The sequence below is a fragment of the Thioclava sp. F1Mire-8 genome (genome assembly GCF_002213165.1).
GTDB classification, from domain to species: domain Bacteria; phylum Pseudomonadota; class Alphaproteobacteria; order Rhodobacterales; family Rhodobacteraceae; genus Thioclava; species Thioclava nitratireducens.
This window is the reverse complement of the sequence record NZ_NBNY01000003.1, coordinates 386,923-439,184: the sequence shown is the minus strand read 5'-3', so window position 1 is coordinate 439,184 and position 52,262 is coordinate 386,923. Positions and strand designations below refer to the sequence as shown.

Genomic DNA, 52,262 nt, shown 5'->3' with positions numbered 1-52,262 from the left:
CGGCATCGTGCTCCACCCAGCCCGAACGCGGGAAATGCTGCGTGAATTCCTGCTGCGCGCTCGCCACCGGGCGCAGCGCGCCGTCAAAAACGATCGCCCGCGACGACGTGGTGCCTTGGTCGATTGCCAGAATATAGCTCGCCATCAATCCTACCGTTCTCTTTCTGGCGATGCCCTCTCCATCCAGGGCATGGCGAGAAAGAGAACGAGGCGATGCCGCGGCACCGCCTCGCCTCGTTTCAGTTATTCATTCCAGCTTTTCACGAGCTCGTCGTAATCGACGGTGATCGGCTTTTCGCTCTCGTTGTCCAGCTTCAGCTTGGGCGATTGCGAGCCATGCTCGACCGAATAGTTATGCCACCATTCGAGATCGTGCTTCTCGGCCATTTTCGGACCCTTGTCGCCTTGGACACCCGCACGCTCGAGACGCTCGAGCACCTTTTCCTGGGCTTCGCAGAGCGAGTCCATGGCTTCCTGCACGGTTTTCGCACCCGAGGACGCATCCCCGATATTCTGCCACCACAGCTGCGCCAGTTTCGGATAATCCGGCACGTTGGTGCCCGTAGGCGTCCACTGAACGCGGGCGGGCGAGCGGTAGAATTCGATCAGACCGCCCAGGTCGGGCGCGCGATCGGTGAAGCTCTTGTCCTGAATCGTACTTTCACGAATGAAGGTCAGACCCACTTGGCTCTTCTTCACGTCGACGAGTTTGGACGTCACAAACTGAGCATAGAGCCACGCGGCCTGTGCCCGCTCGAGCGGAGTCGATTTCATCAGCGTCCACGAACCCACGTCCTGGTAGCCGAGCTTCATGCCCTTCTCCCAGTAGGCGCCATGCGGGGACGGTGCCATGCGCCATTTCGGCGTACCATCCTCGTTCACGACGGGCAGACCCTTCTTCACCATGTCGGCGGTGAAGGCCGTATACCAGAAGGCCTGCTGAGCGACCTCGCCCTGTGCCGGAACCGGACCCGCCTCGGAGAAGGTCATGCCTTCGGCAGACGGCGGAGCATAGTTCTTCAGCCAGTCGATATATTTCTGCACGGCGTAAACCGCCGCCGGACCGTTGGTCGCGCCGCCACGATCGACGCAGGAGCCGATCGGCTGATCCTGCTCGTTAACGCGGATGCCCCATTCGTCGACCGGCTTGCCGTTCGGCAGGCCCTTGTCGCCTTCGCCGGCCATCGACAGCCACGCATCGGTGAAGCGCCAGCCGAGCGAGGGGTCCTTCTTGCCATAGTCCATGTTGCCATAGACCTTCTTCGGACCGCCGATATAGGACATGTCGCGCCCGGTGAAGAACTTGGCGATATCCTCATAGGCCGACCAGTTCACGGGCACGCCGAGGTCGTAGCCGTATTCGTCCTTGAAGTCCTTCTTGGTCTTCTCGTCGTTGAACCAGTCGTAGCGGAACCAGTAGAGGTTCGCGAATTGCTGGTCGGGCAGCTGATAGAGCTTGCCGTCCGGCCCGGTGGTGAAGCTGAGGCCGATGAAATCCTCGAGGTCGAAATAGGGATCGGTGACCGCTTTGCCGTCGCCTTCCATCCAATCGGTCAGATCGCGGACCTGACCATAGCGCCAGTGCGTCCCGATGAAATCGGAGTCGTTGACATAGGCGTCGTAGATATTTTCGCCCGTCTGCATCTGGGTCTGGATCTTCTCGACGACGTCGCCTTCCTGAATCACGTCATGGATCACCTTGATCCCGGTGATCTTCTCGAACCACGGCGCGAGCGTCTTCGACTCGTAGGCGTGGGTCGTGAGCGATTCCGAGACCACGTGGATCTCCATGCCCTGATAGGGCTTCGCCGCGTCGACGAACCATTGCAGTTCCTTTTCGGCATCGGCTTGCGACAGTGTCGTCATGTCGCCGATTTCCTGCTCGAGGAACTGCTTGCCCGCCTCCATGTCGGCCAAGGCTGGTGACGCGACCATTAGCGCAAGCGCCATCGCGGTAGTTAAACGCAGTCTCATAGTTTCTCCTCCCTGAGTTTTTGCGTTGTTTGTCTTGGATCAGACCCAGCGGAACACGGCCGCCGCCCAGACGAAGCTGAGGATCAGCCCGCCCCAGACCGGCGCTCCCGCCATGCCCAGCCAGATCAGATTGATGAAAGCCGCCCCGAGCAGGCTGATGAACAGCCGGTCGCCCCGGGTCGTCTCGATACGAAGGATGCCGACGCGCGGCGTCTCGGGACGTTTGACCCCGATCACGGTGAAGATCACCAACAAGAGCGCAATCACCGCGAAGAATAATGCGGTCGGCCATGTCCATGCCATCCAGCTCATAGTGCTACCTCCTCAGACGCGGCCCAGGGCGAAGCCCTTGGCGATGTAGTTGCGCACGAAATAGATCACGAGCGCCCCGGGAATGATGGTGAGAACCCCAGCAGCTGCGAGCAGCCCCCAATCCACCCCCGAAGCGGAGACGGTACGGGTCATGGTCGCCCCAATCGGCTTGGCCGCGACCGATGTCAGCGTACGCGACAGCAGCAGCTCGACCCAGGAGAACATGAAACAGAAGAAGGCCGCGACCCCGATGCCGGATGCGATAAGCGGCATAAAGATCTTGATGAAGAAACGCCCGAAGGAATAGCCGTCGATATAGGCGGTCTCGTCGATCTCCTTCGGAACCCCGCGCATGAAGCCCTCGAGAATCCAGACTGCGAGGGGCACGTTGAACAGCGTGTGCGCCAGCGCCACCGCGATATGCGTGTCGAACAGCCCGATCGAGGAATAAAGCTGGAAGAATGGCAGGGCGAAAACCGCGGGAGGCGCCATCCGGTTCGTCAGCAACCAGAAGAACAGGTGTTTGTCGCCCATGAAGTTGTAGCGCGAGAACGCGTAGGCGGCAGGCAGCGCGACGGTGATCGAAATCACCGTGTTCTGGACCACGTAGATGAGCGAATTGACATAGCCCATGTACCAGCTCGGATCGGTGAAGATCTTGACGTAGTTTGCGAAAGTCAGATCGTGCGGCCAGAGCGAAAAGCTCGACAGGATCTCCTCGTTGGTCTTCAGGCTCATGTTCAGAAGCCAGTAGATCGGGATCATCAGGAACAGCAGGTAAAGCGCCATGACGATCGGTTGTGATTTCAGTCGCATCACTTGCCCTCCGACTTCTCGATATTGGTCATCACCGTGTAGAAGGCCCAGCTCACCAACAGGATCACGAGGAAATACATCAGCGAGTAGGCCGCGGCGGGACCGAGGTCGAACTGCCCCAGCGCCATCTTCACGAGGTCGATCGACAGGAAGGTGGTGGAGTTGCCGGGGCCGCCGCCGGTGACGACGAAGGGTTCGGTGTAAATCTTGAAACTGTCCATGAAGCGCAGCAGGATCGCGATGGTCAGCACGCCCTGCATCTTCGGCAGCTCGATGTAGCGGAAGATCTTCCAGCGGCTCGCCTGATCGATCTTGGCCGCCTGGTAGTAGGCGTCCGGAATGGATTGCAGCCCGGCATAGGCCAGAAGCGCGACCAGCGACGTCCAGTGCCAGACATCCATCACAACGATGGTGATCCAGGCATCGCGGACATTTGCGGTGTAGTTGTAGTCGATCCCCATCGCGTCGAGCGAATATCCCAGGAGACCGATATCGACGCGCCCAAAAATCTGCCAGATCGTGCCGACCACGTTGAACGGGATCAGCAACGGCAGCGCCATCGTCACCAGGCAGAACGAGGCCCAGGCGCCACGCTTGGGCATGTTGAGCGCAACGAACACCCCGAGCGGCACCTCGATCGCGAGAATGATCGCCGAGAACATCGTCTGCCGCCCGAGCGCGTTCCACATGCGATCCGAATGCAGCATCTCATCGAACCATTCGAGCCCGGCCCAGAAGAAGACGTTGTTTCCGAATGTGTCCTGAACCGAATAATTAACCACTGTCATCAGTGGGATCACCGCCGAGAAGGCGACCAGCAACAGGACCGGCAGAACCAGCCACCAAGCGCGGTTATTCTGTGTCTTTTCCATCAGCTTGCCTCCCCGATCGGTGCGACGCGCCAATTGTCGGCGTAAATGTTGATCTGTTCGGGTGCGAGGATCAGCCGGTTCGCATCTGCGGGCACCGGCGCACCCTCGGGCACGGAGATATTCAGCTCCGTCCCGGCAGCCCGGGCCCGGACGATCCGGTGGCGTCCGACATCTTCGACGCGCTCGATCTGCACCGGCAGACCATCTCCCACATCCGAGAGCGCACAGAATTCCGGACGGATGCCAAGCTGGACGCGACCTTCCAATGGCCCATTCGAATAGGCCGCGCCCAGCGGGATTTCGTAGCCGTCGATGACGGCCCGCGATCCCGACACCTTGGCCTCTAGGAAATTCATTCCGGGAGAGCCAATGAAGTAACCCACGAATGTATGCGCGGGCCGCTCGAACAATTCCTTCGGCGTTCCCATCTGCACGACCCGGCCTTCGGACATCACGACCACCTTGTCGGCGAAGGTCAGCGCCTCTGTCTGGTCATGGGTGACGTAGATCATCGTGTGCCCGAACTCGCGATGAAGCGCTTTCAGCTGCGTGCGGAGTTCGAACTTCATATGCGGGTCGATGACGGTCAGCGGCTCGTCGAAGAGGATCGCATTGACGTCCTCGCGCACCATGCCGCGCCCGAGGCTGATCTTCTGCTTGGCGTCCGCTGTCAGGCCGCGTGCCTTGCGCGAAAGCACCTCCTCCATCCCGATCATCGCGGCGATCTGGTCGACCCGCGCCTTGATGTAGTCGGCTCTCATGCCGCGATTTTTCAGGGGAAAGGCTAGGTTGTCGCGCACCGTCATCGTGTCGTAGACGACGGGAAACTGGAACACCTGAGCGATATTTCGTTCCGCCGTCGCTGCGTGGGTGACGTCCTTTCCGTCGAAAAGGATCCGTCCCTGCGAAGGTTGCAGCAGTCCCGAGATGATGTTGAGAAGTGTAGATTTTCCGCAGCCCGAGGATCCCAGAAGCGCATAGGCGCCGCCGTCGTCCCAGATATGATCGAAGGGTTTGAGCGCCCAGTCATCCTCCGAACTCGGATCGGGCAGATAACTATGCGCAAGATTGTTCAAAGTGATTTGTGCCATTGTCTTCCCTCTCAAGCCGCCTGCGCATATGCGGCCGGAACCGCCAGAGATCCGTCCTCTGAGAACAGGTAAATCCGATCGGTATCTACCGCGATCACCACTTCGTCCCCCGTGCCGAGGTCATAGACGCCAGGGATCAAGGCGACCCAGGACTGGTCGCCGTGACGCAGATGCAGATAAGTCTCCGATCCCGTCACCTCGGTGCCGGTCAGCTGGCAGCGGAATTCGAGCGCGTTGCCATCCCCGCCCTCGCGCGCCAGATGGACGTGATTGGGCCGGAAGCCGGCGATGTAGCGCCCTGCCTCGAGCTGCGCGAAACCGCCGTCGGCCGGCCAGCGCGCCTCTCCGCCGAAAACGAGACGGTGACCGTCGCGCGCGACGTCGACGAAATTCATCGGCGGATCCGAGAAGACCCGCGCCGTAATCTGGTCGCGCGGCTGGCGGTAGACCTCGGCGGTCGGGCCGAACTGCGTGATCCGCCCCTCCCAGAGCGTCGCGGTATTGCCACCGAGCAGCAGTGCCTCTTCCGGCTCGGTCGTGGCGTAGACGAAGATCGCGCCGGAAGCTTCGAAGATTTTCGGAATTTCGACACGCAACTCCTCGCGGAGCTTGTAGTCGAGATTGGCCAGCGGTTCGTCGAGCAGCACGAGCCCCGCGCCTTTTACGAGCGCCCGCGCCAGCGCGCAGCGTTGCTGCTGGCCGCCCGACAGCTCCAGCGGTTTGCGCTCGAGCATCGGCGTCAGCTTCATCATCTCGGCGGTCTCGCGTACGCGCCGGTCGATCTCGGAGGCCTCGCGCTTCTGCAGTCGCAGCGGCGAGGCGATGTTGTCGTAGACACTCATCGCCGGGTAGTTGATGAATTGCTGGTAGACCATCGCCACCTTACGGTCCTGCACCCGCGCGCCGGTGACGTCCTCGCCTTCCCAGAAGACTCGGCCGGCGCTCGGCTCATCGAGCCCCGCCATAAGCCGCATCAGCGACGTCTTGCCCGCCAGCGTCGGCCCGAGAAGCACGTTCATCGTGCCCTTCTGCAAGACGAGATCGGTCGGGTAGATATGGGTCCGCCCATCGACTACTCGCTCGACGCCTTTCAACTCCAGTGTCATGCCTGCCCCCTCATTCCGCTACCCGCGCCCTGCTGATCCGCAAGTCGTGCTTTCGTGTATTCGGCCAATGTTTCGATCTCGGATGCACTCAGACGGAGCCCGAGCTTGGTACGGCGCCAGACGATATCGTCGGCGGTCTGCGCCCATTCCTTCTTCATCAGCCAGTCGACCTCGGCAGCACGGAGCGTCGCGCCGAAATCCTGTCCGAGATCCTCTGCCGATTTCGCATCGCCAAGGATTTCGCGCGTATCGAGCCCGTAATGACGCAGCATCCGCTCCGCCCATGCCGAATCCAGGAACGGATACTCGCGCATGAGTTCGCCAAGAATTCGATCGGTCTCGGTCGGCGCGAACTCTCCGCCCGGCAAGGATGCGCGCGCAGTCCATTCCCCGGGCATATCCGGGAAATAATGCGCGAGCTTTGCCAGCGCGCCTTCGGCCAAGCGGCGATAGGTCGTGATCTTTCCACCGAACACGTTGAGCAGCGGAAGCCCCGCCTGATCGTCCAGCGAGAGCACGTAGTCGCGCGTCGCCGCCGTCGCCGAAGACGCCCCGTCATTATAGAGCGGCCGCACGCCCGAATAGGTCCAGACGATGTCGTCCCGGGTCACCGGCGTCTTGAAATAATTCGACACGAAGGCGCAGAGATAATCTTTCTCGGCGTCGGTGCAGACGGCTTCGCCCGGCGGCCCCTGATGATCCTGATCCGTGGTACCGATAAGCGTGAAATCCTGCTCGTAGGGGATCGCGAAACAAATCCGGCCATCCTCGCCCTGGAAGAAATAGCAGCGGTTATGGTCGTAGAGCTTGCGCGTGACGATATGGCTTCCACGGACCAAGCGGATCGACTCCCGCGTGTTGATCCGCACCGTGTTGGTGATCACGTTCTCGACCCAGGGCCCCCCGGCATTCACCAGCGCGCGGGCGTAGTGTTCGCGACGCCCTTCCCTGCCTTCAGTGGTGACATGCCAAACCCCGTCGCGCCGTTCGGCTGCGACGACCTTCGTGCGGGTCAGGATCGTGGCGCCGCGCGCCTCCGCATCCCGGGCGTTCAAGACGACCAGACGCGCATCCTGAACCCAGCAATCCGAATACTCGTAGGCAAGACGGAACCGCTCTTGCAGCGGTCGACCCGCCTCGTCCTCGGAAAGATCGAGAGTTTCCGTTCCGGGAAGCAGATTGCGTCCGCCAAGATGGTCGTAAAGAAAAAGGCCCAGCCGAATGAGCCAGGCCGGGCGGCGCCCTTTCATCCAGGGCATGATCCGCGAGAGCAGACGCGACGTGGGCGTTTCGCTCTCGAAACGCATGTCGGCGCTGTAGGGCAGCACGAAACGCATCGGCCAGCTGATATGAGGCATGGCGTTCAGGAGTACTTCGCGTTCGCGCAACGCTTCGCGCACCAGCCTGAATTCGAAAAACTCGAGATAGCGCAAGCCACCATGGAACAATTTGGTCGACGAAGACGAGGTCGCCTGCGCGAGATCGCCCATTTCCGCAAGCGTCACCGACAGTCCGCGCCCCGCAGCGTCCCGGGCGATACCGCACCCGTTGATGCCGCCGCCGATCACGAAAAGATCGGTCACCCGGTCATTATTTTCGAAAGCTGGCACAGACGATCCTCCCTCGCTGCGCCTACAAACGTGAGCGATTCGTTACTTTCTGTCAAAAGTTTTTTCGTTTTTGATCGTTTTGCGGCGTTTTTCTGGATTTTCGCGGGTAATAGCGCGATCCCGCAAATCGCGCGAAGCGCCCGGGCGACACGGGCGTGACACGGGCGTGAAGCTGTGGCAGGGGACTTCCAAGGAGGCCGCATGGCGCTAAATTTTCGACAGAACGAAATTCTCGAAATCGCGCGCAGCGACGGGCGTGTCGTGGTCGAAACGCTGGCCGAGCATTTCAATGTTTCGCTGCAGACGATCCGTCGCGATTTGTCGGAGCTATCCGACGCAGGACATCTCGACCGCGTTCATGGTGGCGCCGTCATCCGGAAGGGCGTCGTCAATTTCGATTACGAAGAACGGCGCCGGATGGGTGCGGATGCGAAAGCGGCCATCGGTCGGGCCTGCGCCAAGGAGATCCCCGATAACAGCTCGATAATCCTTAACCTCGGCACCACGACCGAGGCTGTGGCGCGCGAACTCTGCCATCATTCGAACATTACCGTTGTCACGAACAACAGCAATGTCGCCAATACCTTACTGGCGAACGAGAGTTGCGAGATCATGGTGGCGGGCGGCAACCTGCGTCGGTCGGATGGCGGGCTGGTCGGCGATCTGACGGCCGATTTCATGAGTCAGTTCAAAGTGGATTTCGCGGTGATCGGCGTCTCGGCACTCGATGACGAGGGCGATTTGCTCGACTACGATCTCGCCGAAGTCCGCGTCAGCCGGACAATCATACGCCAGGCACGCAAGGTCTTCTTGGTCACCGACAGTTCGAAACTGACGCGCTCCGCTCCGGTGCGGCTCGCCTCGCTCGAAGAGATCGACACGATCTTTACAGACGCGCCGCTCTCCGATGCGCTGACCAAGCGCTGCGCGGAATGGAACACCAAAATCGTCGTCGTCTAAGGGCCGCGCTGAACGCGCCTGAGCAGAAGCACCGCCTGCAGAAAGAACCCGCGTTCGTGTAGACGGACATTCCCTCGATTGAGCAGATCTTCGTCCCGGATCTTTTCGCAAACTGGCGCACGGATATCGCGGGATCGTGCCAGAGAACTTGAGCCGCGCAATCGGTCAATTGAAGCCCTAAGGCGTCGAAATCGAATGGAGCGGCGTGACGATCACCGATGCGCAAAGTCTTCGCGCTTTCGCCAAGCCCGCGCGGCTGATCGACGATCCCTGTTCCTGAAGATCATCGATACCGTCTTCGAAAAAGCAAAGCGGCAGGAGATTCCCCCTGCCGCTCCACCTCCCGGCAAGTCGTGTGGCGAACGCCGGCCGGTTCACACGGAACCTCACATCGCTCAGCCATCTTGCCGGGAACTCCGGTCCTGTGTTGCAGGAAAGATCATTCCTGAACGCCGCGCGGCAAGGCGCTGCGCGTATCGTCACTCTTCTCTTCGGACAGCCCCCGGAAGAAGTGATGCCAAGCGAGGGCGGCATGGCCCTTATTGTTCGCAAGCTCGGTGGTCTGGGGTTTCCTGCCCGCAGGCATTTTTTCGACAGCCATGTTCGGCCCTCCATTTTATCCCGGAGAAATACTCGGGGAACTCCTCTGGGTGACCGGAGTCTCCGGTCAACTTCGCGGTCTCTCCTCGCGAGAAGGCGGCGTTGCGGCGCGTTCGTCGATCCGTGGCAATCGGGCCGCGCGTATGCGTGCGGTCGGAGCCGCTTTTTCTCGGCATTGTCCTCACGGATGAGCCGCACTGCAGCGTCCGTCTTTTCCGCAGCGGTGGTCGGCCGGGCTGGCGCCCGTCGCGACCGGTTTCGATTTCGTAAGTCCCGGCTTGCCCGTGATGGAGCTGCGAGAGACCCGCGCTTCAGAGCCGAGATATGAACGAAAATATCCCGTCCGCCGGTCTTCGCTTCGATAAAGCCGAAGCCTATTGTCCGGTTGAACCGTCTCACGATGCCATTGGCCGTCGTGACGCCTCTTCACGCAGAGGCCGTCCGCAGAATGCGACAGCCAGACTCAGCCGCTTCGACGAGGCAGACTGTAGCCAAGAAGATAGACAGGTTGCAGAAGGGAATAACGTTGCTCGTCATACTTACGCGACGCTGGCTCTTTTTGCAAAGCAAATAGGGGCATGCCCCGGCCCTCATCTCTCGACCTTTCAGGGCACGGAATTATATCCAGCACAATCAAACCGTTGCGCAAAAACTCCGACGCGTTCGGGCAATTGCCTCGTAATTCGGGGGCAAATCGCTTATGTGTAAATTCGAAAATCTTAATTCTCGGACCCTGTTCCTCCCGGCTCAGCGACGATCTTGAGCTTTGTCGGGCCGCAGCTTTTCAAAGGCGGCATCAAGGAAAAGGAGCCTCACATCGGCCAATCGTGGCGTGACGCCGTTCGAGCAGACCAACCCCTCAGCCACCATATCGAGCTGACCTTGGTCGCCACCGCTATTTCCGCCCCTCGCGACCTCCGGGAGAGCTTCGCGTACCGAAGGGGCCGGATCGTGACCTTCGCGCATCGAAGCCGACACGTCATGATCCGCTCGGAATACGAGACCAGCGCGCCAACGCGCGCAGACCCAATTCACCGCATAGCGCCGGCTTCGCCCGCCTATGCCTCCGTGATCGCGCGACCGTTGAAATCGGTGCTGTCACGGACACTTGGAAAGATACGAACCTTGATCGAAATTTACTGGGGCAAACCCATCTCCCTCGTCGTGTCGCCGAAAGGCGACGTCAAGTCCTTCAGCACCATCGAACAGGTGCATTACTGGTTGCGCAAGAAATGGCCGGTCAGCGACCTCGCGCAGAGCCGCGCGATTGACCGCGTCGAAGCGGCAATGGAGTGTCTGGGCACCGTGGCCGACGCGCGCAGCGCCTTCCTTGGTGCCGCAACCACTGCCGGATTCTTGCCATTGGAAACCTTGGATCATTCGATTGCAGCCTGATCAAACACCACATACGGCGCCGCGGGCGCGACAGGATCGGGAGAGATCGGCGCCTCGGCTGGAAGGCCTGCGCTCGAAGCTCTTCGACGCGCTCTTCGGTACGTGGACTGCACTGCAAGCCCCGATGATCCCGGTCCTCGCGCTGGCTCGGCGACCGCGGCTCGTGCGCGCCGCGGTCCGGTTCTGGACCGGCGGGGTCTTCGCGCTCGCACGCGGGGTTCTCAGGTTGCGCGTGCAGGAGCAAGGGCTCGAGAACAAGCATCTCGACAGCCCTTGCATCTACGTCTGCAACCACCAATCCACCTGGGAGACGCTGGCCTTCAACCGGCTCGTGCCCGATATCTGCGTCATCGCGAAACACGAGTTGCGGCGTATCCCGATCTTCGGCTGGTACCTCGAACATTCGCCGATGATCCTGATAGACCGCAGCGCGGGCGGACGCGCCCTCGCCGGGATGATCACTCAGGCGCGCGAAGAGGCCGCCAAGGGCCGCTCGATTTTGATCTTTCCGGAAGGGACTCGGGTCGGCGTGGACGATCGCTGCGAGTTCCAGCCCGGCCTTATCGCGCTCTATCGAAAGCTCGGCCTGCCGATCGTCCCCGTCGCGCATAATGCCGGCCATGTCTGGCGCAAAGACGCGAAGACCGGCGGCACCATCACTGTGGCCTACTTCCCGGCGATCCCCCCCGGCCTCCCCGCGGCAGAGGTCAGCGCGCAGGTCGAAGCGCTTCTCAACGTCGAGAAGGACCGCCTACCCCCCGCGCGACCCTGAACGAATACGCTAAATGTGTCCTGCGTTTCTTGCGTGGGACCGGCCTGTCCCTTGCCGCCCGCAACGAGCGGGCCTCACAATGAGAGGCCCGTATTCTTGAAATGAATACAAAAACGCATCGCGGCGCCTATGGCCGATGGTCTGTTATCGGCTGCCCGCGAACAGAAGAGCCAGACGGCTCAGCGCCCACCCGCTTTCCCGAGCCAAAATCCATAGCATTTTAATCGGGATTTCTTGACCCAAGTGTTTTTGTCGGTTATTCGGACACCGAACAGACAAGCAGGAACACCATGACTCGCATTTCACGCATTCTTCCCGCGCTTTTCGTGCTCGCCTGCGCGCCGGCGCTGGCCGTGGCGGACGAGACAATCCCGACGATTACCCTGACCGACGGGGTCGTCTCGCCGCAGCAGATCGACCTTCCCGCGGATACCGCCGTGACGCTGACCGTCTCGAATACCGGCAAGACCGCAGCCGAGTTCGAGAGCAAGCGCCTGCGCATCGAGAAGATCATCGCGCCGGGCCAGACCGAGACGATCGAACTCCGGGCGCTGCCGGCGGGCAGCTATCCCTTCGTCGAGGAATTCCACGAGGATCAAGACACCGCCAAGGGCACGATCGTCGTCAAGTAACCCACCAACCCACGAGAGAATGTCATGGACGGACAGATCATCTTCATCCTGTGGCGTGAGAGCGTGGAGGCGCTGCTCGTCATAGGCATTCTCGCGGGATGGCTCGCACATGAAGGCGCCGGGCGACGCGCGGCGCGCTTCCTCTGGGGGGGCGTTCTGACCGGGCTGGCGCTGGCGCTGGCCTTCGCGCTGACGCTGCTGGGCTTCTCGAAACTGCTGTCGACCGAGGTCCGTCAGGACCTGATGACGGTGATGGTCTTCGTAGCCGCTGGGCTGATCGTGCAGATGGTGGTCTGGATGCGCGGCCACGGCCGTACGCTGAAACGCGATCTCGAGGCCGGGCTGAAGGCCGCCGCGATACGTCAGGGCTGGTGGGCGGTTTTCCTACTCGCGATGGCGGCGGTAGCGCGCGAGGGCTCGGAAACGGTAGTATTCCTCTACGGCTCGCTCGCCGCGGCGAAGCAGAGCGAGATGACCGGCGTTCTCGCCTCGATCGCGGTCGGTGTGGCCGCGGCCGGAGCGACTTATGCGCTGCTGCGAGCCGGCGCGAAGTTCCTGCCGTGGCGCGGCTTCTTCCGGGTGTCCGAGGTGATGCTGCTCCTACTGGGCGCTGCGCTCTTCACCACCGGCGTGGATGATCTCGTCTCGGCGGGCATCCTGCCCTTCGGCGCGCCGCTCTGGGACATGAGCGCGCTGCTCGATGACGGGGGCCGTCTTGGCGGGCTGATCTCGGCGCTGACCGGTTACCGTGCCGCGCCCGACGCCGCGACGCTGGGCGGCTGGATCGTCTACTGGGCGTCGGTCGCAGGTATCCTGCGCTGGCAGAGCCGAAGCCTGCAGGCCCGTCTGGCCTGAGGCCCATCTTACAATTCGCATTTTTTTGCCCCGGCCGGGATTATTCCCGCGCCGGGGTCGTCTTCTTCCCTACAGGACCCAAACCCGAGAGGAGAGGAAGATGAAACGTTTTCTGCTGACCACTGCCGTTTTGCTGGCCGCGAGCATTGCGCAAGCCGATCCCGCCAGTGTCACCGACACCGCCAAGGGGCCGACGCTCGTCGATTCCGCGGGCATGACGCTCTACACCTTCGCCAAGGACAGTGAGGGGATGTCCGCCTGCACCGGGCCCTGCGCCACGAACTGGCCGCCGCTGATGGCCACCGCCGACGATCAGGCGATGGGCGACTGGAGCGTGATCACCCGCGACGACGGAACGAAGCAATGGGCTTACAAGGGCCAACCACTGTATACTTGGAAAAATGACACGAAGCCGGGCGACGTGACCGGTGACGGCGTCGCCAACGGCGCGTGGAAAGTCGCTCAGCCCTGACGCAATCCCCGGGCGGTATCGCATTGACGCCGCCCGGTCGAACAAGGCCCACCCATGTGACCCGTCGCACCCGCCACCTGATCGAGGCGCAGATTCCCGCGCTGCGCCGCTTCGCCTTCGCGCTGACCCGTGAGCGCGACGCGGCGGACGATCTTGTGCAGGACTGTCTCGCGCGGGCGCTGACGCGCTGGCACCTGCTGCGTTCGGAAGACCAGTTGCGGGCCTGGCTGTTTCGCATCCTGCGGAACCTTTACCACGATGCGCATCGCCGTCGCATCCGCCGCCCCGAGGGCGGGGCGCTCGATCCCGACGGGCTCGCTGGGCGCGATGCGGATGCCGAAACGGTCGTCTTTCTCGGCGACGTGTTCAGTGCGCTCGCTCGCCTGCCGATCGAGCAGCAGGAGGTACTTCTCTTGGTCGGAGTCGAGGATTTCAGCTACGAGGCGGTCGCCCGGATCCTTGGCCTGCCCAAGGGTACGGTGATGTCGCGCCTCGCCCGGGGACGCGAGGCGCTGCGCGAGATGACTGGCCATGACCGACCCGATCGCACGCGCCACCCCCATCTGCGGAGGCTCAAATGACCGATCCCCATGCAGATTCCATCATGCGGAGAGAGGCGGAGGTGCACGCCTATCTCGATGGCCGGCTCGCTCCCAAACATCGCGCCCGGATGCAGGCCAAGCTCGCGGCGGATCCGGCGCTGGCGCAGCGGCTGTCCGCGATGCGCGCCGATCGCGACGCGCTGCGCGCAGCCCTCGCGCCGGTCCACGCAGCGCCTATCCCTGCGCGGCTGCGCCTCGCTGCACCCGCAGGGGCAGGCTGGGTTCCAAGGGTAGCGGCGGCTATCGCGCTCTTCGCAGCGGGGCTTGGCGCCGGTTGGGGACTGGCGCGGCAGGGCGGCGGATCCCCCCGCGCTCCGCTGACCGAACTCGCCCGCGAGGCGCAGGTCGCCCACGCGGTCTATTCCGTGGAGGTCGTCCACCCGGTCGAGGTCGCAGCGCAGGAGCGCGCGCACCTGATGGCGTGGTTGTCGAAACGGCTCGACCGCAAGCTGGTCGCCCCGGACCTGTCGGCGCAGGGCTACACACTCGTGGGCGGACGCCTGTTGCCTGCCGATCAGGGTCCCGCCGCGCAGCTGATGTATGAAACCCAAGCAGGCGCGCGCCTGACGCTCTATGTCACCGCGCTTTCCACTGGAGAGACCGCATTTCGCCTGACCGAAGGGGATGGTGTCGCGAGTCTCGTCTGGGTCGACGGCGGCTACGGCTTCGCCCTCTCCGCGCCGCTGAGCAGCGCTGCACTCTGGCCGATGGCCAAGGCCGCCTACCGACAGCTCGCCTTCACCGGATGAACCAACCGTGCGCAAGGGACCGTCCGAGCGCGCCGTTGATCTGCCTCAATGTCGCGAACTCGTCAGAGGTGTATCGAGGCGGAAACGAACCCGTGGAGGCGATTATGACGAAACTTTCTCTTTTCACTGCATTTCTCGCACCCCTTGCCCCGGCCGTGGCTTTCGCCGACGCTCCGAGCGGCTATGGAGAGGGATATTATGGTCATCCCATGATGTGGGGCGACGGTTACGGCTTCTTCGGTGTCGGCATGATGGTGGTATTCTGGGGGGTACTCATTCTCCTTGCCGTACTTGCCGTGCGCTGGTTCACGGAACGCGGACCGGGCCGGAGCCAGAACACCGCGCTCGACATTCTCAAGGAACGTCTCGCGAAGGGGGAAATCGACCCCGAGGAATATCAGGCCCGCCGTAAGGCGCTCGAAGAATGACCGGGCTGCGCGCGGGGATCGCGACGGATCGCATGGAACGCAGGACCGTTTCACGCTATTCCTGAGCCCATGCTCGCCATCCTCGCTGACAGAACTTATCGCCATCTCTTCGCCGCTCAGATCGTTGCGCTTCTGGGCACCGGGCTCGCCACGGTTGCGCTCGGGCTGCTGGCCTTCGATCTGGCGGGAGATCAAGCGAGCATGGTGCTTGGCACGGTCTTCACGATCAAGATGGTGGCCTATGTCGGGATCGCACCGGTGGCAGGCGCCTTCGCCGACAGGGTAAACCGACGGGCGCTTCTGGTCACGCTCGACCTCGTCCGGGCCTTCGCGGCGCTGGCGCTGCCGTTCGTGACCGAGGTCTGGCAAGTCTATGTGCTGATCTTCCTTCTCCAATCGGCCTCCGCCGCCTTCACCCCGACATTTCAGGCGACGCTGCCGGATGTGCTGCCGGAAGAAGAGCGCTACACCCGCGCGCTGTCGCTGTCGCGCCTGGCCTACGACCTCGAGAATATCGTCAGTCCCACGCTCGCGGCGCTGCTGCTTGCGGTGATGAGCTATAACAGCCTGTTTCTCGGCACGGTCGCGGGGTTCGCGGGTTCGGCGCTGCTGGTTGTGTCGGTGATCCTGCCGAGCCCGCAGGCAGCAACCCGGCGCGGCATCTATGACCGGACCACGCGCGGCATTCGGATCTACCTTGCGACGCCACGGCTGCGGGGACTTCTGGCGGTGAACCTCGCCGCCGCTGCGGCGGGTGCGATGGTGCTGGTGAACTCGGTCGTGCTGGTACGCGGCGGGCTCCACCTGTCGGACAGCGATCTGGCCTGGACGATGTTCGCCTTTGGGGCGGGGTCGATGCTGGCGGCCCTCGGCCTGCCCCGTATCCTTCAAAGCATAGCGGACCGCCCGGTGATGCTGTCGGGCGCAGGCGTGATGATCGGCGCGCTTCTCGGCCTTGCCTTGGCAATCTCGACGGCCGGGCTGAGCTGGCCCCTGCTTCTCGCAGCATGGCTGGCGACGGGCTTGGGCTATTCGGCCGTGCTCACTCCGTCGGGCCGATTGCTGCGACGCTCCGCGCATCCCGAGGACCGCCCGGCCCTCTTTGCGGCGCAATTCGCGCTGAGCCATGCCTGCTGGCTGGTGACCTATCCGCTCTCCGGCTGGCTGATGACGGAGTTCGGCGCGGTCCCGGCATTGCTCGGTCTCTCGGGCGTGGCGATGCTCGGGCTGGCCGTCGCGCTGCGCGTCTGGCCCTCCGGCGATCCGGTCTCGCTGGAGCATCGCCACGACAATCTCGCGCCGGATCACCCGCATCTGCAGGGCCAACGCACCCATCGCCATCCGCTGGTGATCTACGACCTCCACCCGCGTTGGGGCAACCGGTTCTGAGGCTCAATCGGCCAGCTTGATCGGCCCGCGCTCGGGATAGAGATCGCCGGGTCCGGGGTTTTCCTCGGGGCTGCGTCCGCCGAGATGCGTCATGATCCCCCACACCGCGTTGAGAGATGTCTGCACCGCGCCCTCGACCCAGGCGGGAGTCCAGCTGACACCGTCCCCGGCGAGGAAGACGCCCCTCTGGCTCGCCGCCATGCCTTGTTGCATGAAGTGGCCGTAAATGCGGTGGTTGTAGCGGTAGTGACCCGGCAGCGCGCCCTTGAAAGCCCCGAGGAAGTTTTCGTCCGCCTCCCAGCTCACGCAGATCGGCTGGCCGCGGATATGCGAGGCAATGTCGACGCCGGGGTAGATTTTCCCTAGCGCCTGCAGAGACAGCTCGACCCGACGCTCCGCACTGAGCGGCAGCACCTTGAGCGCGTCGCTCATCCAGGCGTAGCTGAGGCAGATCACGCCGGGGCGGTCGGGCCCGTTATCAAAGAAATAGGTGCCGCGCGTCAGCCTGTCGGTCAGCGTCATCGACATCAGCGGTTCGCCGGTTTCCGGGTCGATGTCGTTCCAGAACGGCCGGTCGACCATGACGAAGGTCTTCGCGGCCTGCATGTAGCGGGTCCGGTCAAGCGCCATCCACATCTTCTGATCGAACAGGTCCTCTTCGGTCTCGATCGCCGTCGTCAGCAAGTGCGTCTGGCACGTCGCGAGCACCGCGGCATAGTCGTCCTCGTTGCCCCACTGGTCGCGCAGCCGGATCATCTCTCCGGCGCGGCTCAGCGCGGTCGCCCGGCTGCGCGTCGCGCCGCCATGCAGGCTCGCGAGCGTCGTACCCTCGGGCCAATGCGCGCAGGCCGGCGCCGCGTTCCACAGGCGATGCAGGACAGACTCCACCCCTCCCACGATATAGCGCTGGTCATCGTCGAGCCCGAGCAGATTTACCCGCAGGATCTCCAGCATCGAGTTCGGGAAGTCCGAATCCCAGCCGCCGGTGCCGAACCCGACCTGACCGAAAATCTCACGATGCGAGAAATCGAGCTTTTGGAACGCCTCCGAATGGGCAACGAAATCGTAGAAGGTGCGCTCGTCCCAATCTTTGACAAGCGGATCCCAGATCGCCTTGATCGCGGCCACATCCTTGGCGCGCACCGCGGCTTGCAAGTCGGGGAAGGCCGCCTGACTGCGCAGCGCTTCGTCATAGGCTTGCGCGATCTGGTGGAACCCCTCGGGCAGGTCGTCGAGGCTGCGTGCGAAATGCCGTTCGCCTTCAAGCTCGATGACGGTCGATCCGGCGGCGGGCGTCAGCGGGTTCGGAAAGGGGCGGCTCTCGCATCCGACAAGATCGACGTAATGGTAGAACCCCCGCGAGGACACGGGAAAGCGCATCCCGCCAAGCTCCGCGACGACCCTGTCCGTCCCTTCGAAGCTCTGCGAACGCAACCGCCCGCCGAATTGCGAGGACTCGTAGACCACCGGCCGCAGACCGAGCTTCATCAATTCGTAGGCCGCGATGACCCCGGCCGCCCCGGCGCCGATGATGGCGACCGGCGCGCCCAGCACATCCTTGGGCAGCGTACCGAGACCCGCGGGGTGACTGATCCAGTCCTCGTAGGAAAAGGGAAAATCCGGGCCGAAGGCTGTCAGTTCCTGCATCGCTGTCTCCTGTTGCGCCAAACCTCACCGTCGCCGACCGCAGCGGTAGAGAACACCTCCACGAGAATATCGGCCTGTGCAAGCGAGTAGCAGTTTTTCCGCCGCCCTTGCGAGGACTTCTCGGGGCAGACCTTCAACATCCCGAGATCGGTCGTGCGCGCTCAACCCGGATCGCGGTGTTGCGCCCGGCACAAGATGAAGGGCAGCGCGAGAGGCGTCGCGCTGCCCTATTTCGCATGAGTGGATCGGGGCTGCCCGGAGTGTCAGCCGGGCGGTGCCATTGGGCCTGCGGCCTTGACGGCGGCGATATAGCCGGGCTGCGCCTGCAGGGCGCTCCAGTAGGCGCCGACCTTGGGATGCTCTCCCAGCAGATCGAGCCGCGCCAGCAAGGCGATGACATAGGACATCTGGATATCGGCCAGCATTGCCCTCTCGCCGAAGAGCATTGGCCCGGTACCGATCGTCCGCCCGATGAAATTGAGATGAGAATTGAGCGCCGCCTGCGCCTCTGCGGGCACCGGCTTGCCCCGGAAGGCGGGCAGGACCGCCCGCAGCGCAACCTCGGCAAACGAGCTTTCGACATAATCCAGCAGTTCTTCGTGCTGCCAGAATTCCGGCGTACCACGCGGCGGCGTATGGGTCTCGTCACCGTATTTCGCGACGAGGTAACGCAGGATCGTCGCGGATTCCGCGAGTATCCGGTTGCCGTCCTCGATCACCGGCGACTTGCCCAGCGGGTGAACCCGCGACAGGGCCTCCGGTGCGCGAAAATTCTCGGTGCGCTGATAATCGATCCGGTGGCAGGGCTCGCCCAGATCGGCGAGCAGCCACAGCACCCGGGTCGCGCGGGAATAGTGCAGGGCGTGAAGGGTGATCATGGCAGGAACACCGCTTTTGCGTTGACGAATTCCTTCATGCCGAAGCCGCCATGCTCGCGGCCGTAGCCCGAATCCTTGACGCCTCCGAAGGGCATGTTCGGATCGGCAGTCCCGAAAGAGTTGATCCGCACCATCCCGGTGTCGAAGTGATCGCGAGCGAGCTTGAGCGCACGGTCTTCGTCCTTGCTGAAGATCCCGCCGCCAAGGCCATATCGGCTGTCATTGGCGATGCGCATCGCGTCCTCGTCATCCTTGGCGCGGATCACCGCTGCGACGGGGCCGAATATCTCGTCGTCATAGGCGGGCATCCCGGGAGCCACATCGACCAGCACCGTCGCGGGGTAGTAGGCGCCGGTGATATCCGGGGCCTCGCCGCCGCAAAGCGCCTTCGCCCCTTTGGCGAGGCTCTGTTCCACCTGCTCCTTGACCATCGCGAACTGGTCGTCGCTCGAAAGCGGACCAAGCTGGACGTCGTCCTTGGTGGGATCGCCCATCTTGATCGCCTTCATCTGCTCCACGAAGGCCTCGACGAAGGCGTCATAGACCTTGTCCGCGACGATGAACCGTTTCGCCGAGACGCAGGTTTCGCCGTTATTGTACAGCCGCCCCATCACGGAGAATTTCACCGCCGTTTCGATATCGGCATCTTCCAGCACGAGGTAGGCATCGTTCGAGCCCAGCTCCAGCACGGTCTTCTTCAGTGACTTCGAGGCGACGCTGCCGACGTGGCGGCCCGCGTCGTCGCTACCGGTCAGGGTCACGCCGCGCACCTTGGGATGCGCGATCAATTTGTCGCTGGTGTCGTGGTCGATCAAAATGACCTGGAAGAGGTCCTCGGGCAGCCCAGCCTCGATACACAAGTCCCGCAGGCGCAGGCCCGAGCCGGTGCAGATACTGGCATGTTTGAGTACGCAGGCATTGCCCGCCATCAGGTTCGCCGCGAGCACCCGGATCGGCTGGTAAAGCGGGAAGTTCCACGGCTGGATCGAGTAGATCACGCCGATCGGCTGGTAGGTCACGACACCGCGCGATCCCTCTGTGCCGTGGGTACGCTCCTCGTCGGCCAGCGCGTCGGGGCCGGTCTTCGCCGTATAGTCGAGGATCGCGGCACAGATCTCGACTTCGGCCTTGCCGTCCTTCAGCAGCTTGCCGGTCTCGCGCGTCATCAGCGCGGCCAGCTCATCCGCGTTCTCGCGGAGCTTTTCTGCGATCTTGGTCAGGTAGGGCGCGCGCTCGGCGGGCGTCCGCGCGCGCCAATCCAGAAAGGCGGAATGCGCGGCCTCGACCTTCTCGAAGGCCTCGGCCTCGCTCATCAGAGGATAGGTCTTGATCGTCTCGCCCGTTGCGGGGTTGGTGGTGGTGATCGTTGACATGGGGACTCCTTCGATTTCAAAGGGGCCAACTTTCGCCGCGGGCAGGAGTTCCAGCGCCCGTCGCGGCAGCGCAGGCTTTCGCGGGCCTCACCGGTCAAATCCCCCCGCACAAATGTGCGGGCCACCGATATTCGCCAGTCGCTCGCGGCGATGCCGGACACGCGAACCGACAAGACGTCGCGTCGCACGCGGTCGCCGCGCGGGCGCCCCGCTCTATCTGGCCAGGCAAGCGCGGACGGTGCGGGCGCAATCTCCCGGAGCTCCGTTCGCGACCCGACCCGAGTTTTCACCCCAAATCAGGCATCTGGAGATCGACATGGCGACCACTGGCAAACAACTGTTCACGACGCTGGAGGCGGACGGCACACTCACCGTCGCGATCGAGGACGTGGATTTCCCCGACCCAACCGGCAATCAGGTTCTCGTCAAAATGGAGGCGGCTCCGATCAACCCCTCAGACCTCGCCATCCTCGTGGGCGCGGCGGATATGGAGAACGCCGCGTATTCCCCCGGCAAATTCGTGGCCAAGATGCCCGAGCCGTTCAACGCGGGCTCGAAAGCGCGGCACGGTCTGAAGCTGCCCGCGGGCAACGAGGGCGCAGGCACGGTCGTCGCAACCGGTGACAGCGACGCGGCGAAAGCGCTTATGGGGCAGCGCGTCTCCTGCGTGCCGGGCAACGCCTATAGCCAGTATTGCATCGCCGATGCGGAGATGTGCCTGCCGCTGGGCGATCATTCCTCCGAAGATGGCGCGAGCGCCTTCGTCAATCCGATGACCGCGCTCGGCTTCGTCGAGAACGCCAAGATGGACGGGCAGGATGCGATCCTGCACACGGTTGGCGCGTCGAACCTCGGGCAGATGTTGACGCGCATCTGTCAGGAGGACGGTCTCGGTCTGGTGAATATCGTTCGCAAGGACGATCAGGTCGATCTGCTCAAGAAGATCGGCTCCACCCATGTCGTGAACTCCTCGGATGACGATTTCATGGAACGGCTTCGCGATGCGATCGACGACACCGGAGCCTTCTACGGCTTCGATCCGATCGGCGGCGGCCATGCGGTCGACAACGCCTTCAAGGCGATGGAGCAGGTCGCGGTGAGCCGGATGACGGAATATTCGCGCTACGGCTCGAACCAGCCGAAGCGGATGTTCATTTACGGACGTCTCGACACCGGCCCGACGACCCTCTCGCCGAGCTACGGCTTCGGTTGGACGCTCTCGGGCTGGCTGCTGTTTCCGTTCCTGCAATCGGCCGGGCAAGAAACCGTCGCGCGGATGCGCAAGCGGGTGCGCGACAATCTCACGACCACCTTCGCGAGCCATTACAAGACCCGCGTCAATCTCGACGAGATGCTGACGAAAGAGGCCGTGACCGATTACCGGAAAATGAAGACCGGCGAGAAATACCTCGTGACCCCCTGGTCCTGAGCCTCTGATCCTGACGATGCGTCGCCGGAGTAGCCCTGATCCGATCGGGGTCGCTTCGGCGTCGAACAAATGAGGGTTAGATCGTAATCTGCCTTGCGCGCGCTCCGCATCAGCTCGAATTGTCGAGAATGTCGCGAGGCAATCCGAGCACGAGCGCGATCGCCGCCAGTTTCAGCGCGCAGGGCACGAGCGCATAGCTGACATTGAGCGCCGAGAGCGCCGCGCGGGTGTTGCCTGAGCCGGGCTGGTATCCGAAATATTGAAGCAACGGCAACACGGTTCCGGCGGCGATCGCCAAAGTCGCCTTGGCGCTGAAGTTCCAGATCCCGAACGCCTGCCCCGCTTGCAGCCCCGCACGCGACAGCGCTGACGCGAAAAGCGCCGATAGGATCACCATATCCGCTCCGAGCGCGACACCGGACCCGATACAGATCGCCGCGAACGGTAAAGCGGCCCCGGTCGGCAGGCTGAAGGCGCCGACGAAGCTCACGATTGCAAGAACCATCGCGACCAGCAGCACCCGGCGGGCGCCGAACCGTCTGGCGAGACGTCCCCATAGAGGGGCACTCGCCCCGGCGGCTATGAAGAACAGGATAAGAAATGGTCCTGCCAAGTCCGGCAAGCCAAGCCGGTCCCCCACGAAGAACAGAAACAGCGTCGATGTCACGGCCACCGGCAGGCTGTTGACGAAGGCCAGCAGCAAGAGCCAACCCGCGCCTGACCCGATGAGTCCCCGCCAGTTCAACCGCGTCGAGGCGAGTTGCGTCTTGCGCCAAAGCGGCCGCGCCAACGCGACCGCGATCAACGACAACAGCGCGATCAGCCAGCCGAAAGGCCGGTAGCCATCCGATTGATCGTGGAGCGTCGAAAGCAGCGCCGGCGCGATCGCGCCGAGCGTCACCCCGATCAGAACGCCGGTTTCGCGCCAGCCGGCGAGGCTCAGCTGCGACTGGGTCCGCCCCGATCCGGCGAAAGCGGCGCTCTGGCCGTAGATCAGGATCGTCCCGAGGCTATACCCCGTGAACGCGACGACAAGCCCCCCGGTCAGCCAAAGCGCGGGACTTCCCTGCACTGGCAGAGAAAAGACCGCGACACAGCCCGCCGCCAGCAGCGCCATCGCGAGGGCCGCGAACCCCGAGCGGTACTGCGCCCAGCGGTCTGTCATCCACCCCAAGAGCGGATCCTGCAGGAAATCCACGATACGGATCAGCAGCAGGATCGCCCCGACCTGACCGAGCGACAGGCCAAGTCGCGTGGCCGCAAAACTCGGCAGGTGGATGTAGATCGGGATGCTCGCCGTCGCGAGCGCCATCGCGAGAAACCCCACGCGCCAAAAGTCCCTTGGCTGATCCACCGGCATCACGCTCATCGGGCGCGCGGCCCCGTCAGCCTGACGAAGAGCCAGACGATACCGGGGCGCAGCATCAGAAAGATACGGTAGGCCAGTTCGAGGAGAGTCCTGACAATCGGCCATCGCGCGATGCGCGCCAGACCACGCCAGCGCGGAAGTTGCGCCCAGAGCTCTGCAAACGCGGCGGCCCCCGAGACGAGACGCCCATCCCGCGTCCGCACGTGAAACCGCGCCAGCGCGTCGTCCCGGTTCAGAGCGTCGGGCAGAGTCGCGCCCGGGTCGGAGAGATCGACGAACTCCAAAGCGTCCGCCCCCGGCGCTTCGCGATAGAGCCCGATTTCGGCACGACAAAGCGGGCACGCCCCGTCATAGAAGACGGTCGCCTTGCTTGTCGTATTCGTCGCGGATCGGCGCACGTTTCCCTCATCTTCAGCTTCGATGAGTGTTACGCGCCCGGAGAGTTCGAGGATCTTTCGCAGCAGGCTCGTTGGTTCCGCGAACGCGCAGGTCCATCCGAAAGCGCCTCGGGGCAATTCATCGTCCCGCAGCAGAGCCGCCAACGCTCGAAATACGCTCGAAATGCATCCGCCTGCTCAGGTTGCGACGGTCGCGCCCTGAGAACTAAGCTCGAAGGTTATCAGGCGAAGGCCGCGGACCGCGCGTAAAATTGGATCGCGAAGCGACGGCCTGAACGACCTGGAGGACCGCGAACCAACGGTTCTCATCTTGCGCCACACCCGTCGGAAGCCCCGCTTATTCGGCGGGCCTCTCCTCCAGATCCAACCGCATCGTCGCCATGCCCTGACGGCGGGACAGTTCCTCGTAGCCGGCCGAGAGATAGGCGTTGAAGGCCGGCGCGTTATCGAGCTCCACCTTCAGGGTCAGCGACAGCGCGCCGAGGTCTCGCGCCGCCTGTTCCACGTGCCCCGTCAGCTCTGCAGCCGCCCCGCCACGCGCCTCTTCGACGAGATAGACGTAGGTCAGGTGCCGCACCTCCGGCCCGATACCCTCGCGCAGCGCGAAGAAACCGACATCCCGCCCCGTCTCATCCTGAAGGTAGAACGAGACGTCCTGATGTTCTCCAAGCCACTTGCGATGCCATTCCATCTCGTCGAACGGAACTTTCGCATTGGGATTGAGCAGGGGAATTTCGGCGTCCGACAGCATCGCTGCCAAGGGGGCCAGATCGCGGTCGCGGTTGCGGCGCAGGGTGAGTGCCATATGTCCTTCCTTAGGCTGGGCCCGGCGCGCGCGCCGAGGTGGATCATGAAAGGTCGCGTGCCTGACACAGAAGCCCCTTGCGGGTCAACCGCAGCGCTCGCTGGACTAATCGCCGCGGTCACGACCCACGCCACGCAACAGCCGGCACGCGGTCGCCAGTATTCACCGCCATCCAGGTCTCGTCCATCGGCCAGGCTCTCGAGAGCCACGGCACGCCTATATGGCCGTAGAGAAACGAGAGCTGCCAACCCGCCTCGGAAAGCGAACGCTTCTTCTTATGATAAAGGTAAAGCGCGGCAGCGAGCCCGGTGCGATCCGCCCCCGCCTTGCAGTGAACCAGAACGGGCTTGGGCGCCCGCGCCATCGCCCCTTCGAGCGCCGCGAGGCGGATCGGGCTGAGGGTTTGATGGTCGGACATCTTGAAGTCGATCAATTCCAATCCAAGCCGTTCCGCCGCAGCCTTCTCCTGATCGTACCACGCCTGTCCCGGATGCGCTCCGCGCAGGTTCAGGACCGATCGTATGCCGTCCTTTTTCTTGTAGGCCTTCAGCCTCGCGGCGTTCGGTTGGTTCGAACGATAGAACTCTCCAGCCACCACGGTGTGGAAATTTCCGGTCACCTGCAAATACCCGAAATAGAGCACCAGCGCCGCGAGCGTCCCGACCAATACGGTGCCCACGATCCGCGCGATTTCGCGAAGTTTCATCGCCTCTGTCTCCGTTGCGGCCCCGGATGCGGGGCCGCTCTGCGATGGTTGGCGATCAATCCGCCTGCTCGGCGCCGCCGGCGTCTTTCTTGACACCCTGCGTCACCGCGGCAGTGCCCGGAAGCTGCAGGCTCACCTCGACTTGTTTCGCGGATTGCGCAGTGGTGTAGATCGAGTTCGGGTTCGCCCGCAGATGCCCCGGCTTGCCGCTGTCATCGACATGGATGCGGGCCGAGCCATTGGCGGGAACGGTCACGTCGGGGTGCAGGATATAGGCCTCCTTCGCGCCGCTATCGGCGTCGGTGATGGTGTAGAAGAGGGTGAAGCCCCTCAGCGGTTTGGCACTGTCATTGACCAGCTGGATCTCGAGGTGATCGGGCGCGTCCGTATGGGTCGCGGGATCGACGTTGTTCTCGACCAGCAGCTCTCCGATATGGAACGGCGCGGCAGTGCCAGCGGGCTGGATCGGGCTTTGCGCGACCACCGGATCCTTGTCGGCCAGATCGTTCTGCCCGTCGCCATCGGTATCGGGGTTCTGCGGATCGGTGTGCAGCAGCGGCTCGGCCATGTCGGGCACGCCATCCTTGTCGGTATCGGTCTGCGCGGCCTGGGCGCCGCCAGCGGCGAGCATCAGCAGCACGGTGAGGGTGGAAAGCGTCTTGTTCATCGTCAGGTCTCCTTGGTCAGACGGTCGGCACGGATCGGACGCAGCAGGACGAGCCCGCCGAGACCGAGGGTGAAGAGAATGAGGAACCAGGCATCGCCCTTCTTGTCGGCCCAGATCGGCCCGAGCGCTTTGCCGGTGTAGATGTCCTTGATTCCGAGCACCGCGAAGGTGAAGCGCTCGTAATGCTTGGTCACGGACGAGACCTCGATCCCGTTGCGGATGGTTTCGTAGGTGGCGAAGCCCTGCTTGATCTTGGTCTGCTCGGCCTTCGGGATCGAAAGCTGCGCGAAGACGCCGCCTGCGACCTGGTTATCGGGGTCCATAGTGTCGCCGATCTGCGGCGCGACGAGGACCACCAGCAGCCACAGCGCGAAGGCGTAGAGCAGCCCGCTCGCCGGGCTTTTCAGCCAGAGGCTCAGCCCGAAGCCCACCGCAAAGATCGCGCTAAGATAGAGCGTCGAAGCCCCCCAGGTGATCGCAAGGCGCAAGAGGTCATTCGCCCAAATCCCAATGCCCGAACCGAGCGCGAGCACCACTGCGCAGAGCGCGAAGACGCAAGCCAGCGCCGCCCCAATCAGCCCGGCCCCGCCCAGCAGCTTCGCGGCAAGGAACTGCCAGTTCGAGAGCGGCCGCGTCAGGATCAGCGCCAACGTCTGGCGTCCGCGCTCTTCGACGGCGGCGCGGTAGCCCGCGATCAGCGCGATCACGGCGCCCATGATCTCGATCTGCTCGATCGTGCCGCGCATCAGCTTCAGCGGATAGAACTCGGGCGCCGCGATTGAACCGAGGCTTTTGCCGAGCGCCAGCAGCTGCTGTTTCGCGGCCATGTAGGTGGCGACATCGGTGCGCATCGCGACCGTCCCGGTGATCAGCGAGATCAGTGCGGCGGCGACGAGCGCCAGCGTCGCAGCGAGCAGGAAACGGTCGCGCAGCGCGATCCGCGCGTCCTTGAGCGCAATGGTGGAGATTGCGGAGAGATCAGGCATCGGGGCCTCCCTTCGTCATGTCGAGCTTGAGGCAGCCGCGCAGCGCATAGAGGCCGGAGCCCGCAGCGAAGAGCATCATCACGACCAGCGGCGGCACGGGACCGCGCGGCGGCAGACCGTCGGGCAGGTAACCCATCAGCTCCGCTCCGAGATACTTGTAGGCTTCGGCCAGCGAGAACGGCCCGAGCAGGTTTGCGGAGAGGTCGAAGATCGCGGATTGCGGGGCGGGTGCGAGGGCCGAGATCGGGTTGATCGCAGCGGTGGGCAGGATGTTTCCGGTCAGCGCAGGCCAGACGAAGGTCAGCACCAGCCACACCACCGTCGGCACCATCAGACCCACGGTTTCGCTGCGCGCGCGCGCCGAAGCACCGATCGCGATCAGCCCGAAGGTCATCATGTAGAGCCAGCCCAGAGAGAAGAACGCAGCCAGCCGCGCCCAATCCCCTGCGGCGAGATGAACCGAAGGCAGGATGACGAGGGTCGCGGCGCCCACGACGCCCGCAAGCGCGGCCAGTCCGCCGACGGCCAGAGCGAGTGCCGAGACCTTGCCTCGCGCGTAATCGAGCCGCTCCAGCGGGCGCGCGCCGATCAGCGGCAGCACGCCGGCCCGGCGGTCGGTCTCGACCATCCGGTAGCCGATCACGATGGCCGAAAAGGCGCCGATCAGGCTGATATAGATCGTGAGGTTGCGCAGCAGCGCCAGCGGCGAGCCTTGCGTAACCGGGTTTGGCGGCACCGGCTTGCCATTGGCTTCGAACCAATGCGTGGCGCTGGCGTAGATTGCGTCGACCGTTGAGGTCGCGGACCAGCCGAGATAGGCCGAGACCAGCACCAGCGCGGCGAACAGCGCGGCCACCAGCGCGATCGTCCGCTCGCGTGCAAGCGCGGCAAGCGCGTGGCGGCGCAGGATCGTGGAAGGTGTCATGCCGCGACCTCGCGATCCGGCACCACCGAGAGGTAAAGCTCCTCGAGGGCCTCTTCCGAGCCGTAGCGCGCGTTCACCGTCTCGATCGTGTCGTGGAAGACCAGCTGCCCATGCGAGAGCACGCCGATGGAGGAACACGACCGCGCCACCTCGCTCAGCAGGTGGGTGTTCATGAAGATCGTCATGCCCTGCGCGTTCAACCGCTCGAGCACCTCGCGCAGCTGGCGCACCCCCATCGGGTCGAGCCCCGAGGTCGGCTCGTCGAGGAACAGGACCTGCGGGCGGTGCACGATGGCCTGGGCCAGTCCGACCCGCTGGCGCATCCCCTTGGAGAAGGTCGCGATCCGGCGGTCGGCGAGATCGGTGATGCCGAGGAACTCCATCACCTCCTCGACGCGGTCGCGGGCATCCTCGATCCGCGAGAGCGCCGCGAAGAAGCGCAGGTTCTCGCGCGTGGTGAGCGTGTCGTAGAGGCGGACGTTCTCGGGCAGGTAGCCGATGGCGCGGCGCAGCGCGATGCGGTTATGCGCGAGGTCGCAGCCGGCGACGCTCGCCGTGCCGCCGCTGGGCTCCATGAGCGTCGTCAGTAGCCGGATCGTCGTGGTCTTGCCCGCGCCGTTATGGCCGAGAAATCCGAAGATCTCGCCACGTCCGATATCGAGATCGAGCGGCTGGAGCGCGGTGAAATCGCCGTAGCGCAGGGTAAGTCCCCGCGTGCTCACGGCCAGCGTGTCTGTTTGCATCTCTGGGCACCTCCTTTTGATGTTGAGAGGAAATTGCCCGTCGCGATCCGGATCGACTTCGACAGTTTCTTACAAATCGGTGAGAAGCTGGATTACCGGCTTGGCCCAGACGAAAAACCCTCCGCCCCGGACGGACGGGACGGAGGGCCACGCGGCGTACGATCTGGAAAGGGAATCAGATGCGCCTGCGTTTCAAGGTCATCGCGGCGACGGTGATCGCGATGACGGCGAGGAAGCCGAGGCTGGTGGGAACGGTGCCGAAGCCCAGCCCGCCATAATCGGTCGGTTGCGAGAGAAGATCGCCGAAGGACGCACCCAGCGGGCGGGTGAAGATATAGCAGAGCCAGAACGCCCAGAGCCCGCCCAGATTGAAGGTGACATACCCCACGGTGAGCGACGCGATGATCAACCCGAAGAGGATGCCGGTCGCGAGATAGCCTATCCCGAACTGCTCGGAGATCAGATCGCCGACCGCCGTGCCGAGCGCGAAGGTGAACAGGATCGCGAGCCAGTAGAACCCTTCGCGCCGGGCGGTGTAGACCTCATGAATCGAGAGCGTGCGCTCGGAGGCGAACCACGCCGCGAAGGTCGCGCCCAGCAGGATGGTGAACCCGATCGTCGAGTCGATCAGCGGAATCCCGAGATTGTCGGTCATGTTGTCGGTGATCAGCGTCCCCACGATCGAGATCAGCACCACGGCCGACCAGTAGACTGCAGGCACGTAGCGGCGCTGCGCGAATTGCCAGCGGATCACCAAGGCGAGGATCGCAGCCATAAGGATCGTCGTCGCGGTCAGGCCGAGACCGAGATTGACGGCCAGAAAGTCGGCCGCCGTCTCGCCCATCGTCACCGCCATCAGTTTGATGAGCCAAAAGCCCGGCGTGACCTCGGGAACGCGGCTGACCGGGTCGGTCAACTCTTCGTCGGGGTAGATGAAAGTCTGTTGATAGCTCATGTTGCGCCTCAGTCGTTCAGCATTGCCAGCGCCTGCGCCGAGAACGCATCGGCGCGGGTATCGTCGTCGGCGTTGCAGCGCTCGAGCGCTTTCGCCAGAAGATCGGAGACCGCTTGCGGCGCGGTTTTGCCGTCGAGCGTATCTCGAACTTTCCCGATCATCGCCTCGCAGGGCAGCGCATGGCCGGTCTTGTCGGTCACCGCGATGCCCGCGACTTTCTGCACAGCCCCGACTTCCGAGGGTACCGGATCGGCAAGCGCGGTCTGCAAGCCGTTAAGGCTCTCCATCACGGTTTTCGAATCTGGCGACTTCGTGCGCAGCGCGGCGAAAGCCTTGTCCGCCGCACCGTCGATCACGCCCCAAGCGGAAGGATCGGCCTTGCGCAGCTTGGCCGCGTTCTTGTCCCAAAGGGTCTCCAGATCGGTGATACGTTTCTCCGCAGCGGTGAACTCGCCTTTCTTGGCAAGCGTCTGTGTATCGCTCACGATCGTCTCGTAAGGGCTCATATCGCCGAGGCTTGCAGCTTGCGCCGCGGAAGCGCCCGGCCCTCCCGTATTCATGGCCATTTCGACCATTGAAAATGACGCGACCGGCACCGCGATGAGCGCGGCGGAAAGAAGCAGGTTTCGCATAAGGTCCTCATTGCTTGCGATGCATCCGCACCGATGCCGCCAGCAATCGCCTGCAGAAGGACGAAGCGTTTTGCTCCCGTCTTACGAATTTGTAAGAAATCGCACAGGCGTAGCGGGGCCGACCGTGACAATGCCGGTCCGTTATCGAAAGATGGTGCGATGAAGATCCTGATTGCCGAAGACGATGCCGAGACCGGCGACTACCTGCGCAAGGGGCTGACCGGTGAAGGTCATGCCGTCGACCTGCTCCGCGACGGGCGCGAAGCGCTGACCCAAGCCACCGCGCAGAGCTACGACCTGTTCATCTTCGACCGGATGATGCCGGGGCTCGATGGGCTGGCCCTGCTCAAGGCGTTGCGCGCCGCGCAGATCGCCACGCCCGCGATTCTGCTCACCGCGATGGGCAGCGTCGAAGATCGCGTCGCCGGGCTGCGCGCAGGGGCCGATGACTACATGGTCAAGCCTTTCGCTTTCGTCGAACTGCTCGCGCGGATCGACACGATCGCGCGCCGCCCTGCCCTCAAGGCAGAGGTGACCGAACTGGTGCAGGGCGATCTGCGCCTCGACCTGCTCGCCCGGGAGGCGTGGCGCGAAGGCCAGTGCATCGAATTGCAGCCGCGGGAATTCATGCTTCTGAAGCACTTCATGGAACGTCCCGGCCGGGTGCAGACCAAGACGATCCTGCTGGAGGCGATCTGGGACATTCATTTCGACCCGAAAAGCAGCGTCGTCGAGACTCATATCAGCCGCCTGCGCGGCAAGATCGACAAGCCTTTCGCGACCCCCTACCTAACGACGCTGCACGGGATCGGTTACGTGTTCGAGGCCTCGTGATGCGCGCGTTCACATGGTCGATGCGCTTCGCCATCGCGATCTCGACGGTCTTCGCTTTTGCCGCACTGGTTGCGGGCGGGGTCTCCTACACGCTGCAATCCAAGGAAATGAGCCGTCGCCTCGAAGGCGAGGTGCGCGCCGATACCGAGGCGCTCGCCATCTCGGCCCGTGGCGCCGACTTGCAGGACCTGAGCGAGCAGATCTCGGCGCGGATGACGACGAGTCGCGACGGCGCGAATATCGTGACCTTCGTGCCGGCCGATGGCTCCGAACCGCTTGGCAATGTTCGCGTCGCAAGCCAGTTCGAAGGGGCGCGCCATCTCGAACCGGGGCCCGACGTAACGCTCCTCGATCCGCCCGGCGCGAATGTCCCCGAGGGCTATGTCACCTTCGGGATGCGGCTCCCCTCGGGCTGGCTGATGACGGGGCGCGACGATGCGTGGCTCCGCGAGCAGGGCGAAATCCTCGCCACCAGTTTCGGCTGGGGCCTCGGGCTCGCGCTTCTGCTGTCGATCAGCTTCGCGGTCTTCATCGCGCGCCGCAACGAGGTGCGCATCGACCGGATGGAGCAGGTCCTGCACGCGGTGGGCGAAGGTCGCCACGGGCTACGTATCCGCGACGAAGGCGATGACGACGTGGCGCGTCTTGCGCAAAGCGTGGATCAGGCGCTCGATCAACTGGAGGCGGGGATCGCGTCGATCCGGCAGGTCTCGACCGATGTCGCCCATGACCTGCGCGCGCCGCTCGCCCGACTGCGGCTGCGGCTGGAGCCGGTGGCGCTGGATTCGTCGCTGCCGCTGGCGCAGCGAGGCGAAATCGGAAAAGCGCTGAGCGATCTCGATCAGGTCTCGGAAACCTTCGACGCGATCCTGCGCCTGTCCCGGATGCAAGCCGGAATGGTCGAGATCACGCGCGCCTCGATCGACCTCACGCAGCTCTGTCAGGATGTGGCGGAGATGCTCGGCGCTGGCGCGGAGGATGCAGGGCAGGAACTGGCGCTCGATCTGCCCGAAGACGTCCGGATCGAAGGCGACCGCGAGCTTCTGTTCCAGGCGCTCGTGAACCTCGTGGACAACGCGCTTCGCTACAGCCCGTCCCCGGCACGGGTCTCGATCGGTGTGCATGAGACCCGCCATCACATCACATTGAGCGTCACCGATAACGGCCCCGGTATCCCGGATCGAGATCTGGCACGGGTGCGCGAACGTTTCGTGCGCCTCGACCGGAGCCGAAACACGCAGGGCAGCGGATTGGGCCTGAGCCTCGTCGACGCCATCGCCCAGATTCATGGCGGTGAGCTGCGCCTGCAGAACCTCGAGCGCGGTCTGCGAGTGGACATACGCTTTCCGAAACCTTGATGCCTCTCGCTGCGAGCAAACTCCGGCCCCCGGGCAGGCGAAAGGGGCGATCAATCACCCGCTCTCTCGGGCCTCTGAGCGATGAGCGCGCGTGGTTCTGGAAATGGGGTCACGCTCCTATCGCAACTTTATGCCTGACCGGCAGGATACATATTCAATTTTTGGAACATGAACCGCCCCCCGCGCATTTCTTCCGCAATCCCGAACTGACGGAAATTCGGAGGCAGATGACATGACCATGCGTTTTGAACAGATTCTCGCGGAAGGGATCGCCCAGTGCTCCTACCTGTTGGGCGACACTGGCAGCGGCACCGCCGCCGTCGTCGATCCCCGCCCCGATTGCGATATCTATATCGAGCGCGCGAAGGCGCTCGGCCTGACGATCACCCATGTATTCGAGACCCATATTCACGCCGACTTCCTGTCAGGCGCACGCGAATTGGTGGACCGGCTGGATGGAGAACCCAAGCTTTGCGTCAGCGTCGAGGGCGGCGCCGAATATGATTTCGAGCATGAGGGCATCCGCGACGGCGACAAGTTCAGCTTCGGGCAACTCACGCTCGAGACGCGGCACACCCCGGGTCACACGCCCGAACACGTCTCCTTCCTGCTCTACGAGAAGGACAATGACGACCCCTGGGGCGTGCTCAGCGGGGATTCCTTCTTCGTGGATTCGGTCGGCCGCCCCGACCTCCTGGGCGACGACAAGACCGAGGAACTGACCGAGGCGCTGTTCCGCACCACGCAGGATTTCTACATGCAGCTGCCCGAGGGCGTTCTGGTCTATCCCTGCCACGGCGCGGGCTCGGCCTGCGGGCCGAATATCGGCGACCGGATGTCAACCAGCATCGCCTATGAGAAAGCCCATAACCAATATGCCCGGATCACCGATCTCGAGGCCTTCAAGGAGGCGATGACGAAGGACGCTCCGCCGGTGCCCACGCATTACCCGCGCCTCAAGAAGGTCAATGCGGCGGGCCCCGAGGTAATGCACGGGTTGCCGCGCTGCATTGGCAAGAGCCCGAAGGAGTTCGAGGCGCTTATCGCCGACAAGGACGTGCAACTGGTCGATATCCGCGACATGCTCGCCTTCGGCGGCGGCTTCATCGAAGGCTCGCTCAATATCGGGCTGCAGCCGATCCTGTCGGTCTGGGCCGGATGGATGCTCGATCCCGACAAACCGATTGCGCTTGTGAGCGAAACGAGTGCCGAGATCGACGAGGCCGTGCTGCGGCTCTGGCGCGTCGGCTTCACGGAATTCGCGGGCTACCTGAACGGGGGCATCGCCGCGTGGCGCACCTCCGGGCGACCGCTTGCGCATATCCCGCAGGTCACCGTGCAGGAACTGAAGGGCAGCGATCTGACCCCGCTCGACGTGCGCAAGGACGAGGAATGGGACGGCGGCCGAATCCCCGGTGCGCTCCACCATTTCCTCGGTACGATCGAAGACGAGATGGACGAACTCGACCGTTCCGCCGACTATGCGGTGTATTGTCAGGGCGGCTACCGCGCCAGCGTCGCCGCGAGCCTGCTGCACCGCGCCGGGTTCAAGAACGTCTCCGCGGTGCCGGGCAGCTTCGGCGCATGGTCCGCGCAGGACTACCCGGTCGAATCCTGAGCCGCTCACCATCAGAGGATCCAAGACAATGAGCTACACCATCGACAAACGCCTCACCAATACCACGCTGGAAGAGGCCGACACCCGGACGCGCGAGGCCCTCAAGGAGCAGGGCTTCGGCGTGCTCACCGAAATCGACGTGCAGGCCACGATGAAGAAGAAGCTGGATGAGGACATGGCCGGCTACATGATCCTCGGCGCCTGCAACCCGAAGATGGCGCATCAGGCGATCCAGCTGGAGCCGAACGTCGGCGCGATGCTGCCCTGCAACGTCATTTTGCGGCAGGACGGCGCGGATATCCTCGTCTGCGCGATCGACCCGGCGGCCTCGATGATGGCGATCGACAACCCCCGGCTGAAATCGGTCGCGGGCGACGTGCGCGACATGCTGGCAAAGGCGATCGAGGCGATCTGAGCTGAACCGACCCGGCGGCGGTCCACTGTCCGCTGCCGGAGCTTCGCGTCGCGCCCCCCCGGGCGCCCCTTGCATTTCAGGCCCGTTTCGCGGGATACGACGGCCCGACGACCTCGCTGAGAGGTCAAGCCAAGCGAAGGCCAGTATGCCCCGGACCGACCGCCTCAAGACCGACTGTTCCCAATGCGCGGCGCTTTGTTGCGTGGTGCTGTCCTTCGACAAGGGCAAGGATTTCGCCTTCAGCAAGAACCCCGGAGAACCCTGCCGGAACCTTTGCGGGCACGATTGCTCGATTCACGACAAACTGACCCAGAAAGGCATGGCAGGCTGCGTCGCCTATGATTGCCTCGGCTCCGGCAATCGGGTCGTGCAGGAGGTCTTCGGCGGCCAGTCGTGGCAGGAGGAACCGCGTCTGGCAGCGGTGGTGATGGAAGCCTTCTCCGCCATGTGCGAGGTCCACAAGCGGATCGACCTGCTGCGCGCTGCCGAGACCCTGTCGCTGGGACCGGACGACGAACGCAAACGCCGCGACTTCCTCGACCATCTCGAAGAGCATCAATGGACTGGCCCCGAACTCAACGAATTCGAATTCGGTCTGGCGCTGGAGATTGATCTCTTCGTCCACGGCCTCAGCGCGTGACGCCCGACGAACGGAAACGTCGCCTTCGACCGGTGAGGCGCGAACACCACGCGGACGCCCTCAACTCTCCCTCAGCCTCGACAAATTTTGACTGCCTGAAGAAGCTGTGATCTGATCCGGGACGGGTGACGCGCCCAATCTGTTTGAAGAGGCCGAGCGTGCAGCCTGCCTTTCGCACCGAAGCATTGTCGAAAACCTATGGCGAGGGACCAGCCGCGGTCCACGCCCTCAAAGACGTGACCCTGGAAATTCCGCGCAGCGAGGTCGTCGTGCTGCTCGGACCTTCGGGCAGCGGCAAATCCACCTTTCTCAACATCATCGGCGGGCTCGACAGACCAAGCTCGGGCCAGGCGTGGTTCGGCGATCAGAACCTGACCGAAATGTCCGACCGGGCGCTGACGCAATACCGGCGCAGCCATGTCGGTTTCGTCTTCCAGTTCTACAACCTGATGCCCAGCCTCACCGCGCGCGAGAATGTCGATCTGGTGACCGAGATTTCGCACGATCCGATGGACGCGGGCGAAGCGCTGCGGCTGGTCGGGCTGGAGGGACGACTCGACCATTTCCCGGCGCAGATGTCAGGCGGCGAGCAGCAGCGCGTCGCCATCGCGCGGGCCATCGCGAAGCGTCCGGCGGTGCTGTTTTGCGACGAGCCGACCGGGGCGCTCGACAGTATGACGGGGCGGCGCGTGCTGCAGGTGCTCAACGATGTGAACCGCGAGCTGGGCACGACCGTTCTGATCGTCACCCATGCGGCGGCAACGGCGGCGATGGCGCATCGCGTGCTGCATTTCACCGATGGCCAGCTGCGCGAGACGATCGTCAACGAGACCCGCGCCGACCCCGCCGAGATCGAATGGTAAGCCGATGGCCCTGACCGTTCTCCATCGCAAGCTCTTCCGCGACCTCTGGCGAATCCGGGCGCAGGCGCTGGCGATCTCGGCGGTCGTCGCTCTGGGCGTGATGGTACAGGTGATGATGGCGGGGCTAACCGATACGCTCACCGTCACCCGCGACGCCTATTTCGAGCGGCACCGGCTTGCGCAGGTCTTCGAGCCGCTCACGCGCGCGCCCAGCTCGATGATGGAACAAGTCAACGCGATTCCCGGCGTGCTGGCCGCCGAAGGGCGAGTCAGCGGTTTCGGCCGGATCGATGCGGACGGGGGCGAGCCGATACAGGCGCGTGTCCTGTCGCTACCCGGTCCCGCAGGCCTCAACGGTATCCTGATGACGGCGGGCCGGAAGCCGATCGCGGGGCGCAGCGACGAGGTCGTGCTGCTCGACACATTCGCAGCCGCGCGCGGGATCGCGCTTGGCGATACGCTCGGCGTCACCGTCGAGGGCCGTCACCAGCGCTTGCAGGTCGTCGGTTTCGCCCGCGCGCCGGAGTTCCTGTTCATGCCCGCGCCGGGCGAATTCTTTCCCAACGACGGTCGCTTCGCCGTGATCTGGATGGAGCGCAAGGCAGCGGCCGCCGTGCTCGATCTCGACGGGGCGTTCAACGAGGTGCTGGCGCTCACCACGCGCGAGCGGCCGCGCAAGGCGGTGCTCGCCGATCTCGACAGGCTGATGGCGCCCTATGGCGGCGGCGCGGGCTTCGTTCAGGATCAGCAGACCTCTGCGCGCTTCATCGAGGAAGAACTAAAGGGCCTGCGCCAGTCGCGGCTGTTCCTGCCACCGATCTTTCTCGCAGTTGCGGCCTTCCTGCTCAACGTGACGATCACACGTATCGTGCAGGCCGAGCGGCGCGAGATCGGGCTGATGAAAGCCTTCGGTCACAGCGGGGCGGAGATTGCAGGACATTACCTCGAAATGGCACTGATGATCGCCTTCGCCGGCGCGCTGCTCGGATCGGCTCTGGGCGTGATGCTTGGGCGGTCTCTGACCGGTCTCTACATGGAATTCTACAAATTCCCCTACCTCGTCTTCTCGATGCATCCCGGCCCCTTCGCCGGGGGCCTCGCCTTCTCGCTGATCGCCGCCGCGCTCGGGGCGGCGATCGCGTTGCGCACGGTGTTCCGCCTGACGCCCGCCGAGGCGATGCGCCCCCCGGCCCCGGCCGATTTTACCCATGGCCGGGTCGGCTTCCTCACGATCGTCACGAAATTCCTCGACCAGCCTGGGCGGATGATCCTGCGTCAGATCACGCGGCAACCTGTACGCAGCCTCGGCACCATCGCGGGCGTGGCCGCGGGCCTCGCGCTGAACATGGCGATGCTGATGATCTATTCGGGCTTCGATCACACGATGGACGTCACCTTCGGCTTTGCCGACCGCTCCGACGCGACGGTGAGCTTCATCCACCCCGTCTCGCGCGATGTGACACATGAGATTGCGCACCTTCCCGGCGTGCTGGAGGCCGAGCCGACGCGCTACGTGCCGGTCCTCTTCCGCGACGGCGTCATCACCCATCGCGGCGAACTGACCGGCCTGTCGGAGGATGCGCAGCTCAATCGCGCGCTGCGGCCCGATCTGGAGCCGATCGCCCTGCCCGCGCAGGGCGTCGTGATCTCGCGGGGGCTCGCGGATGTGCTGAAACTTCAGCCGGGCGAAAACCTCACCGCCGAAGTCACCGAGGGCCGCAAGCGGACCCTCTCGCTGCCCGTCGCTGCGATCTCCGACACATTGCTGGGCGCTCCGGCCTATATGCGCCTCGACTCGCTGACCCGGGCCGTGGGCGAGGCGGACCGGATCACCTCGGTCTCGATCCGCACCGAAGGCGCCCCGTCGCCGGAGCTTCTGCACGAGCTGCGCGCGCGCCCCAAGGTCGCGGGCGTCTCGATAAAATCCGACAGTCTCGCCGCGTTCCGGGAGATTGCCGACGAGGGCGCGGGCCAGATGCGTTTCGTCTTCGGCGCGATCGCCTTCGTGCTGAGCTTCGGCATCGTTTACAACGCCGCGCGCAACGCCTTCTCCGAACGTGCGCATGAGTTGGCGAGCCTGCGGGTACTGGGCTTCACCCGCGGGGAAGTGACGCTGATCCTCGCCGGTGAGATCACTGTACTCGTGGCCTGTGCGCTCCCGGTCGGGATCTGGTTCGGCTGGACACTTGCCCAGTTGATCGCGCGGGTTTTCTCCAATGAACTCTACCGGGTCAGCGTCAGCTTCGATCTACCCAGCATCGCGACCGCGGTGCTGGTCGTAGTCTCGGCGACGCTGGCCTCGATCCTGATGTTGCGCCGCGCGCTGGATCGGTTGAACATGATCTCGGCGCTCAAGGCGAGGGACTGACCCGTGACACCAAGACCCCGAACCAGATGGCTCATTCTCATCCTGATCGGCCTGATCGCGGCGGGCGCTATCGCCGCGCTGCTCTGGCCGCAGCCGCAGACCGTCGACATGGGCGAGGTTACGCGCGGTCCGATGAAGCTCGTGATCGAGGATGATGGCCGGACCCGCGTCAGCGAAAGCTACACGGTCTCGACCCCGGTCAGCGGCAGGCTACAGCGGCTCGATATCCATGTCGGCGATCATGTCGTCGCGAACGAGACAGTCGTCGCCCGGATGCGCCCCGCCCTACCCGCCGTTCTGGATGCCCGCAGCCGGGCACAGGCAGAGGCCGCGCTCGCCGAAGCGCAGGCCGCGCTCAGCGCGGCTCAAGGCGATTACCGCGCCGCCGTCGCGATGCGCGAACAGGCCGATAGCGATCTCGCGCGGTCACAGAGGCTCGCGCTTTCCGGCACGATCAGCCAGTCCAAGCTGGACCGCGATCAGATCAACGCCGATTACGCCGCCGCACAGGAAGCCGCCGCGAAAGCCGCCATCGCGATGCGCGAGGCAGCGCTGGCCTCCGCAAAATCCGTGCTGCAGAACGATGCCGCCGCGAGCAACAGCGACGGGGCCGAGCCGATCCCCCTTTATGCCCCCGCGACCGGAACCGTGCTGCAAATCCTGCAGGAGAACGAGACCGTGCTCTCGGCCGGCTCCCCGATCATGGAGATCGGCGACATCTCGGAGGGGCTCGAGGTGGTGGCCGATCTTCTGTCGCGCGACGCGGTGCGCGTACGCCTCGGCGATCCGGTGGAGATTACCGATTGGGGCGGGCCGGACGTGCTCGAAGGCAAGGTGGTCCGCATCGACCCGTCAGGCACCACGAAGGTGTCGGCCTTGGGCGTCGAGGAACAGCGGGTGGGCGTGGTCATCGCCTTCACCGGCGATGCCGCGCAACGGGCGGGGCTGGGCCATGGTTTTCAGGTGACCGCGCGGATCGTCGTCTGGCAGAACCCCGATGCGCTGCGGGTGCCGTCGAGTGCGCTATTCCGGCGCGGCACCGGCTGGGCTGTCTTCAATGTCGAAGACGGGCGCGCGCGGGAAGTGAACGTGGAAATCGGGACAGACAATGGCACTTATGCAGAGCTTCTGGACGGTCTGAGCGAGGGCGACCGTGTCGTGCTCTATCCGGTCGAAACGCTGGAAGATGGCGCGCCGGTGGAGGCAAGGTCCGGCGGCTGACGTCTCCGTAGCGGACCATTGATTCCCTCGCGCGACCGACCGGATGGCCGGCCAGCCATTCAACTGCCCTGTCTCATCCCGGCGCCGCGATTCCTGCGAGCTTTCGCATGTGCCACGCAAGCGCCTGGTTCGAACTGAGCACCGGCGTCCCGAGTTCCGCTCTCAACCCCGGCAAGATCCCCTGCGTGCGTAGGTTGGTGCAGGACAGGAAAATCCCGTCCAGACGCGCCTGCCCCGCAAGGCTCCGCGCAGCCTCCGCGATAGAGGCCGGGTCGATCCGCGCCACGCGCGCCTCCGCTTCCTCGCCGAAAGAGAGCGTCGCGGGGACGGTGATCCCTTCAGCGACGAAGGCCGCCCGCAAAGGCTCCGCGACCGAAGCGACATAGGGCGAGACGATCCCCACCCGCTCCAGCCCCAGATCCGCAATCGCGGCCAACGCGGCGCTCAGCGGATCGGTCACATGCCGCGTCGTGACGCCCGCCATGACATTCGCCCGCACTTCGCCCGGCCCAATCAGCGCCGCGCCAGAGGTGCAGCCATAACCCACCACGTCGAACTTCGCCGCAGGTGGCAGCAGCGCCGCAGCACCGCTCAGAGCGCGCTCCATCTCTGCAATGCTCGACGGGGTCAGGTCGTCGCCGGAATGAACGCGCGTGACATGCATCCGCGCGTCGTCCGGCGGGATGTAGCGGCGGAACTCGTCCTCGATGGTCTCGTCCACGCGCAGCACGATCAGTCCCATCGTGGGCGTGGCGTCTTCGCGAAGACGATAGGGGAAATCGGCCATCAGCTCAGCTCCGGCAAGGTTTCGGGGGCGCGCGGCGACAGCAGCTCCGCCCCGGTCGCACGCAGGACGATGTTTTCCTCGTGGACCAGCAGGCGGCGCGGGCCCTGCGCGGTCTCGACCCAAGCGCCGGGTTCCAGCGTCAGCACCATGCCCTCGCGCAGCTCCGTGTCGTCGCGCGGGGTGAAGGAGGGCCATTCGGTCAGCGTGATCCCCAGCCCGTGGCCCAGGCGTCCGCTGCCCGCCTCAATACCGCGCGCCGCCAGCCCCTCGACCAGCAGACGATGCGCATCATGCGCCCGCATGCCGGGCCGCAGCAGCGCCATCGCCGCCTCGGTCACCTCCCAGAGCGCGGCATGGGTGCGCCGCACCGGATCCGACGCCGGACCAACCGAGAAATTGCGATCGAAATCGCAGAAATACCCGTCGCGCACCGCGCCGGTATCCAGCATCAGCACATCGCCCGCTTGCAGCGGCGCGGGCCCGGCAGGCGAGATCACATCGTCATAGCCCGACGGTCCCGACGCCCCGGCGACATAGCTGACCCAATCGGCTCCTTCCTCCAGCAGCGCCGATTGGAAGGCGCGGAAGATACCGTCGAGCGGGTGCCCCTGCCCCGCGAATTCCGGCACCCGCGCGAAGGCGCGGCCCGCGATGGCGCAGGCCCTGCGGATCTTCTCGATCTCCGCCGCGCTCTTGATCTCACGCACCCGCTGGATCGCGGCGGTGCCGTCGATTAAGCGGCGCGGCGCGATACGCTCCCCAAGCCGCGCGTAATCCGCGAGCGGCATCCGCAACTGGGTCTCCAACCCCATCGGCACCCCGATCCGCGCGCTCTCGGGCAGCAGATCGCAGAACGTCTCGGCAAGCAGGCTCACGCCGTCATCCGTCGGATCGGGCGCCTCCCAAGTGCGAACCTGCGTCATCCATGTGCGACCCATCAGTTCCGCCCCGATGGAGGGGATCACCGCGACCGGCGCACCGCTGGCCGGAACGATCACGAACCACGGGCGCGCGGGGCTTTCCCAGAACCGGGTCAGAAAGCCCGTGACGTAGAAGATATCCGCAGCCGAGGTCAGGAACAGCGCATCCAGATCCTGTGCGCTCATCTCGGCCTGAAGGCGAGCGACGCGGGTGCGAAACTCCTCGGCCGGGAAGATGAGCGAGCGCTCAGCCATCTTAGGGGCCTTCGCTGAGGATCGCGAGAACGCGCGTCTCCGGTCCCAGCGACAGCCCGGCAAGCAGAGCCGCCAGCCCGGCGCCGCCCGAAGGCGTCGTGGCCAGCCCGTGCGCGGCGAGGATATCGACGCCGGACTGCGCCTCGGCTTCGGTGATCGTGGCGAAGCGATCCGCATCGCGCGACAAACCCGCCAGCGCCACCATCGACGGTGTCTTGCAATCGAGCCGCCCCATCGCAGAGACCGGCCCTTGCGTGGTCACCAGATGGCCTGCGCGAATGCTCTCGACCAGCGCGGGGGCCGCGTCGGGTTCGACCACGATGATCTGAGGCGCATCGCCCCAGACCATCCGCGCATGAGCCGCGACGGCTGCCGCGAGACCACCAACGCCCGCCTGCAGCAGAATATGGGTGGGCGGCGCTTGGATCTGCGCGACGGCCTCCGCCGCAAGCTGGGTGTAACCCTCCATCACCCGCAGCGGCAGATCGACATAGCCCTCCCACGAGCTGTCCGACAAAAGCGTCCAGCCATTCTCGGCAGCCGCCTGCTCGGCGGCTTGCATGCTGGCCTCGTATTCCGCACCCGCCCGGACGACCTCCGCCCCGCGTGCCTCCAACCGCGCGGCGAAGGCCTCAGGCACGGTCTCGGCCAGATAGATGATCGCGCGGGCGCCGAATATCCGCGCTCCTGCCGCGACTGACAGGCCATGATTGCCTGCGCTGGCCGCGACATAGGTCTCGCCGGCGAGAGCTGTCTGAAGATCGTCGCTCTCCGCTCGCGCCGCAGCCTCCCGGGCGATCGCATGGACCGCACCCAGCGCTTTGAAGCTGCCAAGCCCCATGCGCTCACGCTCGTCCTTGATCCAGACCTCACCGACCCCGGCAAGCCGCGCGATCTCGGGCGCCGCGCGCAGCGGGGTCTCGTGATGTGCCGGACAGCGCGCAAGCAGACTGGCCACGCCCGACGCATCGGCAATTGGCATGACGCCGTCCGGGTCGAGCCCGTCGCCGCGCCAAGGGTTCTCTATAGTGATCGGCATGTCGGACCCTCGCTGCGATGGAACCAAGCCCATAAGGCAACGAGACGTCGACGCACGCAATGGCCTTTTCGGAAAGGCCATTGCGCGACATCGTGAGACCCGTCAGTCGGCCTCTTTCACCGCCGAAAGGAATTGCTGCGTGCGCTCTTTCTGCGGGTTGCCGAAGAGATCCTCGGGGGCGCCCTGCTCCTCGATCTTGCCGTCGTAGAAGAAGCAGACCCGATCCGAGATGTCCTTCGCGAAGCCCATCTGGTGCGTCACCATCAGCATTGTCAGATTGTGCTTCTCCACCAGCGAGCGGATCACGTTGGTCACCTCGCCGATCACCTCCGGGTCGAGCGCGGAGGTCACCTCGTCGAACAGCATCACCTTGGGCCGCATCGCCAGCGCGCGTGCGATCGCGACGCGCTGCTGTTGACCGCCCGAGAGCCGCGAGGGGTGCTGGTCGCGCTTGTCGGACATGCCGACGAGTTCCAGCAGTTCCTCGGCCCGTTCGCGCGCCTCGGCCTTCTTCATGCCCAGCACCTGCACCGGGCCCTCCATGCAGTTCTCCAGCGCGGTCATGTGCGGGAAAAGGTTGAAATGCTGGAAACACATGCCGATCTGGCTGCGCGCCTTGCGCAGATACTTGCGGTCCGCGGGCACCAGCTTCCCGTTCTTCTCCATATGGGTCAGCGGCTTGCCGTCCACGTAGATCACGCCCTCGTTGATCGTCTCGAGCGTCATCAGCATCCGCAGCACGGTCGTCTTGCCCGAGCCGGAGGGGCCGATGATCGTGACCATTTCCCCCTCGGCCACATCGAGATCGAGCTGGTCGAGCACCACCAGATCGCCATAGCGCTTGGTGACTTTCAGGAACCGCACCATCGGCACGTCGTCGCCCGTCAGTTCGAGCGGATAGTTCGAAAGATCTTCCATCATTTCAATCCGAGTTTACGCCGCACGCGATCCTCGAAGACGCGGATCAGGGCAGCGGTGGGAAGCGAGATGGCGAGGAAGATAACCCCCACCAGCGTATAGGGTTCGAGATAGCGATAGCTCGACGAGCCGATCGCGTTCGCTGTGTGCATCAGTTCGGCCACCCCGATCACCGAGAGCATCGGCGTGTCCTTGAAGATCCCCACGAGGTAGTTGCCCATCCCCGCCAGCGCGGGCGGGATGGCCTGTGGGATCACGATCCGCCAATAGGTATCGCGGGTCGACATGTTCAGCGCGGTGCAAGCCTCCCATTGGCCCTTCGGCACCGCGTCGAGACCGCCGCGATAGACCTCCGACAGGTAGGCCGAATAGTGCAGACCGATCGCGATCATGCCCGCCGTCCACGGCCCCAGCTTCAGGCCGAATTGCGGACCGACGTAATAGACGAAGAAGATTTGCAGGATCAGCGGGGTCGAGCGGATGAACTCGATGAATTCGCGAACGACCTTGGTCAGCGCCCAGTAGGGCGTCCGCTGCGCCAGCGCGAAGACCATGCCCAGCACAACCGCGATCGCATAGCCCAGCCCCGCCGCCATCAGCGTGTTGAGCGTCGCATGCATCAGCTTGGGCAGGATTTCCCAAGTGAATTCCCAGTTCCAGTTGAACCCCATGGATCAGGCCCTCCCCAGCTTGCGCCGCATGACCAGCTCGAGCCAGCGCATGAACGGCGTCACGATGAAGCGCGCGAAGATGTAGTACACGATCAGTGCCGTCCCGAAGGTCTGCGCCGAGAGGAAGGTCGAGCCATTGATCTGCTTCGCCTCGAACATCAGGTCCGACACGGAGATCAGCGCGACCAGCGCGGTGTTCTTCAGCAGTTCGATCAGCAGGTTGCCCCACGGCGGCAGCATGTTGACGAACGCCTGCGGCAGGATGATCCGCCACATCCGCTTCATCGGGCTCATCGACAGCGCATAGGCCGCCTCCCATTGCCCTTTCGGCACGGATTGGATGCCGCCGCGCACCAGCTCGGCGCCGTATGCCCCGAGGTTCATCCCCACCGCGACGAAGCCCGCGGTGAATTTCGGCAGCGTCAGCCCGAACAGCGGCAGCACGAAGAAGATCCAGTAGAGCTGGACCAGCAGCGAGGTGCCGCGGAAAATTTCGATATAAACGACGGCGATGCCCCGGATCAGCCCGTTGCGCGAGAGCTTCATCAGCCCTGCGACGAGCGCGATGACGATCGCCAGAGCGGAGGCCAGAAAGAACTGCCCCGCCGTTACGAGCGTGCCGTCCCAGAAGCGCGGCCCGTACTCTTTCAAGAATTCTATGTAGCTCATTCCCGTCCCGCCCCGGCGGTGAATGTCAAAATGGACGGGCCATGCACAGGCCCGTCCATGTCTTCAGCATTTGCGCTTAGCGCATCTTGCAGACTTCAGCCGAGGTCTTGTCGCCCGGCAGGTTGCCTTTCGAGTAGCCGTACTCGCCGACCGCTTTCATCATCGCGTCCGAACCGAGATACTTCTTCTGGGCTTCGTTGAACTTGTCGACGAAGTCCTGATCCGCTTTGCGGAAGCCGATGCCGACCCAGTTCTGGGTCCATTCAGGCAGCTGGCTCACGTCCGACACCTCGACCGCGCCGTCCGATTGATCGGCAAGGTTCTGCGCGGTGAAGTAGGTCACGCCACCTGCATCCGCGCGGCCCGCTTTCACGGCGGCGAGGATTTCGGTCGGGCCCGGCACGGTCATCACGTTGCTATCCGGGATACCGCCCTTCTTGGCGGACTCCACCTGGTTATAGCCCGCGCCCGTCACGAAGGTCGCGCCAGCCTTGGCGATCTGTTCGTAGTTGTTCAGGTTCTTCGGGTTGCCCTTGGGCACGATGAACGCATCGCCGACTTTCGCCATCGGCTCAGAGAAGGCGACGTTCTGGCAGCGCGAGTTGAGGATGTAGAGACCGCCGGTGACCATGTCGAAGCGGTTCGCGTTGAGGCCCGGGATCAACCCGCCCCAATCGGTCACGACGGGGGTGATGTTGTCATAGCCCATCTCGTGGAGCACACCCAGAACATAGGCGTTGACGAAGCCCAGCGGCTTGTTGTTTTCGCCCGGATAGGCCCACGGAACTTCGTTCGCGAAGCCGATGCGGATCGGCTCGCCCGAATTGATACGGTCCATCAGGGGGCCAGCGAGTGCGGCGCTTGCGCTCAGCGCGATGCCGATGCCGGCGGCGGCGACAGATTTCAAGATCGATTTCATGCGTCTCTCCCGTTGGTTCTTGTTGACGGGAAGCCCAAGCCTCCCGCGATTGATGTACACAACACCTATGAGTTTCTCCGGAGTGTCAAGCAGATCGCATTGATTATACTGGGGCAAAAAGCAGATGTCGTAGACCGATAAAGAGCTAAACGCATATGTTGTGCACCAATGCCGGAGCTTTGAGCATTGAACGCGCATGTGTGTGCGCCGGTTCCGCCGAAGGCCGTCGTTTCGTGCCGTTTGCGCCGCCCGGCTCTCCGCAATATCTGCGGCTGAAACGCCCCATGGGGGAGGACGCGGCCAAGCGGATTGACCTGCGCGCCTCCGCCGCCGATCATGGCTTTGCGCGAACAGACGACAGAACTCTATGGACGACATCTCCATGATCCCCCGGCAAACCGATCCGGAGCGGCTCCGCGCTCGCGACCGCTACGATCTCATTCACGACGAAATTCGCAGCCGCATCTGCCTGCTCGATTACCCGCCGGGAATGCGCTTGTCGGAGACCGCGCTCGCGTCAGAATTCGGCATCTCGCGGACTCCGCTGCGTCGGGTGCTGGCGCGGCTCGAGGACGAGGGGATGCTGCGCTCCATGCATGGGGTCGGCACCTTCGTCACCGATGTTGATTACACCGAGCTTGGGCAGGTCTTCCGGCTGCGGCGCGAACTCGCCGTGCTGCAGACGAGCCTCGATCCGGTGCCGCCCAGCGCCGCGCTGATCGCGCGTTTCGTCACCTTTCAGGAGCGCGGCCGCGAACTGGTCGATGCACCCACCGCCCGGGCCTTTTCGGAGCTCGACCGCGATACCTTCCTCGCCTTGTTGGAGCTGACCGCGAATGCACCGCTCCGGACGATGTCGGCGGCGCTGTATTTCCGCACGGCGCGGATCTGGCTACAGCAGGTCACGGCTTCGCAGATCGACCTGATGCAGGAGATCGAGATCTACAACAACGAGCTGCGCGACATGCTCCGCGCGCTGCGGCTCGGCGATCTCGACGCGCTCGGCCATATGAGGCGCGGCCACATCTCGATGAGCTTCGCGCGGATGCCGGCATTGGTCAAAGCGTCCTGACGGATCGCGCCCTTTCACTGCGACGTGACGCGGGCGAAGGAAACCGGGCAGACGGTCCGGGGTTCGGGTTCTGAAGGCCAGCCCGACAGGACCGCCAATGCTGAAACGATTGCTCGAACGCCATCGCGCGCCCCATCGCCTGCCGGAACTTCCGAGCCTTCGGCAAGTTCTGGCGACGACGGCGGGTAGCTTCCTCGGCATCGCCATCCTTGCCGGGCTCACCCGTCACGCCGGGGTCGACCTGCTGATGGCGCCCTTCGGCGCCACCTGTGTGCTGCTCTTCGCGACGCCCGACACGGCGCTCGCCCAACCGCGCAACGTCATCGGCGGGCATGTTCTCGCAAGCGCCATCGGGCTTGCGGCGCAGCACCTTGCCGATCCGCACGGGGCGATCGGTCCGGCAGCCGTGGTGACGATCGCCATCGTCGCGATGCAACTGACCCGCACAGTCCACGCACCCGCAGGGGCCGATCCGCTGGTCATCCTTCTCAAGGGCCACACGCTCGGCTGGAGCTTTCTTCTGACGCCGGTGCTGACGGGCGCAGTGATCCTCGTGCTTCTGGCCTACTTCGTGAACAATGCGCGCAACACCGAGAAATGGCCCCGCTACTGGATCTGAGCGGCGCGAGAGCACACGCACGCACACGGTTTTTTCAAGGAACTGGGGGGCGGCGCGTCCGTTCGATCCCTGAGAGGGGCGCGATATATCTCCGGGGCGACGCCCGGAAAACCGTCAAAGGACAGGCATTGCATGACCGAACGCACCGATCCCGATTCCGGCACATCCTCGAAGACCCAGCCCGACCCGAACAGTCCGCCGCTACGCTTTCTGGAGGGCCGGCGCGGCTATCTCCCGATTTCCGATTACGCGGTGATCGGGGATACGCGCACGGCGGCGCTGGTGGCCCGGGACGGCGCGATCGACTGGTTCTGCGGGCCGGATTTCGACGGCGACCCGCTCTTCGGGCGGCTGCTCGACCAGTTTCGCGGCGGGACCTTCTATGTCGGTCCGGTGCCGGATCCAGATCGTCAGACGACCGCCCGACGCGTCTATGAAGATTACGGCCCGATCCTGACCACCACCCACGCGTCCGAGGCGGGCGGCCTCAAGGTCACCGACTTCATGAACCTGCCGGACTCGCTCGAAGAGGCGGCGAGCTTCGGGCGCTCGGTCGTGCGTCTTTTCGAGGCCCCCGAAGGCGCGGCAGACGTCGAAATCTGCATCGCCCCGCGCTGCAACTACGCGCTGAGCACACCCGAGTTCATCCGGCGCGGCCCGGGCAGCTGGCAGTTTACCCAAGACGGCGACATCATCCTGATCGACAGCTCGATAGAACTGGAGATCGAAGGCTCCGGCCGGTTGAACGGGCGCGGTACCCTCGCCACCGGGGAACGCGGCTATGTTACCCTCACCGTCACGCAAGGCGGGCACGGCCATGTCGGCGGAATGCAGGCGGCGCAAGAGGCGCTCGCCGCAACTCGTGAGGCTTGGCGCAAGCGGCAGTCCAAGACGGATTTCGGCGACGGGCCTTTCTCCGGAGCTCTCAAACGCTCGCTACTGGCGCTGCAGCTTCTGATCCACGCCCCCACCGGCGCAGTGATCGCCTCGCCGACGATGGGGCTGCCGGAAGTGATCGGCGGCATCCGCAATTACGACTACCGCTATTGCTGGCTTCGCGACGCCTATTTCGTGCTGCACGCTTTTCTCGATCAGGGCCTCACCGACGAGGCCGACGCCTTCTTCCGCTGGCTGATGGCGGCAACACGCGAAACGGCGCCGGAACTTGGGACGCTCTACACGGTGCGGGGCGACAGCAACGTCTCGATCTCGAGCTTGCAGACGCTCGAGGGCTATCGCCGCTCGGCCCCGGTGCAGCTGGGTAACGGCGCGGCGACACAGCTGCAACTCGACGCCTATGGCTCGATGATCATGGCCGCGCGCGCCTATGTCGAGGCCGGCGGCGAGCTGCATCCGGGCGAAGGCATCCGGCTCGCGAATTTCGCCGATGTCGTGGTCTCGCAATGGACACGCCCCGATAACGGAATCTGGGAAATGCCCAATCCGCGCCGACACCACACTTATTCCAAGGCGATGTGCTGGGGCGCGCTGGATGGGGTGATCTCGCTGGCCGAGAACGGCGTGATCAATGCCGACACGCGGCTGTGGAAGGCGGAGCGCGCCGCGATCGAAGCCCTGATCCGGGAAGAGGCCTGGAACGAGGAGATCGGCGCTTTCACCGGTGCGATCGGCGAGGAATGGCTCGATTCGAGCGTTTTGCTGATGCCGCGTATCGGGGTGATCCCCGCAGACGACCCGAAGATGGCGGCGACCTACACCGCGATCCGTGAGCGGCTTGGCACGGGCGTTCATCTGCGGCGCTACGACGCGCAGGAAGACGGGATGCCCGGCATCGAGGGCCATTTCAACGTCTGCGGGTTCTGGGCCGCCGACTACCTCGTGAGGGCCGGGCGGCTTGATGACGCGCGGACCCAGATCGAGGGGATGCTGAAGGCCACGACCGATCTCGGACTGATGTCGGAAGAGCACGACCCGGAGAGCGGCGCGCAGCTTGGCAACTTCCCGCAAGGGCTGTCCCATGCCGGGATGATCGCGGCGATTACCGCGTATCGGGGCGCGGTGAAGGACTGATCTCGCTGCCACCTACACAAGAACAAAAACGCGCGCCACCGGGGCGCGCGTTTCTCGTTTCCTTGTCGCGACCGTCAGGCCCGCTGACGGGAGACCGCGAAGATCGCTCCCAGCATCAGCCCGGCGACGAGCGCCGCGCCGCCGCCCGCGACCAGCCGCGAGCCGCCATGCTCGGACAGCGCCATCGCGGGGGAACTGTCGCTCGCCTCGTCGGAGAAGCGCCCCCGCGCCGCCCAGTCACCGTCGACGCTGTCATAGAGATTGTCGGCCCGATCAGGATCGGCAGCCTCGCCCGTCTGCTGCCCGGACACCGCCGTGCGCGCGAGGTAGAGATCGCCCAGTTCCGGCGCGAGCTTCTCCGACAGGATCGCCTTCACCGCCGAGAAGCCCAGCCAGTATTCCCGCTTCGGATGGTAGGCCGCGTGATGAATGCCGTCGGCGATCAGCTCCGGCTCGAAGACCGGCGCGACCGGGCGCGGGCGGTTCGGCAGCTTGCTGCGGGCCCAGTCGAATTGCGGCGTATTGACCGCCGGCAGATGGCAGACGGTGATCTTCACGTCGGAATTCTCGTGGATCAGCTCGGTGCGCAGGCTGTCGGTGAAGCCCACGATGGCCGCCTTCGCCGCGCAATAGGCCGACTGCAGCGGCACCGCACGATAGGCGAGCGCCGAGCCCGTCTGCACGATCGTGCCCCAGCCCTGCTGGCGGAACCGCTTCAGCGCAGAGAGCGTGCCGTTGACCGTCCCGAGATAAGTCACTTCGGTCACGCGGCGATACTCTTCCGGGGTCATCTGCGACACAGGCGAGAGTACCGTCACCATCGCGACGTTGATCCAGACGTCGATCGGACCGAAGGCACTTTCAGCGGCGACCGCCGCGGCCTCGACCGCATCGGCATCTGCGACGTCGAGCGGCTGCACGAGCGCCTCGCCGCCCTTCTCGCGAATTTCCTGCGCCGCCGTCTCGAGCCGCGCCTTGTTGCGGGCTATCAGGGTGATGCGGTTGCCCTTGGCAGCGAAGCGGCGAGCGACGGCGCGCCCCACGCCCGCGGATGCGCCGGTAATCACGATATTCGTCATGTGCGGCTCCTTCGTTGTGAACGGTTTCGTCAGTCTGTCTCAGAGGAAGAACCGGCACGGGCGAGATCGGGTTGCAGGAGCGCGACTTCACATTCTGGTGCGTTGCGGCGGGCATCGCCTGCGCAATCGCCTGCGCAAAGGCACATGCGGCAAAGGAAAAAGGCGACCCCGTCTGCCGGGACCGCCTTTCTCGAGAAATGGCTTTGAACGGGCCGTTACGCCGCGAGCGTCTCCGTCGAGGAGAAGAACATCGCCTGGCTGACCGCCGACTGCACCTGGCTCTCGGTGTAGGGCTTGGTGATCAGGAAGGCCGGTTCGGGCCGCTCGCCGGTCAGCAGGCGCTCCGGGAAGGCGGTGATGAAGACCACGGGCAATTCGTTGCCGAACTGCGCGAGAATGTCGTTCACCGCATCGATCCCCGAGGAATTGTCCGCCAGCTGGATGTCGGCGAGGATCAGGTCCGGTTTGTCGGTCGCGGCAAGCTCCACAGCCTCGGTGCGGGTGCGGGCGATGCCGGTGATCTGGTGGCCCATATCCTCGACGATGGCGCGAATATCCATTGCGATGATCGCTTCGTCCTCGATGATCATCACTTTACCCGCGACGGACGTTTCCATCTCGCGGATCGCGATGTCGATCAGTTCTTTCGCCTCTTCGGCATCGACCTGCATGATCGTGCCGATTTCCTCGATGCGGAACCCTTCGATCGAATGCAGCAGAAGCGCCTCACGGGTGTTCGGCGTCAGCGTCGACATGTGATCCTGCGCGCGGGCCGAAAGCCGGTTGTCCGGCTCCCCCAGCGGCGCCCCCGCGGAGGCCCATACCAGGTGGAAGGCGTGGAACAATGCGAGCTTCGGATCGTTGTTCTCGAAAGGCGACGTATCTTCGAGTATGGCCTCGAGCGTAGCCGCGGCGTAACGGTCGCCGCTGTCCTGGCTGCCGGTAAGCGCTCGGGCATAACGCCGTAAATACGGCAGGTTGGCTCCGATGGTGCCGGCGATGTCTTCGGACATGAAAACCCCCTTTTGCGTTTTTTCGGGAACCAAACTCTCTGGCCCCGCGTTCGGTTCCGTGCAAAATGAGTGGGATCGAAACCGGATGTATAGTGATATGGCAGACGAAAAGCCTAAGTCCAGTATCAGGGACCAGATCAATCAAAACCTGAAGAAGGTTTACGAGGAGGCGCTTCAGGAAGAAGTGCCGGATCGGTTCAAGGATTTGCTGGCGCAACTCAAGGCGAAGGAGGGCGGAAAATGACTTCGCCCTCCAACACCAATTCGTCGAAAGCCAATGCCTCCAGCGAAGCCCGCGATCCGCGTGAGGAGCTGCCCGATCACCTCGGGGCCCTGCGTGCCTTCGCGCTGTCGCTGACCCGGAACTCGGCCTCGGCCGACGACCTCGTGCAGGACACGATCGTCAAGGCGTGGTCGAATATCGAAAAGTTCGAACGCGGCACCAATCTGCGCGCATGGCTCTTCACGATCCTGCGCAACACCTTCTATTCGGACCGTCGCAAGCGCAAGCGCGAGGTCGCTGACCCTGAAGGGATTCACGCCGCATCGCTCTATGAGAAACCTGCGCATGACGGACGTCTCGCGATGAATGATTTCGTCGAGGCCTTCGATCAGCTCAGCCCGGAACATCGCGAGGTGCTGACCCTCGTCGGCGCATCTGGCTTCTCTTACGAAGAAGCTGCCGGCATGATGGGCGTCGCCGTGGGCACGGTGAAAAGCCGCGCCAACCGCGCACGCGCCCGGCTTGCGGAAATGCTCGGGCTCGAGGAAGGTGAAGATATCCTGTCCGGCACAGATCGAAATT

General features: G+C 64.2%; 55 protein-coding genes and 1 pseudogene (1 of these 56 running past the window's edge). 24 read left to right on the top strand and 32 right to left on the bottom strand.

All coding sequences use genetic code 11. The features are described 5' to 3' along the window. From B6V75_RS13590 to glpD, 8 genes are all read right to left on the bottom strand, one after another. The coding region (locus tag B6V75_RS13590) for an FGGY family carbohydrate kinase (protein WP_146735141.1) at positions 1 to 145 on the bottom strand (145 nt) is incomplete at its 3' end. Between the two features lie 98 nt (positions 146 to 243). Further along, positions 244 to 1,974, bottom strand: a complete 1,731-nt coding sequence (locus B6V75_RS13585) for an ABC transporter substrate-binding protein (protein ID WP_075777592.1) — start codon at positions 1,972 to 1,974, stop codon at positions 244 to 246. 39 nt (positions 1,975 to 2,013) lie between these two features. Further along, positions 2,014 to 2,286 carry a DUF2160 domain-containing protein gene (locus B6V75_RS13580; RefSeq protein ID WP_075777591.1) on the bottom strand — a complete coding sequence of 91 codons (273 nt, stop codon included), beginning with the start codon at positions 2,284 to 2,286 and terminating at the stop codon, positions 2,014 to 2,016. Between the two features lie 12 nt (positions 2,287 to 2,298). Then, the gene (locus B6V75_RS13575) at positions 2,299 to 3,102 is read right to left on the bottom strand and encodes a carbohydrate ABC transporter permease (protein ID WP_075777590.1); all 804 of its coding nucleotides are present in this window, start codon (positions 3,100 to 3,102) and stop codon (positions 2,299 to 2,301) included. Further along, positions 3,102 to 3,974 carry a sugar ABC transporter permease gene (locus B6V75_RS13570; RefSeq protein WP_075777589.1) on the bottom strand — a complete coding sequence of 291 codons (873 nt, stop codon included), beginning with the start codon at positions 3,972 to 3,974 and terminating at the stop codon, positions 3,102 to 3,104. Before B6V75_RS13570 ends, B6V75_RS13575 begins: the two co-directional genes overlap by 1 nt. After that, entirely contained in the window at positions 3,974 to 5,065 is a 1,092-nt protein-coding gene (locus tag B6V75_RS13565; RefSeq protein ID WP_088720033.1) for an ABC transporter ATP-binding protein, read from the bottom strand. Before B6V75_RS13565 ends, B6V75_RS13570 begins: the two co-directional genes overlap by 1 nt. Before the next feature lie 11 nt (positions 5,066 to 5,076). Further along, positions 5,077 to 6,171 (bottom strand): ABC transporter ATP-binding protein, encoded by a 1,095-nt coding sequence (locus B6V75_RS13560; protein ID WP_088720032.1) that lies wholly within the window; start codon positions 6,169 to 6,171, stop codon positions 5,077 to 5,079. Beyond that, the gene (gene glpD / locus B6V75_RS13555; protein WP_088720031.1) at positions 6,168 to 7,781 is read right to left on the bottom strand and encodes a glycerol-3-phosphate dehydrogenase; all 1,614 of its coding nucleotides are present in this window, start codon (positions 7,779 to 7,781) and stop codon (positions 6,168 to 6,170) included. The genes B6V75_RS13560 and glpD overlap by 4 nt, the downstream gene beginning before the upstream one ends. A gap of 201 nt (positions 7,782 to 7,982) precedes the next feature. Between glpD and B6V75_RS13550 the strand changes: the two genes are divergently transcribed. After that, entirely contained in the window at positions 7,983 to 8,741 is a 759-nt protein-coding gene (locus B6V75_RS13550; protein ID WP_088720030.1) for a DeoR/GlpR family DNA-binding transcription regulator, read from the top strand. A gap of 439 nt (positions 8,742 to 9,180) precedes the next feature. On the opposite strand, the gene B6V75_RS18710 is transcribed toward B6V75_RS13550, so the two are convergent. Together B6V75_RS18710 and B6V75_RS18935 are read right to left on the bottom strand one after the other, a co-directional pair. Continuing rightward, positions 9,181 to 9,342 (bottom strand): hypothetical protein, encoded by a 162-nt coding sequence (locus B6V75_RS18710; RefSeq protein ID WP_157771540.1) that lies wholly within the window; start codon positions 9,340 to 9,342, stop codon positions 9,181 to 9,183. 351 nt (positions 9,343 to 9,693) lie between these two features. Beyond that, positions 9,694 to 9,740 (bottom strand): annotated as a pseudogene (locus B6V75_RS18935) (hypothetical protein); the annotation flags it as partial. A 360-nt stretch (positions 9,741 to 10,100) separates the two neighbouring features. On the opposite strand from B6V75_RS18935, the gene B6V75_RS18785 reads away from it, so the two are divergent. The 9 genes from B6V75_RS18785 to B6V75_RS13500 all read left to right on the top strand — a co-directional run bounded on the left by B6V75_RS18785 (position 10,101) and on the right by B6V75_RS13500 (position 16,635). After that, positions 10,101 to 10,736 (top strand): DUF982 domain-containing protein, encoded by a 636-nt coding sequence (locus B6V75_RS18785; RefSeq protein ID WP_240496966.1) that lies wholly within the window; start codon positions 10,101 to 10,103, stop codon positions 10,734 to 10,736. A 124-nt stretch (positions 10,737 to 10,860) separates the two neighbouring features. Beyond that, complete coding sequence (locus B6V75_RS13535; RefSeq protein WP_088720027.1) at positions 10,861 to 11,508, top strand: lysophospholipid acyltransferase family protein; 648 nt, start codon at positions 10,861 to 10,863, stop codon at positions 11,506 to 11,508. A 290-nt stretch (positions 11,509 to 11,798) separates the two neighbouring features. Then, complete coding sequence (locus B6V75_RS13530; RefSeq protein ID WP_075777688.1) at positions 11,799 to 12,140, top strand: cupredoxin domain-containing protein; 342 nt, start codon at positions 11,799 to 11,801, stop codon at positions 12,138 to 12,140. Between the two features lie 24 nt (positions 12,141 to 12,164). Then, positions 12,165 to 12,995 (top strand): FTR1 family protein, encoded by an 831-nt coding sequence (locus tag B6V75_RS13525; RefSeq protein ID WP_088720026.1) that lies wholly within the window; start codon positions 12,165 to 12,167, stop codon positions 12,993 to 12,995. A 100-nt stretch (positions 12,996 to 13,095) separates the two neighbouring features. Further along, positions 13,096 to 13,467: a hypothetical protein gene (locus B6V75_RS13520; RefSeq protein WP_088720025.1), complete on the top strand. Its 372-nt coding sequence runs from the start codon at positions 13,096 to 13,098 to the stop codon at positions 13,465 to 13,467. Between the two features lie 56 nt (positions 13,468 to 13,523). Continuing rightward, positions 13,524 to 14,048 (top strand): sigma-70 family RNA polymerase sigma factor, encoded by a 525-nt coding sequence (locus B6V75_RS13515; RefSeq protein ID WP_233243071.1) that lies wholly within the window; start codon positions 13,524 to 13,526, stop codon positions 14,046 to 14,048. Continuing rightward, positions 14,045 to 14,818: an anti-sigma factor gene (locus B6V75_RS13510; protein ID WP_206198491.1), complete on the top strand. Its 774-nt coding sequence runs from the start codon at positions 14,045 to 14,047 to the stop codon at positions 14,816 to 14,818. The genes B6V75_RS13515 and B6V75_RS13510 overlap by 4 nt, the downstream gene beginning before the upstream one ends. 104 nt (positions 14,819 to 14,922) lie before the next feature. Then, positions 14,923 to 15,246, top strand: a complete 324-nt coding sequence (locus tag B6V75_RS13505) for an SHOCT domain-containing protein (protein WP_075777576.1) — start codon at positions 14,923 to 14,925, stop codon at positions 15,244 to 15,246. A 69-nt stretch (positions 15,247 to 15,315) separates the two neighbouring features. Continuing rightward, positions 15,316 to 16,635, top strand: coding sequence for an MFS transporter (locus tag B6V75_RS13500; protein ID WP_088720024.1), 1,320 nt, complete (start codon positions 15,316 to 15,318; stop codon positions 16,633 to 16,635). Positions 16,636 to 16,638: 3 nt separating this feature from the next. Here the strand turns inward: B6V75_RS13500 and B6V75_RS13495 are convergent, their stop codons facing one another. The 3 genes from B6V75_RS13495 to B6V75_RS13485 all read right to left on the bottom strand — a co-directional run bounded on the left by B6V75_RS13495 (position 16,639) and on the right by B6V75_RS13485 (position 20,533). Continuing rightward, complete coding sequence (locus tag B6V75_RS13495; RefSeq protein WP_088720023.1) at positions 16,639 to 18,282, bottom strand: NAD(P)/FAD-dependent oxidoreductase; 1,644 nt, start codon at positions 18,280 to 18,282, stop codon at positions 16,639 to 16,641. Between the two features lie 263 nt (positions 18,283 to 18,545). After that, positions 18,546 to 19,160, bottom strand: coding sequence for a glutathione S-transferase (locus B6V75_RS13490; protein ID WP_088720022.1), 615 nt, complete (start codon positions 19,158 to 19,160; stop codon positions 18,546 to 18,548). Further along, entirely contained in the window at positions 19,157 to 20,533 is a 1,377-nt protein-coding gene (locus B6V75_RS13485; protein ID WP_088720021.1) for an NAD-dependent succinate-semialdehyde dehydrogenase, read from the bottom strand. Before B6V75_RS13485 ends, B6V75_RS13490 begins: the two co-directional genes overlap by 4 nt. Before the next feature lie 316 nt (positions 20,534 to 20,849). Here B6V75_RS13485 and B6V75_RS13480 point away from each other — a divergent pair, with 316 nt between their 5' ends. After that, a complete protein-coding gene (locus B6V75_RS13480) occupies positions 20,850 to 21,962 on the top strand; it encodes a zinc-binding dehydrogenase (RefSeq protein ID WP_088720020.1) in 1,113 nt (370 codons plus the stop codon). Between the two features lie 109 nt (positions 21,963 to 22,071). Here the strand turns inward: B6V75_RS13480 and B6V75_RS13475 are convergent, their stop codons facing one another. The 10 genes from B6V75_RS13475 to B6V75_RS13430 all read right to left on the bottom strand — a co-directional run bounded on the left by B6V75_RS13475 (position 22,072) and on the right by B6V75_RS13430 (position 30,001). Next, on the bottom strand, positions 22,072 to 23,331 hold the full coding sequence (locus B6V75_RS13475; RefSeq protein ID WP_240496965.1) for an MFS transporter: 1,260 nt from the start codon (positions 23,329 to 23,331) through the stop codon (positions 22,072 to 22,074). Continuing rightward, positions 23,328 to 23,729 carry a DUF393 domain-containing protein gene (locus B6V75_RS13470; protein WP_088720052.1) on the bottom strand — a complete coding sequence of 134 codons (402 nt, stop codon included), beginning with the start codon at positions 23,727 to 23,729 and terminating at the stop codon, positions 23,328 to 23,330. Before B6V75_RS13470 ends, B6V75_RS13475 begins: the two co-directional genes overlap by 4 nt. A 337-nt stretch (positions 23,730 to 24,066) precedes the next feature. Beyond that, positions 24,067 to 24,534, bottom strand: coding sequence for a GNAT family N-acetyltransferase (locus tag B6V75_RS13465; RefSeq protein ID WP_075777570.1), 468 nt, complete (start codon positions 24,532 to 24,534; stop codon positions 24,067 to 24,069). A gap of 118 nt (positions 24,535 to 24,652) precedes the next feature. Further along, a complete protein-coding gene (locus B6V75_RS13460) occupies positions 24,653 to 25,240 on the bottom strand; it encodes a tyrosine-protein phosphatase (RefSeq protein WP_088720019.1) in 588 nt (195 codons plus the stop codon). Positions 25,241 to 25,295: 55 nt separating this feature from the next. Beyond that, positions 25,296 to 25,907, bottom strand: coding sequence for a hypothetical protein (locus B6V75_RS13455; protein ID WP_088720018.1), 612 nt, complete (start codon positions 25,905 to 25,907; stop codon positions 25,296 to 25,298). A 2-nt stretch (positions 25,908 to 25,909) separates the two neighbouring features. After that, a complete protein-coding gene (locus B6V75_RS13450) occupies positions 25,910 to 26,893 on the bottom strand; it encodes an ABC transporter permease (RefSeq protein ID WP_088720017.1) in 984 nt (327 codons plus the stop codon). Next, complete coding sequence (locus B6V75_RS13445; protein WP_077701419.1) at positions 26,886 to 27,818, bottom strand: ABC transporter permease subunit; 933 nt, start codon at positions 27,816 to 27,818, stop codon at positions 26,886 to 26,888. The genes B6V75_RS13450 and B6V75_RS13445 overlap by 8 nt, the downstream gene beginning before the upstream one ends. After that, positions 27,815 to 28,561, bottom strand: coding sequence for an ABC transporter ATP-binding protein (locus tag B6V75_RS13440; RefSeq protein WP_077701418.1), 747 nt, complete (start codon positions 28,559 to 28,561; stop codon positions 27,815 to 27,817). The genes B6V75_RS13445 and B6V75_RS13440 overlap by 4 nt, the downstream gene beginning before the upstream one ends. A 175-nt stretch (positions 28,562 to 28,736) precedes the next feature. After that, positions 28,737 to 29,516 (bottom strand): hypothetical protein, encoded by a 780-nt coding sequence (locus B6V75_RS13435; RefSeq protein ID WP_088720016.1) that lies wholly within the window; start codon positions 29,514 to 29,516, stop codon positions 28,737 to 28,739. Between the two features lie 8 nt (positions 29,517 to 29,524). Continuing rightward, complete coding sequence (locus B6V75_RS13430; protein ID WP_146735140.1) at positions 29,525 to 30,001, bottom strand: hypothetical protein; 477 nt, start codon at positions 29,999 to 30,001, stop codon at positions 29,525 to 29,527. Between the two features lie 306 nt (positions 30,002 to 30,307). On the opposite strand from B6V75_RS13430, the gene B6V75_RS13425 reads away from it, so the two are divergent. From B6V75_RS13425 to B6V75_RS13390, 8 genes are all read left to right on the top strand, one after another. Continuing rightward, positions 30,308 to 30,982, top strand: a complete 675-nt coding sequence (locus B6V75_RS13425; RefSeq protein WP_075776632.1) for a response regulator transcription factor — start codon at positions 30,308 to 30,310, stop codon at positions 30,980 to 30,982. Beyond that, a complete protein-coding gene (locus B6V75_RS13420; protein WP_088720014.1) occupies positions 30,982 to 32,340 on the top strand; it encodes a HAMP domain-containing sensor histidine kinase in 1,359 nt (452 codons plus the stop codon). The genes B6V75_RS13425 and B6V75_RS13420 overlap by 1 nt, the downstream gene beginning before the upstream one ends. A gap of 232 nt (positions 32,341 to 32,572) precedes the next feature. Beyond that, entirely contained in the window at positions 32,573 to 33,958 is a 1,386-nt protein-coding gene (locus B6V75_RS13415) for an MBL fold metallo-hydrolase (protein ID WP_088720013.1), read from the top strand. Between the two features lie 28 nt (positions 33,959 to 33,986). After that, a complete protein-coding gene (locus B6V75_RS13410; protein WP_075776635.1) occupies positions 33,987 to 34,373 on the top strand; it encodes a DUF302 domain-containing protein in 387 nt (128 codons plus the stop codon). Between the two features lie 145 nt (positions 34,374 to 34,518). Further along, a complete protein-coding gene (locus tag B6V75_RS13405; RefSeq protein WP_088720012.1) occupies positions 34,519 to 35,013 on the top strand; it encodes a hypothetical protein in 495 nt (164 codons plus the stop codon). 158 nt (positions 35,014 to 35,171) lie between these two features. Further along, positions 35,172 to 35,876, top strand: a complete 705-nt coding sequence (locus tag B6V75_RS13400) for an ABC transporter ATP-binding protein (protein ID WP_088720011.1) — start codon at positions 35,172 to 35,174, stop codon at positions 35,874 to 35,876. Between the two features lie 4 nt (positions 35,877 to 35,880). Further along, positions 35,881 to 38,244, top strand: a complete 2,364-nt coding sequence (locus tag B6V75_RS13395; protein WP_168174482.1) for an ABC transporter permease — start codon at positions 35,881 to 35,883, stop codon at positions 38,242 to 38,244. Between the two features lie 3 nt (positions 38,245 to 38,247). Next, on the top strand, positions 38,248 to 39,465 hold the full coding sequence (locus tag B6V75_RS13390; RefSeq protein WP_088720009.1) for an HlyD family efflux transporter periplasmic adaptor subunit: 1,218 nt from the start codon (positions 38,248 to 38,250) through the stop codon (positions 39,463 to 39,465). Between the two features lie 73 nt (positions 39,466 to 39,538). Here B6V75_RS13390 and B6V75_RS13385 read toward each other — a convergent pair whose 3' ends face one another. From B6V75_RS13385 to ehuB, 7 genes are all read right to left on the bottom strand, one after another. Then, the gene (locus B6V75_RS13385) at positions 39,539 to 40,252 is read right to left on the bottom strand and encodes an aspartate/glutamate racemase family protein (protein ID WP_088720008.1); all 714 of its coding nucleotides are present in this window, start codon (positions 40,250 to 40,252) and stop codon (positions 39,539 to 39,541) included. Further along, positions 40,252 to 41,427 (bottom strand): Xaa-Pro peptidase family protein, encoded by a 1,176-nt coding sequence (locus B6V75_RS13380; protein WP_088720007.1) that lies wholly within the window; start codon positions 41,425 to 41,427, stop codon positions 40,252 to 40,254. Before B6V75_RS13380 ends, B6V75_RS13385 begins: the two co-directional genes overlap by 1 nt. A gap of 1 nt (position 41,428) precedes the next feature. Then, entirely contained in the window at positions 41,429 to 42,466 is a 1,038-nt protein-coding gene (locus B6V75_RS13375) for a pyridoxal-phosphate dependent enzyme (RefSeq protein ID WP_088720006.1), read from the bottom strand. 102 nt (positions 42,467 to 42,568) lie between these two features. Continuing rightward, complete coding sequence (gene ehuA / locus B6V75_RS13370; RefSeq protein WP_088720051.1) at positions 42,569 to 43,384, bottom strand: ectoine/hydroxyectoine ABC transporter ATP-binding protein EhuA; 816 nt, start codon at positions 43,382 to 43,384, stop codon at positions 42,569 to 42,571. Beyond that, a complete protein-coding gene (gene ehuD / locus B6V75_RS13365) occupies positions 43,384 to 44,055 on the bottom strand; it encodes an ectoine/hydroxyectoine ABC transporter permease subunit EhuD (RefSeq protein WP_075776644.1) in 672 nt (223 codons plus the stop codon). The genes ehuA and ehuD overlap by 1 nt, the downstream gene beginning before the upstream one ends. A 3-nt stretch (positions 44,056 to 44,058) precedes the next feature. Then, entirely contained in the window at positions 44,059 to 44,724 is a 666-nt protein-coding gene (ehuC, locus tag B6V75_RS13360) for an ectoine/hydroxyectoine ABC transporter permease subunit EhuC (RefSeq protein WP_075776645.1), read from the bottom strand. A 76-nt stretch (positions 44,725 to 44,800) separates the two neighbouring features. Further along, positions 44,801 to 45,643 carry an ectoine/hydroxyectoine ABC transporter substrate-binding protein EhuB gene (ehuB, locus tag B6V75_RS13355; protein WP_075776646.1) on the bottom strand — a complete coding sequence of 281 codons (843 nt, stop codon included), beginning with the start codon at positions 45,641 to 45,643 and terminating at the stop codon, positions 44,801 to 44,803. 367 nt (positions 45,644 to 46,010) lie between these two features. On the opposite strand from ehuB, the gene B6V75_RS13350 reads away from it, so the two are divergent. From B6V75_RS13350 to B6V75_RS13340, 3 genes are all read left to right on the top strand, one after another. Next, positions 46,011 to 46,715: a GntR family transcriptional regulator gene (locus B6V75_RS13350; RefSeq protein ID WP_233243069.1), complete on the top strand. Its 705-nt coding sequence runs from the start codon at positions 46,011 to 46,013 to the stop codon at positions 46,713 to 46,715. Positions 46,716 to 46,812: 97 nt separating this feature from the next. Then, positions 46,813 to 47,334 (top strand): HPP family protein, encoded by a 522-nt coding sequence (locus B6V75_RS13345; protein WP_088720005.1) that lies wholly within the window; start codon positions 46,813 to 46,815, stop codon positions 47,332 to 47,334. A 132-nt stretch (positions 47,335 to 47,466) separates the two neighbouring features. Then, on the top strand, positions 47,467 to 49,365 hold the full coding sequence (locus B6V75_RS13340; RefSeq protein WP_088720004.1) for a glycoside hydrolase family 15 protein: 1,899 nt from the start codon (positions 47,467 to 47,469) through the stop codon (positions 49,363 to 49,365). A 74-nt stretch (positions 49,366 to 49,439) separates the two neighbouring features. Here B6V75_RS13340 and B6V75_RS13335 read toward each other — a convergent pair whose 3' ends face one another. Both B6V75_RS13335 and B6V75_RS13330 read right to left on the bottom strand, forming a co-directional pair. After that, positions 49,440 to 50,444, bottom strand: coding sequence for an SDR family oxidoreductase (locus B6V75_RS13335; RefSeq protein WP_075776648.1), 1,005 nt, complete (start codon positions 50,442 to 50,444; stop codon positions 49,440 to 49,442). A 215-nt stretch (positions 50,445 to 50,659) separates the two neighbouring features. Beyond that, a complete protein-coding gene (locus B6V75_RS13330; protein ID WP_075776649.1) occupies positions 50,660 to 51,457 on the bottom strand; it encodes a response regulator in 798 nt (265 codons plus the stop codon). Positions 51,458 to 51,554: 97 nt separating this feature from the next. On the opposite strand from B6V75_RS13330, the gene B6V75_RS13325 reads away from it, so the two are divergent. Together B6V75_RS13325 and B6V75_RS13320 are read left to right on the top strand one after the other, a co-directional pair. After that, the gene (locus B6V75_RS13325; protein ID WP_075776759.1) at positions 51,555 to 51,701 is read left to right on the top strand and encodes a NepR family anti-sigma factor; all 147 of its coding nucleotides are present in this window, start codon (positions 51,555 to 51,557) and stop codon (positions 51,699 to 51,701) included. Continuing rightward, positions 51,698 to 52,262, top strand: partial view of an RNA polymerase sigma factor gene (locus B6V75_RS13320; RefSeq protein ID WP_075776650.1) — the 5' portion only. The gene runs 41 nt beyond the window's last position; 565 of the gene's 606 nt are visible here — the first part of the coding sequence; its start codon is at positions 51,698 to 51,700; its stop codon lies beyond the right edge, outside the window. Before B6V75_RS13325 ends, B6V75_RS13320 begins: the two co-directional genes overlap by 4 nt.

Excerpts from the sequence above, each read along its gene's own strand:
- B6V75_RS13585 (WP_075777592.1), bottom strand. The coding sequence starts at position 1,974 with ATGAGACTGCGTTTAACTACCGCGATGGCGCTTGCGCTAATGGTCGCG.
- B6V75_RS13580 (WP_075777591.1), bottom strand. The coding sequence starts at position 2,286 with ATGAGCTGGATGGCATGGACATGGCCGACCGCATTATTCTTCGCGGTG.
- B6V75_RS13575 (WP_075777590.1), bottom strand. The coding sequence starts at position 3,102 with ATGCGACTGAAATCACAACCGATCGTCATGGCGCTTTACCTGCTGTTC.
- B6V75_RS13570 (WP_075777589.1), bottom strand. The coding sequence starts at position 3,974 with ATGGAAAAGACACAGAATAACCGCGCTTGGTGGCTGGTTCTGCCGGTC.
- B6V75_RS13565 (WP_088720033.1), bottom strand. The coding sequence starts at position 5,065 with ATGGCACAAATCACTTTGAACAATCTTGCGCATAGTTATCTGCCCGAT.
- B6V75_RS13560 (WP_088720032.1), bottom strand. The coding sequence starts at position 6,171 with ATGACACTGGAGTTGAAAGGCGTCGAGCGAGTAGTCGATGGGCGGACC.
- B6V75_RS13550 (WP_088720030.1), top strand. The coding sequence starts at position 7,983 with ATGGCGCTAAATTTTCGACAGAACGAAATTCTCGAAATCGCGCGCAGC.
- B6V75_RS18710 (WP_157771540.1), bottom strand. The coding sequence starts at position 9,342 with ATGGCTGTCGAAAAAATGCCTGCGGGCAGGAAACCCCAGACCACCGAG.
- B6V75_RS13535 (WP_088720027.1), top strand. The coding sequence starts at position 10,861 with ATGATCCCGGTCCTCGCGCTGGCTCGGCGACCGCGGCTCGTGCGCGCC.
- B6V75_RS13530 (WP_075777688.1), top strand. The coding sequence starts at position 11,799 with ATGACTCGCATTTCACGCATTCTTCCCGCGCTTTTCGTGCTCGCCTGC.
- B6V75_RS13525 (WP_088720026.1), top strand. The coding sequence starts at position 12,165 with ATGGACGGACAGATCATCTTCATCCTGTGGCGTGAGAGCGTGGAGGCG.
- B6V75_RS13520 (WP_088720025.1), top strand. The coding sequence starts at position 13,096 with ATGAAACGTTTTCTGCTGACCACTGCCGTTTTGCTGGCCGCGAGCATT.
- B6V75_RS13510 (WP_206198491.1), top strand. The coding sequence starts at position 14,045 with ATGACCGATCCCCATGCAGATTCCATCATGCGGAGAGAGGCGGAGGTG.
- B6V75_RS13505 (WP_075777576.1), top strand. The coding sequence starts at position 14,923 with ATGACGAAACTTTCTCTTTTCACTGCATTTCTCGCACCCCTTGCCCCG.
- B6V75_RS13500 (WP_088720024.1), top strand. The coding sequence starts at position 15,316 with ATGCTCGCCATCCTCGCTGACAGAACTTATCGCCATCTCTTCGCCGCT.
- B6V75_RS13495 (WP_088720023.1), bottom strand. The coding sequence starts at position 18,282 with ATGCAGGAACTGACAGCCTTCGGCCCGGATTTTCCCTTTTCCTACGAG.
- B6V75_RS13490 (WP_088720022.1), bottom strand. The coding sequence starts at position 19,160 with ATGATCACCCTTCACGCCCTGCACTATTCCCGCGCGACCCGGGTGCTG.
- B6V75_RS13485 (WP_088720021.1), bottom strand. The coding sequence starts at position 20,533 with ATGTCAACGATCACCACCACCAACCCCGCAACGGGCGAGACGATCAAG.
- B6V75_RS13480 (WP_088720020.1), top strand. The coding sequence starts at position 20,850 with ATGGCGACCACTGGCAAACAACTGTTCACGACGCTGGAGGCGGACGGC.
- B6V75_RS13475 (WP_240496965.1), bottom strand. The coding sequence starts at position 23,331 with ATGAGCGTGATGCCGGTGGATCAGCCAAGGGACTTTTGGCGCGTGGGG.
- B6V75_RS13465 (WP_075777570.1), bottom strand. The coding sequence starts at position 24,534 with ATGGCACTCACCCTGCGCCGCAACCGCGACCGCGATCTGGCCCCCTTG.
- B6V75_RS13460 (WP_088720019.1), bottom strand. The coding sequence starts at position 25,240 with ATGAAACTTCGCGAAATCGCGCGGATCGTGGGCACCGTATTGGTCGGG.
- B6V75_RS13455 (WP_088720018.1), bottom strand. The coding sequence starts at position 25,907 with ATGAACAAGACGCTTTCCACCCTCACCGTGCTGCTGATGCTCGCCGCT.
- B6V75_RS13450 (WP_088720017.1), bottom strand. The coding sequence starts at position 26,893 with ATGCCTGATCTCTCCGCAATCTCCACCATTGCGCTCAAGGACGCGCGG.
- B6V75_RS13445 (WP_077701419.1), bottom strand. The coding sequence starts at position 27,818 with ATGACACCTTCCACGATCCTGCGCCGCCACGCGCTTGCCGCGCTTGCA.
- B6V75_RS13440 (WP_077701418.1), bottom strand. The coding sequence starts at position 28,561 with ATGCAAACAGACACGCTGGCCGTGAGCACGCGGGGACTTACCCTGCGC.
- B6V75_RS13435 (WP_088720016.1), bottom strand. The coding sequence starts at position 29,516 with ATGAGCTATCAACAGACTTTCATCTACCCCGACGAAGAGTTGACCGAC.
- B6V75_RS13425 (WP_075776632.1), top strand. The coding sequence starts at position 30,308 with ATGAAGATCCTGATTGCCGAAGACGATGCCGAGACCGGCGACTACCTG.
- B6V75_RS13420 (WP_088720014.1), top strand. The coding sequence starts at position 30,982 with ATGCGCGCGTTCACATGGTCGATGCGCTTCGCCATCGCGATCTCGACG.
- B6V75_RS13415 (WP_088720013.1), top strand. The coding sequence starts at position 32,573 with ATGACCATGCGTTTTGAACAGATTCTCGCGGAAGGGATCGCCCAGTGC.
- B6V75_RS13410 (WP_075776635.1), top strand. The coding sequence starts at position 33,987 with ATGAGCTACACCATCGACAAACGCCTCACCAATACCACGCTGGAAGAG.
- B6V75_RS13405 (WP_088720012.1), top strand. The coding sequence starts at position 34,519 with ATGCCCCGGACCGACCGCCTCAAGACCGACTGTTCCCAATGCGCGGCG.
- B6V75_RS13395 (WP_168174482.1), top strand. The coding sequence starts at position 35,881 with ATGGCCCTGACCGTTCTCCATCGCAAGCTCTTCCGCGACCTCTGGCGA.
- B6V75_RS13385 (WP_088720008.1), bottom strand. The coding sequence starts at position 40,252 with ATGGCCGATTTCCCCTATCGTCTTCGCGAAGACGCCACGCCCACGATG.
- B6V75_RS13380 (WP_088720007.1), bottom strand. The coding sequence starts at position 41,427 with ATGGCTGAGCGCTCGCTCATCTTCCCGGCCGAGGAGTTTCGCACCCGC.
- B6V75_RS13375 (WP_088720006.1), bottom strand. The coding sequence starts at position 42,466 with ATGCCGATCACTATAGAGAACCCTTGGCGCGGCGACGGGCTCGACCCG.
- ehuA (WP_088720051.1), bottom strand. The coding sequence starts at position 43,384 with ATGGAAGATCTTTCGAACTATCCGCTCGAACTGACGGGCGACGACGTG.
- ehuD (WP_075776644.1), bottom strand. The coding sequence starts at position 44,055 with ATGGGGTTCAACTGGAACTGGGAATTCACTTGGGAAATCCTGCCCAAG.
- ehuC (WP_075776645.1), bottom strand. The coding sequence starts at position 44,724 with ATGAGCTACATAGAATTCTTGAAAGAGTACGGGCCGCGCTTCTGGGAC.
- ehuB (WP_075776646.1), bottom strand. The coding sequence starts at position 45,643 with ATGAAATCGATCTTGAAATCTGTCGCCGCCGCCGGCATCGGCATCGCG.
- B6V75_RS13350 (WP_233243069.1), top strand. The coding sequence starts at position 46,011 with ATGGACGACATCTCCATGATCCCCCGGCAAACCGATCCGGAGCGGCTC.
- B6V75_RS13345 (WP_088720005.1), top strand. The coding sequence starts at position 46,813 with ATGCTGAAACGATTGCTCGAACGCCATCGCGCGCCCCATCGCCTGCCG.
- B6V75_RS13340 (WP_088720004.1), top strand. The coding sequence starts at position 47,467 with ATGACCGAACGCACCGATCCCGATTCCGGCACATCCTCGAAGACCCAG.
- B6V75_RS13335 (WP_075776648.1), bottom strand. The coding sequence starts at position 50,444 with ATGACGAATATCGTGATTACCGGCGCATCCGCGGGCGTGGGGCGCGCC.
- B6V75_RS13330 (WP_075776649.1), bottom strand. The coding sequence starts at position 51,457 with ATGTCCGAAGACATCGCCGGCACCATCGGAGCCAACCTGCCGTATTTA.
- B6V75_RS13325 (WP_075776759.1), top strand. The coding sequence starts at position 51,555 with ATGGCAGACGAAAAGCCTAAGTCCAGTATCAGGGACCAGATCAATCAA.